46 protein-coding genes (1 of these 46 only partly in view) are annotated in these 57,211 nt (G+C 66.5%); 22 read left to right on the top strand and 24 right to left on the bottom strand.

Translation table 11 applies throughout. The features are described from left to right. Positions 1–407 precede the first annotated feature (407 nt). The 4 genes from ML540_RS02080 (at position 408) to ML540_RS17890 (ending at position 4,887) form a co-directional block, all read left to right on the top strand. Entirely contained in the window at positions 408–1,487 is a 1,080-nt protein-coding gene (locus ML540_RS02080) for a type IV pilus twitching motility protein PilT (RefSeq protein WP_243358205.1), read from the top strand. 10 nt (positions 1,488–1,497) lie between these two features. Further along, positions 1,498–2,676: a type IV pilus twitching motility protein PilT gene (locus tag ML540_RS02075; RefSeq protein ID WP_243358204.1), complete on the top strand. Its 1,179-nt coding sequence runs from the start codon at positions 1,498–1,500 to the stop codon at positions 2,674–2,676. 82 nt (positions 2,677–2,758) lie between these two features. Beyond that, positions 2,759–3,196, top strand: a complete 438-nt coding sequence (locus ML540_RS02070) for a hypothetical protein (protein ID WP_243358202.1) — start codon at positions 2,759–2,761, stop codon at positions 3,194–3,196. Between the two features lie 140 nt (positions 3,197–3,336). Next, positions 3,337–4,887, top strand: a complete 1,551-nt coding sequence (locus tag ML540_RS17890) for an AlbA family DNA-binding domain-containing protein (RefSeq protein ID WP_243358201.1) — start codon at positions 3,337–3,339, stop codon at positions 4,885–4,887. A 16-nt stretch (positions 4,888–4,903) separates the two neighbouring features. Here ML540_RS17890 and ML540_RS02060 read toward each other — a convergent pair whose 3' ends face one another. Together ML540_RS02060 and ML540_RS02055 are read right to left on the bottom strand one after the other, a co-directional pair. Next, on the bottom strand, positions 4,904–6,805 hold the full coding sequence (locus tag ML540_RS02060) for an esterase/lipase family protein (RefSeq protein ID WP_243358200.1): 1,902 nt from the start codon (positions 6,803–6,805) through the stop codon (positions 4,904–4,906). 47 nt (positions 6,806–6,852) lie between these two features. Next, positions 6,853–8,541 (bottom strand): GspE/PulE family protein, encoded by a 1,689-nt coding sequence (locus tag ML540_RS02055; protein WP_243358199.1) that lies wholly within the window; start codon positions 8,539–8,541, stop codon positions 6,853–6,855. 157 nt (positions 8,542–8,698) lie between these two features. Here ML540_RS02055 and ML540_RS02050 point away from each other — a divergent pair, with 157 nt between their 5' ends. The 4 genes from ML540_RS02050 to ML540_RS02035 are packed head-to-tail and all read left to right on the top strand — an operon-like array spanning position 8,699 to position 12,410. Next, a complete protein-coding gene (locus tag ML540_RS02050; RefSeq protein WP_243358198.1) occupies positions 8,699–9,961 on the top strand; it encodes an EAL and HDOD domain-containing protein in 1,263 nt (420 codons plus the stop codon). A gap of 19 nt (positions 9,962–9,980) precedes the next feature. Continuing rightward, complete coding sequence (locus tag ML540_RS02045) at positions 9,981–10,331, top strand: hypothetical protein (protein ID WP_243358197.1); 351 nt, start codon at positions 9,981–9,983, stop codon at positions 10,329–10,331. A gap of 46 nt (positions 10,332–10,377) precedes the next feature. After that, on the top strand, positions 10,378–11,553 hold the full coding sequence (locus tag ML540_RS02040; RefSeq protein WP_243358196.1) for a GNAT family N-acetyltransferase: 1,176 nt from the start codon (positions 10,378–10,380) through the stop codon (positions 11,551–11,553). Continuing rightward, the gene (locus ML540_RS02035) at positions 11,550–12,410 is read left to right on the top strand and encodes a tetratricopeptide repeat protein (protein ID WP_243358195.1); all 861 of its coding nucleotides are present in this window, start codon (positions 11,550–11,552) and stop codon (positions 12,408–12,410) included. Before ML540_RS02040 ends, ML540_RS02035 begins: the two co-directional genes overlap by 4 nt. 291 nt (positions 12,411–12,701) lie before the next feature. On the opposite strand, the gene ML540_RS02030 is transcribed toward ML540_RS02035, so the two are convergent. Genes ML540_RS02030 through ML540_RS02005 form a run of 6 tightly spaced genes read right to left on the bottom strand, consistent with a single transcriptional unit; the run spans position 12,702 to position 17,837 of the window. Next, positions 12,702–13,067, bottom strand: a complete 366-nt coding sequence (locus ML540_RS02030; protein ID WP_243358194.1) for a 4Fe-4S dicluster domain-containing protein — start codon at positions 13,065–13,067, stop codon at positions 12,702–12,704. 13 nt (positions 13,068–13,080) lie between these two features. Beyond that, the gene (locus ML540_RS02025) at positions 13,081–14,154 is read right to left on the bottom strand and encodes a hydrogenase large subunit (RefSeq protein ID WP_243358193.1); all 1,074 of its coding nucleotides are present in this window, start codon (positions 14,152–14,154) and stop codon (positions 13,081–13,083) included. A gap of 4 nt (positions 14,155–14,158) precedes the next feature. Next, positions 14,159–14,545: an NADH-quinone oxidoreductase subunit C gene (locus tag ML540_RS02020; RefSeq protein ID WP_243358192.1), complete on the bottom strand. Its 387-nt coding sequence runs from the start codon at positions 14,543–14,545 to the stop codon at positions 14,159–14,161. A 26-nt stretch (positions 14,546–14,571) separates the two neighbouring features. Further along, positions 14,572–15,015: an NADH-quinone oxidoreductase subunit B family protein gene (locus tag ML540_RS02015; RefSeq protein WP_243359633.1), complete on the bottom strand. Its 444-nt coding sequence runs from the start codon at positions 15,013–15,015 to the stop codon at positions 14,572–14,574. Positions 15,016–15,045: 30 nt separating this feature from the next. Further along, complete coding sequence (locus ML540_RS02010; protein WP_243358191.1) at positions 15,046–15,894, bottom strand: respiratory chain complex I subunit 1 family protein; 849 nt, start codon at positions 15,892–15,894, stop codon at positions 15,046–15,048. Beyond that, positions 15,894–17,837: an NADH-quinone oxidoreductase subunit 5 family protein gene (locus ML540_RS02005; RefSeq protein ID WP_243358190.1), complete on the bottom strand. Its 1,944-nt coding sequence runs from the start codon at positions 17,835–17,837 to the stop codon at positions 15,894–15,896. Before ML540_RS02005 ends, ML540_RS02010 begins: the two co-directional genes overlap by 1 nt. A 442-nt stretch (positions 17,838–18,279) precedes the next feature. Between ML540_RS02005 and ML540_RS02000 the strand changes: the two genes are divergently transcribed. Then, complete coding sequence (locus tag ML540_RS02000) at positions 18,280–19,275, top strand: efflux RND transporter periplasmic adaptor subunit (RefSeq protein ID WP_243358189.1); 996 nt, start codon at positions 18,280–18,282, stop codon at positions 19,273–19,275. An 8-nt stretch (positions 19,276–19,283) separates the two neighbouring features. Continuing rightward, positions 19,284–19,874 (top strand): hypothetical protein, encoded by a 591-nt coding sequence (locus tag ML540_RS01995; RefSeq protein WP_243358188.1) that lies wholly within the window; start codon positions 19,284–19,286, stop codon positions 19,872–19,874. 139 nt (positions 19,875–20,013) lie between these two features. On the opposite strand, the gene motA is transcribed toward ML540_RS01995, so the two are convergent. Further along, on the bottom strand, positions 20,014–20,868 hold the full coding sequence (gene motA, locus ML540_RS01990; protein WP_243358187.1) for a flagellar motor stator protein MotA: 855 nt from the start codon (positions 20,866–20,868) through the stop codon (positions 20,014–20,016). A gap of 427 nt (positions 20,869–21,295) precedes the next feature. On the opposite strand from motA, the gene groES reads away from it, so the two are divergent. Together groES and groL are read left to right on the top strand one after the other, a co-directional pair. Further along, positions 21,296–21,586, top strand: coding sequence for a co-chaperone GroES (groES, locus tag ML540_RS01985; protein WP_243358186.1), 291 nt, complete (start codon positions 21,296–21,298; stop codon positions 21,584–21,586). A gap of 45 nt (positions 21,587–21,631) precedes the next feature. After that, on the top strand, positions 21,632–23,269 hold the full coding sequence (groL, locus tag ML540_RS01980; protein WP_243358184.1) for a chaperonin GroEL: 1,638 nt from the start codon (positions 21,632–21,634) through the stop codon (positions 23,267–23,269). Positions 23,270–23,371: 102 nt separating this feature from the next. Here the strand turns inward: groL and ML540_RS01975 are convergent, their stop codons facing one another. The 4 genes from ML540_RS01975 to ML540_RS01960 form a co-directional block, all read right to left on the bottom strand. Continuing rightward, positions 23,372–27,571, bottom strand: coding sequence for a chemotaxis protein CheB (locus tag ML540_RS01975; protein WP_243358182.1), 4,200 nt, complete (start codon positions 27,569–27,571; stop codon positions 23,372–23,374). A gap of 159 nt (positions 27,572–27,730) precedes the next feature. Next, entirely contained in the window at positions 27,731–28,192 is a 462-nt protein-coding gene (locus ML540_RS01970; RefSeq protein ID WP_243358181.1) for a DUF3795 domain-containing protein, read from the bottom strand. 42 nt (positions 28,193–28,234) lie between these two features. Beyond that, complete coding sequence (locus tag ML540_RS01965) at positions 28,235–29,272, bottom strand: GGDEF domain-containing protein (RefSeq protein WP_243358179.1); 1,038 nt, start codon at positions 29,270–29,272, stop codon at positions 28,235–28,237. A 53-nt stretch (positions 29,273–29,325) separates the two neighbouring features. Further along, the gene (locus ML540_RS01960; RefSeq protein ID WP_243358178.1) at positions 29,326–29,682 is read right to left on the bottom strand and encodes a DUF2917 domain-containing protein; all 357 of its coding nucleotides are present in this window, start codon (positions 29,680–29,682) and stop codon (positions 29,326–29,328) included. 101 nt (positions 29,683–29,783) lie between these two features. Here ML540_RS01960 and ML540_RS01955 point away from each other — a divergent pair, with 101 nt between their 5' ends. The 5 genes from ML540_RS01955 to ML540_RS01935 all read left to right on the top strand — a co-directional run bounded on the left by ML540_RS01955 (position 29,784) and on the right by ML540_RS01935 (position 40,571). After that, positions 29,784–31,289 (top strand): aminotransferase-like domain-containing protein, encoded by a 1,506-nt coding sequence (locus ML540_RS01955; RefSeq protein WP_243358176.1) that lies wholly within the window; start codon positions 29,784–29,786, stop codon positions 31,287–31,289. Positions 31,290–31,294: 5 nt separating this feature from the next. Beyond that, on the top strand, positions 31,295–32,221 hold the full coding sequence (locus ML540_RS01950) for a LysR family transcriptional regulator (RefSeq protein ID WP_243359631.1): 927 nt from the start codon (positions 31,295–31,297) through the stop codon (positions 32,219–32,221). Next, complete coding sequence (locus ML540_RS01945; RefSeq protein ID WP_243358175.1) at positions 32,218–34,806, top strand: cobyric acid synthase; 2,589 nt, start codon at positions 32,218–32,220, stop codon at positions 34,804–34,806. The genes ML540_RS01950 and ML540_RS01945 overlap by 4 nt, the downstream gene beginning before the upstream one ends. Positions 34,807–34,919: 113 nt before the next feature. Next, a complete protein-coding gene (locus ML540_RS01940; RefSeq protein ID WP_243358173.1) occupies positions 34,920–38,705 on the top strand; it encodes an AsmA family protein in 3,786 nt (1,261 codons plus the stop codon). Positions 38,706–38,885: 180 nt separating this feature from the next. Beyond that, positions 38,886–40,571, top strand: coding sequence for a PAS domain-containing sensor histidine kinase (locus ML540_RS01935; RefSeq protein ID WP_243358171.1), 1,686 nt, complete (start codon positions 38,886–38,888; stop codon positions 40,569–40,571). Between the two features lie 57 nt (positions 40,572–40,628). Here the strand turns inward: ML540_RS01935 and ML540_RS01930 are convergent, their stop codons facing one another. From ML540_RS01930 to ML540_RS01910, 5 genes are all read right to left on the bottom strand, one after another. Next, complete coding sequence (locus ML540_RS01930; protein WP_243358169.1) at positions 40,629–41,318, bottom strand: protein phosphatase CheZ; 690 nt, start codon at positions 41,316–41,318, stop codon at positions 40,629–40,631. A gap of 11 nt (positions 41,319–41,329) precedes the next feature. Then, positions 41,330–42,187: a diguanylate cyclase domain-containing protein gene (locus ML540_RS01925; protein WP_243358167.1), complete on the bottom strand. Its 858-nt coding sequence runs from the start codon at positions 42,185–42,187 to the stop codon at positions 41,330–41,332. A 139-nt stretch (positions 42,188–42,326) separates the two neighbouring features. Beyond that, positions 42,327–43,934, bottom strand: a complete 1,608-nt coding sequence (locus ML540_RS01920; protein ID WP_243358165.1) for a glycosyltransferase family 2 protein — start codon at positions 43,932–43,934, stop codon at positions 42,327–42,329. Further along, positions 43,921–44,991 carry a glycosyltransferase family protein gene (locus ML540_RS01915; protein WP_243358163.1) on the bottom strand — a complete coding sequence of 357 codons (1,071 nt, stop codon included), beginning with the start codon at positions 44,989–44,991 and terminating at the stop codon, positions 43,921–43,923. Before ML540_RS01915 ends, ML540_RS01920 begins: the two co-directional genes overlap by 14 nt. Positions 44,992–44,993: 2 nt before the next feature. Beyond that, positions 44,994–46,061, bottom strand: a complete 1,068-nt coding sequence (locus ML540_RS01910) for a glycosyltransferase family protein (protein WP_243358161.1) — start codon at positions 46,059–46,061, stop codon at positions 44,994–44,996. 49 nt (positions 46,062–46,110) lie between these two features. Here ML540_RS01910 and amrA point away from each other — a divergent pair, with 49 nt between their 5' ends. Then, a complete protein-coding gene (gene amrA / locus ML540_RS01905; protein WP_243358159.1) occupies positions 46,111–46,665 on the top strand; it encodes an AmmeMemoRadiSam system protein A in 555 nt (184 codons plus the stop codon). A gap of 86 nt (positions 46,666–46,751) precedes the next feature. Here amrA and ML540_RS01900 read toward each other — a convergent pair whose 3' ends face one another. Next, positions 46,752–47,858, bottom strand: a complete 1,107-nt coding sequence (locus tag ML540_RS01900; protein ID WP_243358157.1) for a J domain-containing protein — start codon at positions 47,856–47,858, stop codon at positions 46,752–46,754. 356 nt (positions 47,859–48,214) lie between these two features. Between ML540_RS01900 and ML540_RS01895 the strand changes: the two genes are divergently transcribed. The 4 genes from ML540_RS01895 (at position 48,215) to ML540_RS01880 (ending at position 52,328) form a co-directional block, all read left to right on the top strand. Continuing rightward, positions 48,215–48,682 (top strand): chemotaxis protein CheX, encoded by a 468-nt coding sequence (locus ML540_RS01895; RefSeq protein ID WP_243358156.1) that lies wholly within the window; start codon positions 48,215–48,217, stop codon positions 48,680–48,682. Positions 48,683–48,707: 25 nt separating this feature from the next. Then, entirely contained in the window at positions 48,708–49,964 is a 1,257-nt protein-coding gene (locus ML540_RS01890; protein ID WP_243358155.1) for a putative Na+/H+ antiporter, read from the top strand. A gap of 61 nt (positions 49,965–50,025) precedes the next feature. After that, complete coding sequence (locus ML540_RS01885) at positions 50,026–51,834, top strand: protein-disulfide reductase DsbD family protein (RefSeq protein WP_243358154.1); 1,809 nt, start codon at positions 50,026–50,028, stop codon at positions 51,832–51,834. A 50-nt stretch (positions 51,835–51,884) separates the two neighbouring features. Then, a complete protein-coding gene (locus ML540_RS01880; protein ID WP_243358153.1) occupies positions 51,885–52,328 on the top strand; it encodes a hypothetical protein in 444 nt (147 codons plus the stop codon). Here the strand turns inward: ML540_RS01880 and aroC are convergent. The 5 genes from aroC to ML540_RS01855 all read right to left on the bottom strand — a co-directional run. After that, complete coding sequence (gene aroC / locus ML540_RS01875; RefSeq protein ID WP_243358152.1) at positions 52,311–53,366, bottom strand: chorismate synthase; 1,056 nt, start codon at positions 53,364–53,366, stop codon at positions 52,311–52,313. The two genes, ML540_RS01880 and aroC, sit on opposite strands and share 18 nt — an antisense overlap. Positions 53,367–53,486: 120 nt before the next feature. After that, positions 53,487–55,997, bottom strand: coding sequence for an endopeptidase La (lon, locus tag ML540_RS01870; protein WP_243358151.1), 2,511 nt, complete (start codon positions 55,995–55,997; stop codon positions 53,487–53,489). A gap of 21 nt (positions 55,998–56,018) precedes the next feature. Next, the gene (locus ML540_RS01865) at positions 56,019–56,294 is read right to left on the bottom strand and encodes an acylphosphatase (RefSeq protein WP_243358149.1); all 276 of its coding nucleotides are present in this window, start codon (positions 56,292–56,294) and stop codon (positions 56,019–56,021) included. A gap of 48 nt (positions 56,295–56,342) precedes the next feature. Next, positions 56,343–57,029, bottom strand: a complete 687-nt coding sequence (gene radC / locus ML540_RS01860; RefSeq protein ID WP_243358148.1) for a RadC family protein — start codon at positions 57,027–57,029, stop codon at positions 56,343–56,345. Between the two features lie 112 nt (positions 57,030–57,141). Further along, a protein-coding gene (locus tag ML540_RS01855; protein WP_243358146.1) for a DNA polymerase III subunit delta crosses the window boundary here: on the bottom strand, positions 57,142–57,211 show its 3' end. It continues 914 nt past the right edge of the window; 70 of the gene's 984 nt are visible here — the last part of the coding sequence; its start codon lies off the right edge, out of view — the gene reads right to left on this strand; the stop codon is at positions 57,142–57,144.

Raw genomic sequence — 57,211 nt, 5'->3', positions numbered from 1 at the left:
CCTGGGCACCGTATTGGAACCCCTTCCGCACGCACCGGACAGGCCTCGGAACCATGTGGCAGCTCGTGTGTCCGTCCCGTTCATGCAAAGCACAAATTCATGCCGTCTGGGGGAAAGTCCATGCTGCTCCATGCGATGATGCTCGATGAAGCGGCCGTTGACGGGCATTTCGCTTCCCGGCCTCCATTTTTTGAAGACATCCCCGCATGGCCATCACCCGCAGCGCCGTATCGTCACTGCAATTGTTCCGGCGCACCTTCGACGCAAGAGACCCCCGGCTTGATTACAGATTGGAAATGAACCGCAGAAAGCGACGATCACGCGCGGCCCGGGCCGCGCGAACTCCCATTGGACTGGCGGCCTCAATGGTGTATAGTCCCGGACAAGAATCACACGGGGGGGAGCCCATGGCCCAGATCGACGCCTTTTTTTCCATGATGAACGAACTGGGTGCCTCGGACCTGCACCTGTCCAGCGGCTCCCAGCCCATCATCAGGCTGCACGGCGTGCTCCAGCGGGTGAAGTTCAAGCTGCTCGACCATGAGGACTTGAAAAAGCTCCTCTACGAGATCACTCCTGAGCCCAAGATCAAGGAATTCGAGGAGACCGGCGACGTGGACTTCGCCTACGCCGTGCCAGGACTCTCGCGCTACCGCGTGAACTTCTTCCTGCAGAGCCGGGGCATCGCGGCGGCCTTCCGCACCATCCCCGAACGGGTGCTCTCCCTGGAGGAGCTGGGCATGCCCCCCATCCTCAAGGAGTTCTGCAAACTGCCCAAGGGCCTGGTTCTGGTCACGGGCCCGACCGGCTCGGGCAAGTCCACCACCCTTGCGGCCATGATCGACTTCATCAACACCCAGCGCCAGGAGCACATCCTCACCATCGAGGACCCCATCGAATTCCTGCATCAGCCCAAGAACTGCCTCATCAACCAGCGCGAGGTGGGGCGCGACACCAAGAGCTTCACGTCCGCCCTGCGCGGGGCCCTGCGCGAGGACCCCGACGTCATCCTGGTGGGCGAAATGCGCGACCTGGAAACCATCCGCCTGGCCCTGGAAGCCGCCGAGACCGGCCACCTGGTGTTCTCCACCCTGCACACCATCAGCGCCTCAAAGACCGTGGACCGCATCATCGAGGTCTTCCCCGGCGACCAGCAGGAGCAGATCCGCTCGGCACTGTCGGAGTCGCTGCGCGGCGTGGTGGCCCAGACGCTCTTCAAGCGCGTGGACAAGCCCGGCCGGGCCGCCGCCCTGGAGATACTGGTAGCCCTGCCCTCAGTGCGCAACCTCATCCGCGAGAAACGCACCTTCCAGATCAACTCCGTCATCGAGACCGGCAAGAACCAGGGCATGCAGACCCTGGACGAAGCCATCATGGAACTCCACACCGCCCGCAAAATCTCCGCCGAGGACGCCTACAACAAGGCCGTCCAGAAGTCGCGCTTCAAGGAACTCCTGCCCCAGCCGCCCAGCGGCCTGGACGAATAGGCCAAAGCCCATGCTCAGATCGCACTTCGACCACCTGATCGGCCTGGCCCTGGCCCAGGCCCCCTCGCTCTCGGACATCCTCTTCACCGTGGGCAAGCGTGTCCAGGCGGAGCAGCACGGTGAACTGAGGGACATGGACCTGCCCATCGGCCCCCTGGTGGCCCGCCAGACCGAAGCCATGGCCCAGGTGCTCATGGGACGCAGCGTCAGGCTCTACCGCGACCTGGTGGTCAAGGGTTCCTGCGACCTCTCCTACGAGCACCCCTCGCGCATCCGCTTCCGCGTGAACATCTTCTGGCAGCGCGGGTCCATCGCCCTGGTGCTCAGGCAGCTCTCCTCCCAGGCCCCCACCATGGCCCAGTTGAACCTCCCGGCCCTGTTCTCGGACATGGCCAAGGAAAAGTTCGGCCTCATTCTCGTCACCGGCGCCACCGGCACGGGCAAGTCCACGTCGCTGGCCGCGCTGATCGACGAGATCAACGAGAAAAAGGCCGTGCACATCGTCACCCTGGAGGACCCCGTCGAGTTCGTGCACCCCCACAAGCGCGGCACCGTGAACCAGCGCGAACTGGGCCAGGACTTCGACAGCTTCGCCTCGGGCCTGCGGGCCGCCTTGCGCCAGGCCCCCAAGGTGATCCTGGTGGGCGAAATGCGCGACCGCGAGACCGTGGAGACCGCCCTCCAGGCCGCCGAGACCGGCCACCTGGTGCTTGGCACCCTGCATACCTCGGACACCGGCCAGACCATCAACCGCATCATCGGCATGTTCGATTCCAGCGAAGAGCAGCTCATCCGCCAGCGCCTGGGTGCCAGCCTCAAGTTCGTGGTGTCCCAGCGGCTCATGCCCAAGGTGGGCGGCGGGCGCGTGGCGGCCTTCGAAATCCTGCGCAACAACCTCCAGGTGCGCGAGCTCATCTTAACCGGCGAATCCGGGGACAAAACATACTACGGCGCGGTGGAGTCCGGCTCCACTTTCGGCATGTTCACCTTCGACCAGTACCTGCTTTCGCTCTACGAGAAGAACCTCATCGACCGGGACACCGCCCTGGCCAACGCCACGGACCGGGCCAAGCTGACCCTGGCCATCGACCAGGTCCGCCTGGCCCGGGGCGAAAAGGTCTCGGACCTGGGCGAACTCAAGCTGGACCTGGACTACAACAGCGGAAACGGCGGGGAGGACGGGCAATGAACGCTCAGCGCCCCGTGCCCGGCGGACATTTCGACCCTGAACTGGGGTCGCGGGGCGGCGCACCCGCCCGGAGGGAAGACGCATGAACGGCCAGCAACCGGCCATCGAGCCTGAACTGATCCCCTACGGCATGAAGGCGGTGCTCCTGTGCCTGGACGACGGTCCCTGGCACGAAGGCGCGAAAGCCTATTTCACGGCCCAGGGATATTACCTGATGGACGAACCCGACCCGGCGCGGGCCGCGGCCAAACTCAGGCTCAACGCCCTGGACGTGGCCGTGGTGGGGGAAGAGAAATCCGAGGCGCTGGAGGAGGTGCACTCGCGCCCGGGGCTCAAACGCCGGGACACGGCGCTCTTCGTGGTGGGCGCCCAGCCCAGCCTGGACTCGTGGGCGGCCTTCGCCAGCGGGGCCGACTGGGTGCTGAACACGGCCGACGCAGCCCGCGCCGCCGAGTTTCTGTCCGAGGCCCTCAAGCGCCAGGAGGCAAGCCGCGAGCCGTGGAGGCTGGCCCAGGAGTAACGAGTCGTCGCCGGGCAGCCCTCGAACGGACGCAGCTCAAGGACCTCACCTAGCGCCCTGGGGAATCCCGCCGGCTTGCGCAGTGCGTCCGTGACGGGTAGAAATTCCACAGCTGTTCCATTCCTCATCCGGAAGGTACCGTGCATCCGCCCCGCACCATCCTCGTTTCGGTCATCGTGTTGGTCGCCCTGGCGGGCGGGCTGGCGGCCCTGGAATACGGCAGGCTCACCACGGGATTCTACTCCCAGGTAGCCCTGTCCGAGGGGCGCGGCGTCCGCGACCGCCTGAGCATCCTCCTGTCCGCCCCGCTTTCCGCCCAGAGCCTCACCGCCAAGCTCCTCTCCCAGGCCGGGCCTGACGGCCCCGCTCCGGACAGCGCCGAAATGCTGCTGCTTTCGGCCCTGGCGGACGAGCAGACCATCAGCTCGGCGGCCATCCTGGACGGCAAGGGGGTCTTCGCCATGGCCTCGCGGACCGGGAACGGGCTCATCCTGTACATCCGCCCCGGCCAGTCCGGGGGAGGCAAGCTCGAATCGCTCGGGCCGGACATGCAACCGGCAGCCTCCCCGGCCATCACCCGGGCCCAAATCGAAGAGCACGGACTCATGCTCGCACAGGTCGTGAAGAACCGCTCCGGAAACTGGCCCGCCTGGACGGAAAGCCACGCCGTCCCGGGCCAGCCGGACCCGTCGCTTTCGGCCGTGGTTCCGGCCGGTCCCGGCGGGGACGATTCCAGGCTGCTGGCCTTCAGCTTCGGCGTGGCCTCTCTCCGGAGCGCCCTGTCCCAGGACGTGCCCGAAGGCGCGCGCGTGCTCGTCTTCACCCACGACGGGCATGTCCTGGATGCCGGCGGCAGAGAGGAGCAGGCCCAGACCGCCGGCCGTTCCGCCCCGCTGTTCCTCCCCTACGCCCAAAGCGGCGACGCGGTGCTCTCCGGGGCCATGGCCGCCTGGCTGCGGGACGGGCGCCCCGCCTCGGAGGCGTTTTCCTTCCAGGCGGACGCCAAGACGTGGTGGGCCTCGCTCACGCCCCTGGCCGAGGGCGAGGACAAGACGTCCGTCGGGCTGGCGCTGTCCCAGGAGTCGCTTCTGGGGCTCATGTTCGAGGGCCGCAGGGCCCCCCTGATCATCGGATCGGGCCTGGCGCTGGCCCTGGCCCTGCTGCTGGTGCTGGCGCTCCAGTCGCGGCGTCGCGCCAAGTCCTCCGGCGCTCCCTTCTTCGAGACCGAGCGCGAGATACGCGAGCTGCTGGACAAGGGGGAGGGCGAGCGCCTGGAATTCAAGTCCACCCTGCGCTTCAACCTGGCCGCGGGCAAGCCCGGCAAGGAGATCGAGCTGGCCTCTCTCAAGACCCTGACCGCGTTCATGAACACGGACGGAGGGGTGCTGGCCGTGGGCGTGGACGACCAGGGCCGGACCGTGGGCCTGGAGGCCGACGGCTTCGAGAACGACGACCACGCCCTGCGCCATTTCAGCTCGCTCTTCGCCCAGCACATCGGGGTGGAATTTTTGCCCTACGCCACCTTCGCCCTGCGCGAGGTGGATGGCCGCAAAATCCTCCTGGTGGAGTGCCGCAAGTCCAAAGAGCCGGTAATCTTGAAGGGCGGCAAGGACGAGGAGTTCTACGTGCGCGCCGGGCCGTCCAGCCGCAGGCTGTCGCTGTCGGAGTTCATGCGCCGGGTGGTCAAGTAACTCCGCCCGGGCCGCTCTAGCCGCCCTGTCGGGACGCAAGTCTAGGCGCTCCCGAAAAAGCCGGGCTCCTGTCCGCGTGCTCCAGCATGATCCGGCGCACTTCCTGTATGACCAGGGGATGCTCGTGCGCCCCGTGCCCGGACTTGACCACCAGCTCTGAAACTGCTCCCGGCATGGAGGAGCTCCAGTAAGGCACCACCCCGTCCGAACCACCCTTCACCCCTGCGGCCTCCTCGTTGCCGATGATGGAGTGGTAGGGCACCGCCACGGGCAGGCCGGCTGAGGTGACCAGCATGGGGTTCTTGGGCGAAAGGGCGTCGATGCCGGTGAGCGCGCTCTCGAGCGGCAGTTTGCCGTGCGCGGCCAAGGCCTTCAACAGGGTGCCGCCCATGGCCGCCAGCTTCACGGGCAGAGTGACCAAAGCCCTGCCGATCTGCCCGATGGTGCCCAGGGCCATTTCCGAGCCGCGGTGGGGCGTGGCGATGAACACGGCCTCGGTCACATAGGGCAGGGGTTTGAAGAAGAAGACTCTGCTCACCAGTTCCCGGGTCTCGGGCGGAACATCCAGCTCACCTGCCGGCACCTTGGACACGCTGTTCCACAGGGCCTCGCCGCTGTCCTGGACCATGGCCTTGGTCAACAGCCCGCCCATGCTGTGGCCCACAATGATCATGTCGTTGAAGAACGGGTTTGTCCCGTCCGGATCAAAGGTCTGGCGCGCCTTTTCCAGGGACTGGCGAAGCGTCAGGGCGGAATAGAACACCGGGTTGCCGGTGGGGTAGGAGAAGTACCAGAACTGGTAGCGTTCCCGGAGCTTGGGGTCGCCCATGAGGCCGTTGATCATGGGCAGCCAGGTCATGGGTGAGCTGATGAGCCCATGGACGAATACCACGGGTATCTTGTCCTTCTGGTAGGGCTGCAGCATATACAGGCCCTGAACGTCCTTGAGGGCGTCCGGGTCCATGAGGCCCTTGATGCCCTGGGGCGAGGGAGCGTGGGCGGCCATCCAGGCCAGGGGCGTGGTGGTGTCCGTCTCCAGCGGCACCACCGCGTCGCCCACCCGCACGGTGCTTTCGCGCATGGGGTCGTACAGCTCAATGCGCGCTCCGTACACCTGCGCGCCGGACTCGCCTGGGGCGGGCTCCGTCTCGATGCGGAGAAAGAACGTGGCGGCCAACACTTGGCGGATACGGCTGAGGAAGCGCTCCTCCGGGCGGATTTCCTCCCCGTCCCGGGCTTCCCGCACAAGGATGAGGGGCGCTCCCAGCCCGGGCGCGGAGTAGCTCACGTCCAGGCCCGAGACCGAATACTCGAAGGCCAGGTGGAAGGAGGAGAAATCCTCGGGGGCGAAGGGCAGCCCGCTTTTCCTTTCCTTGAGTTCCAGGCTCCCTACGGCCAGGGGCAGGCGCCTGCCCTGCACGAAGCGGATGTTCTCGCGCCGGGCGAACAAAAGGTAGCGCGACAGGGACCGGTTGTGGAACTCGCTGGCCAGCCGAGTGTTGGTCGCCAGAAGCCCCTTCTCGGGGGTCGCCTTGGGGTCGAACAAGAACAGGTAGGCGTAGAGGGCGCAGGACAGATCGTAGGCGGCGGCCTTCCCTCGCTGGGAAGCGAGCCTGCGAGCCTGGAGATGGGTCAGTTCCATCAGGGCCAGCAGCGTGCCCGGCCCGGGGTCCTCGCGGTACTTGGCGTCCAGGCGGGCGATCAACCCCTCAGGATTTGCACGCCACTCTTCAAACAGGTCGCGCTGCTTGAGGAAGCCCAGAGTCATCTCGCTTGGGCGGTCCGAGTCCAGGGCGCTACGGTCCAGGGCGGCGTAGCGCTGGGAGATGTCGGTGGGCTTTATGGCCACGCCGGCGCAGCCGGCCAGGCCGACGGCCATCAGCAGAAGAAAGAGTGAAATCCTGAGGGCGGCAGTCATGTGAGGTTCCCTGCCTGTCGTTGAGGTGGGTAAGCCCCCGTGCGCTGCTACATGAAGGCAATTGTCGCCGCTTCCTCGATGGTTGTGAAACCGGCCACCACCTTGGAAAGCGCGTCCATCTTGAGGGTGGAGAAGGCTCCGGCCTCCACCGCGGCCTGCTCGATCTCGCGGGCCGAGGCCTTGCGCAGGATGAGGTCCTGCACCAGGTCGTCCACGTAGAGCACCTCGTACACGCCCACGCGCCCGGCGTAGCCCAGGCCGTTGCAGTCCGGGCAGCCCTTGCCGCGCATGAACACCACATCCTTCAGATGGCGCATCTCGAACACGTCCAGGAGCTCCTTGGGGGGCTGGTAGGGCTCCTTGCACTTGGGGCAGATGCGCCGCACCAGCCGCTGCCCCACCACCACCGCCAGGGTGGACGCGATGAGGAACGGCTCGATGCCCATCTCGGAAAGGCGCGTCAGGGCCTGGCAGGCCGAGTTGGTGTGCACCGTGGAGAGCACCTGGTGGCCGGTCAGGGCCGACTGCACGGCGATCTGCGCCGTTTCTCCGTCCCGGATTTCGCCCACCATGATCACGTCCGGGTCCTGGCGCAGGATGGCCCGCAGGCCCGAGGCGAAGGTCATGCCCGCGCGCACGTTCAGCTGCACCTGCCGGATGGTCTCGATGCGGTATTCCACCGGGTCTTCCAGGGTGATGATGTTCACCCCGGGCTGGTCCATCTGGCGCAATGCCGCATAGAGAAGCGTGGTCTTGCCCGAGCCGGTGGGGCCAGTGGCCAGGATCATTCCGAAGGGGCGGTCCATGCCCTTCTGGAGCTTGCGCCGATCCTCCTCGCTGACCCCGAGCTCGTCCATGGAGCCGCCGCGCGAGGAGCGCGTGAGCAGGCGCAGCACCAGGTTCTCCCCGTGGATGGTGGGCAGCGTGGAGGCGCGCACGTTGACCTCCTTGCCGTCCAGCACGAAGGAGAAGCGCCCGTCCTGAGGGATGCGGGTGATGGTGATGTCCATGTTGGCCAGGAGCTTCAGGCGCGACAGCACCGTCAGGAACACCGACTTTGGGGGCGTTGGAAACTCGCGCAGCTCGCCGTCGATGCGAAAGCGCATCTGGATGGTGGCGGCCATGGGGGAGAGGTGGATATCCGAGGCGCGCTCGCGCACGGCCTGGGCCAGTATCTGGTTCACCAGGCGCACCACCGGGGCTTCCTGCACCGCGGACTGCAGCGCCCCGGCCAGGTCCATCCCCTCGTCGGCCTCGTCGCCGGACTGCACCGTGAGCTCGTCGATGATGCCCAGCATGTCCCCCAGGTGGGACTGCACCCCGTACTGCCCGGCCATGAGCTCTTCCAGCTCGGCCTTGGTGCAGAACACGGGCTCCACCTCCAGCAGGGCCACGCGCTCCACCTGGTCCAGGCGGTTGATGGACTCCGGATCGGCCGTGACCACGTAGAGGACGTTCCGGTCGAGCTTTACCGGCACCAGGTCCAACTTGCGGGCCAGATCCTCGGGCAGGACTTCCTTGAGGGTCTTGTCCAGCGGGTACTTCTCGGCGGTATACTTATCGATCTTGAGTTCCCGGCTGATGAAGTCGATGAGCTCGTTCTCGTTGAGCCGCCCCTGGTGCATGAGGTACTCCACGATCTTCCAGCCCGACTTGCGCTGGATCTGCCGGACCTGATCCACCTCTGATTTGGTGACCAGCCCGGAATCGACAAGTTTTTCGTGGAGTGCCTTCATACCGATAAAAACCCCGAAATATATGGATATGAACGTCTTCTAACCCGCTTGAGCCGTCCTGTCCATGAGTCCTGTAGCCGTGAACCGAAAATGGACACGCGCCCCAAGCTGGGGTAGACAATCAAAAGCCCGGAACGCATCAGAAGGAAAATCGCAGATGTCCACGGACACGGGAACCCAGATTTACGTCGACACGTTCTTCGCCAGGCAGCCGGTTTTCGACGCCGACAAGCACGTCTTCGGCTATGAGCTGCTCTACCGCAAGAGCCCCCTGGAGAAATCCGCCAATTTCTCCGACAAGGACGTGGCCACCCTCTCGGTGATCTCCACCGCCCTGCTCTCCCCGCCGGAGCCCAACCAGGCGGGCAAGAAGATATTCATACACTTTTCGCGCATGTCCATCCTCTCCGACGTGCCCGCGGCCCTGGCGCCCCAGACCACGGTGATCGAGGTGGAGCCCGTGGCGGAACTTCCCGCCGAATACGAAGCGGCCCTGCGCGCGGTGAAGGGCAAAGGCTACAGCCTGGCCCTCAACCACTTCATCCCGGGGGAGTGCACGCCGAAGCTCCTGGAGCTGGCCGACATCGTCTTCATCGACATGCCGGGCAAGGACGAAGCCGGGCTCAAGGCCACCCTGGCGGAGCTTGGGACCTGCCAGTGCCTGCTGGCGGCCAAGCGCGTGGAGGACGACGCCCAGTTCCAGCTGGCGAAACAGCTCGGCTTCAACCTGTTCCAGGGCTTCTTCTTCGAAAAGCCCATCATCGTGCCCGGGCGCAAGCTGCCCTCCAACAAGATCACCCGGCTGAACATCTACCGCACCCTGGAAAAAGACGACATGGACCTGGAGGAACTCACCCGCAACATCGAGTCCGACGTGTCCATAAGCTTCAGGCTGCTCACCTTCATCAATTCCCTGGCTTTCGGGCTGCGCTACAAGGTGGACTCCATCCGCCACGCCATCATGATGCTCGGCTGGCAGCAGATCAAGAGCTGGCTGTGGCTGGTGGTGCTCTCCGACGTCATGCCCGCGGACAAGACCTCGGAGCTGCCCTACCTGTCGTCCATCCGGGCCAAGTTCCTGGAACGCGCCGCGCACAACCACCATGTGCAGAGCGTCTCCCCGGACACCCTTTTCCTCATGGGGCTCTTCTCCCTGCTTGAGCCCATGCTGGACACCCCCATGCGCGAGCTGGTCGGATCGCTGCCCCTGGACGACGAGGTCAAGGCAGCCCTGTGCGGCGAGAAGAACCGCTACGCCGACTGGCTGAGCGTCGCCCGGTGTTTCGAGTCGGGCGACTGGAGCAACCTTGACGAACTGACCCGCACCCTGGGGCTGGACCCCATCACCGTGGCCAGTTCCTATTGCGAGGCGCTTGTTTGGGCCAAATCCTTGTACGAGCAACCTGCTGGCAATGCCTGAACCCACGCGGAGGACAACAATGCCGAGAATTCTCGTCGTACTGGCACTGACCCTGGCCCTGGCCTCACAAGCCCTGGCCGCCGAAAAGCGCATCGTTTTCATCAACTCGGTGGACCAGCAGATCAAGCAGATCCGCCTGGCTCCGGCCGGGAGCGGCAAGTGGGGGCCCAACCTGCTGGACAAGTGGAAGCTCAAGGAGGGCAAGAGGGTGAACATCGCCGTGCCCCACGACGAGGGCGACTGCATGTGGGACCTCAAATACGTTGTCCGCGAGAAGATGGCCTACACCATCAAGGACGTGGACATCTGCAAGGCCGTGGAGATCAACTTGTTCCTCAAGAACGGGGAAGCCTGGGCCAACATCAAGTAATGCCGTACGCACGGCCGGGACGTCCCTCGTTCCGGCCGTTTCCCCCATGACCAGCCCATCTCCATCCCTCGCCATCTTTTTCGCGCCGTCCATGCGTTCCTTCAACCGCGAAGAATGGAACGCCATGACCCGGGACGACACCCCCTTCATGCGCTGGGAATGGCTCGACCTGCTGGAGACCTCCGGCGCGGTGCGCCCCGAAACCGGCTGGCTGCCCGCCCACTGCGGGGTGCGCGCCGGAAACGTGCTGGCCGGGGCCGCCCCCCTCTATCTCAAGGGGCACGGCCAGGCCGAGTTCGTCTACGACCAGATTTGGGCCGACGCGGCTTCCCGCATGGACCTGCCCTACTACCCCAAGCTCGTGGCCGCCACGCCCTTCACCCCCGTGGCCGGATACCGTTTCCTGGCCCTGCCCGGCATCTCGCGCCCGGCGCTGTCCGGGGCCATGCTCGAAGCCATGAGCCGCCTGGCCGAGGCCCATGACCTCTCCGGACTGCACGTGCTCTTCGCCGGGGACGACTTCGCCGACGAGCTGGAAGACTTCGATTTCATAGCCTGGGAGCACCAGGGATTCCTCTGGCAAAACCCGGGTTACCGCGACTTCGACGACTTTCTGGACCGGTTCAGGGCCGGGCAGCGCAAGAACATCCGCCGGGAACGCCAGCGCCTGCGCGACTCCGGCGTGGAGGTGGCCGTGGTGCCCGGCACCGATGCTCCGGATTCGTGGTTTTCCCTCATGTACGACTACTACGAGGACACCAACGACAAGTTCGGGGAATGGGGGTGCAAGTACCTGCCACGCGCCTTTTTCGAGGGCCTGGCTGACTGCTTCCGGGACCGCCTGGCGTTTTCGGCGGCCTTCCTGCGGGGACAGGAGGAACCAGTAGGCCTGGCGCTTCTGGCCCACGGCGGCGGCGCGCTCTTTGGCCGCTACTGGGGCGCGGCCGAGGAAATCGCCTTCCTGCACTTCGAGCTGTGCTATTACGCGCCCATCGAATGGGCCATCGCCCGGGGCCTTACCCGCTTCGACCCCGGCATGGGCGGCGAGCACAAGCCCCGTCGCGGGTTCGCGTCCCGCACCACCCGCAGCCTGCACCGCTTCCGCGATCCCAGGCTCTCCTCGGTCTTCGCCCTCAACATACCCAAGATTAACGCCATGACCCGGGAATACATCGACAGTCTCGAAGCCTTCTCGGCCTTCAAGAGGCCCTCCGGCACATGACCCGCTCCCTGTGCATACTGGCCCTTGCCTGGGCCATCCTGAGGCCCGTGGCCGCGCCGTGCGCCCAGGAGGACGCCCAAATGGTCATGGACCAGCTGTTCCTGTCCCAGGAGTGGCAGGCCAAGAACAACCTGGAGGCCGCCCGCCGCGCCGTGCAGGACGCCCTGAAACTCGACCCCTCGGACGCTTTCGCCCGCATCCGCCTGGCCCAGATCGACGCCGCTTCCGGCAATGTCCGGGCCGCCCTGGACGGACTCTCCCAGGTGCTCGCGTCCGACTCCGGGAACCTGCTGGCCCTCACATGGCGGGGGCACCTGCAGCTTTGGCAAGGCGACCCCGCCGCGGCCCAAGGGGACTACGCCCGCGTGCTTTCGCTCGATCCGGCCAACGGCTGGGCCTGCCTGGGCACCGCCGCCACGTTCCTGGCCCGCGACCGCCGCCGGGAAGCGGCCGCGTACCTGGCTCGCGCCCAGGCATCGGCCGGAGACGACGCCGACCTGCATCTGGCCCTGGGAGACACCTTTTCGCGCCTGGGCCTGACCGCCAACGCCCGCATGGAGCTGGAACGTTCCCTGGAGCTGAACCCCAGGGGCACGCGCGCCCTGGTGGCTGTCGGGGAGGTGTACCGGCGCATCGGGCAGGAGGGTCTGGCCCAGGACGCCTGGAGGCAGGCCCTGGCCCTCGACCCGCTCGACGCCCGGGCGCGCTTCGCCCTGCTGACCACGCTCTCCCGGCAGGCCGAACGGGCCATGTCGCGGGGGAACACGGTGGAGGCCGTGCGGCTGTGGCGCACCATGCTCGGCTACGATCCGCTGAACCAGACCGCCCTCGAGAGGCTGCGGGCGCTGCCGCGCTGAGCAGGCTTTGCAGGGGAAAGACCCCCAAGTGTGATCGTATTCCCTGAACTCCCGGACGATTTCGCGCGAAGAAGCGCTCCCCAGTGCATCGGCGGAGGATGGGGGGGTACAGCCTCCGGCGGCCACAGGAGCGTCGCTCCTTTGGAATCCTGCCTTGCTTCGCGCCGTTCGAAACGGGGCTTCTCCGTGAGCCAAGCCGGAAGCCGCCTTGAAAGCAAAAAAAAACGCCGGCCCGGGTGAACCGGGCCGGCGCGCTTTTAGGGGTGCCGGAAACAGCCGCTAGGAAAAGGGCTATTCCTTGGCCTTGGCCTTCTTGGGCTCCTTGGGCTTGCCCTTGTAGAAGATCACGTCCTTCTCGTATGCGGGCGGCTTGGTGACCGGGTCCATGGTCATGCACTGGGTGGGACAGGCCTCCACGCAGTTGGAGCAGTACACGCAGGCGAAGGAATCGCAGGTCCAGGTGCGGCCCTTGATGTCCACCTCGATGCACTGGCTGGGGCACTTCTTGGCGCAGGTGCCGCAGAAGATGCACTCGTCCACGTTGATATCCAGGGTGCCCCTGAAACGCTCATACGGTTCGCGCTTGGTGAAGGGGTAGAGCCTGGTGGAGGATTTCCCCATCAGGTTCTGCAGGACGTTTTTGGTCATCTCGAACATGAGGCGGCTCCTCTTAACGCTCCGTGCAGGAGATGCACGGGTCGATGGACAGCACGATCACGGGCACGTCCGCCAGCTCGCATCCGGGCAGCACGGCCAGGAGCGGCGGGATGTTGGCGAATGTTGGAGTGCGGATGCGCACGCGCTCCAAGTTTTTCGAACCGTTACCCTTGATGTAGTAGTAGAGCTCGCCCCGGGGCTGCTCCACGCGATGCCAGACTTCTCCCTCGGGCTTGCCCTTCACCTTCACGGCAAGCTCGCCCTCGGGCAGCTTGGCCAGGCACTGGCGGACCAGGTCGGCCGCGGCGTAAACCTCGCGGAAGCGCACCTTGCAGCGGGCGTAGGAGTCGCCGTCGTATTCCACCACCGGCTCGAAATCGAGCTGGCCGTAGGCGGCGTAGCCGGTCTGGCGCACGTCCTGGGCCCAGCCCGAGCCGCGCAGCATGGGGCCGACCGCGCCAAGCTGGTGGGCCTGCTCCTTGGTGAGCACGCCCTTGCCGCAGCAGCGCTTCTTGACGGTGTAGTCGTCCAGGATGGTCTTCTCCAGGGCCCGGACCTCGTTTTCGATCTTGTCGGTCTCGGCCAGGATCCAGGCCTTCTGCTCGGGGGTGATGTCCTTGCGGACGCCGCCCACGATGTTGGTGGAGATGACCACGCGGTTGCCGGCCGTGGCTTCCATGAGGTCCATGGCGCGCTCGCGGATGCGCCAGAACTGCATGAACAGGGACTCGAAGCCGAAGCCGTCGGCGAAGAGGCCAAGCCACAGCAGGTGGGAGTGGATGCGGTGGATCTCGCCCCACATCACGCGCAGGAAGTTGGCCCGCTGGGGCACTTCCAGGCCCATGAGCTTCTCCACGGCCTCGCAGTAGTTCAGGGAGTGGATGCACGAGCAGATGCCGCACACGCGCTCCACGATGTTGACCATCTGGTTGTAGTCGCGGATGTCGGTGAGCTTTTCCAGCCCGCGGTGCACATACCCAAGGTTGGGCAGGGCCTCGACGACCGTTTCGTCCTCGACCACCAGCTTCAGGTGGATGGGCTCGGGCAGCACCGGGTGCTGGGGGCCGAAAGGCAGTATGGTACGCATATGTCTAGGCCTCCTCTTTGCCCTTTTCTTTGCGGGCAAAGGTGAAGGTGCAGAACGGGCTCTTCACCACCTCGGGCTCCAGGTACAGGGTGCAGCCGAAGTCGATGAGGATGTTCTGGAAGTTCACGCCGAACTGGTCCTTGATCTCGTTTTCGTACAGGAGCGCCGGGAAGTACACGCCGGAGATGGACGGCACGGGGGCTTCCTTGGGCACGTTCACGCGCAGGTGGGACACCTGCAGGTCCTGGTCGAAGTGGTAGAGCACATCGAAGGTGCTGTCGGCCTTGATCTCCACGGCGGTGACGCCCACGAGGCGAAGCCCTTCGTCGAAGCGCTTCTGGCACTCGGGGATCAGGGTGTCCACCGTGACGGCCTGTTCATTGGCAAACATGTGGGATACCTCGCTCGCGCTTAACGTTAACCGGCGGCTTCGAGAGCGGCCTTGACCTTGCCGAGGGCATGGACCACGCCGTCGATGATGGCCTCGGGTTTGGGAGGACAGCCCCGGACATACACGTCCACGGGGATGACCTTGTCCACGCCGCCCACCACGTTGTAGGCCTCGCGGAACACGCCGCCGGTCAGGCCGCAGGCGCCCATGGCGATGACGGCCTTGGGCGAGGGCATCTGGTCGTAGATGTTCTTGAGAACGTGCTTGTTGCGGTGGTTCACGGTGCCCGTGACCAGCAGCACGTCCGCGTGCTTGGGGTCGCCGATGTTGATGATGCCGAAGCGTTCAACGTCGTACAGAGGAGTCAGGCAGGCCAGCACTTCGATGTCGCAGCCGTTGCAGGAGCCGCAGTCGAAGTGGACGATCCAGGGGGACTTCAGCCGGCCCTTGTTGATCCAGTCTTTGAGCATGCTCATGGGTTGATCTCCCGATAAGAAGGATTAGCCGGCGTACAGCCAGAGCAGGTTCAGCACCGACAGAGCCAGGCCCCAACCCCAAACGGTCTTGAGCATCCACTTGTAGGTCATGCGGGCGGTGACGTTGTCGATGACCAGCTCCGCGAAGTAGGTCACCGCGAGCAGGACGGCGCAACCCCAGAAGCTGGAGGCCCAGAACAGGCCCACCAGGCCCAGGACGAACACCACGTCGTACCAGTGGGCGATCTCGATCATGGCCAGCTGCGGTCCGGAGTACTCCGTGAGCACGCCGCGCACCACTTCCTGGTGGGCGTGGTGGCAGGCGGAGATGTCGAAGGGCGACTTGCGCAGCTTGATGGTCAGCGCGTAGCCCAGCACCACGAACATCAGCGGCAGCTGGTACAGGAGCGGCTTGCCGTAGGTGAACACCTCCGACACCTTGAAGCTGCCCGTGACCATGGCGATGGACACGAACACCAGGATGATCAGCGGCTCATAGGTGAGCATGGTCACCAGTTCGCGCTGGGCGCCCACCTGGGCGTACGGAGACTGGGTGGACAGCGCGCCCATGACGAAGAACACCGCGCCGATGGTCAGCACGAAGAACATCAGCAGCAGGTCGGAGCCCATGAAGAACAGGAACACCGTCAGCATGGAGCTCACCAGGTAGACCCACACGGTGAGGATCTGCCAGGGGTTGATGAGCATGGGCGATTTGCCCAGCAGCTTGAACACGTCGTAGAAGGGCTGCAAGATCGGAGGGCCGACACGCGACTGGAGCCAGGCGGTGAGCTTGCGGTCGAGTCCGGCGATGAGGCCGCCCACGACCGGGGCCAGGATCACGGCGATGGTGGCGAGCAGGAGCTTACCCATTAGATAACCCCTCCAAGCAACAGTCCGAGCATCACCGCGAGCAACACGCCGGCCACCACGTTGATGGAACCGGTCAGGCGCTCCTCGCCGAAGATCCAGGACAGGTAGAAGTTGCCGGCCTGGTAGCCGACGTTGGCGCGTCCGGTGGACACGAAGGCCTTGTCGTCATCGGCCGCCTGGGCGCCGCAGAGGTAGGGGCCCACGCAGCTGGCGGGGTCAACCTTGCGGGCGGCCTTGAAGGCCAGGTAGAAGCCCACGCCCAGCACCAGGAACAGCGGGTAGATGTAGAACACGCCCTGGGCGCTGACGAAGTTGAAGGCGTCCATGACGTATCCGGCCGCCTTGTGGGAGCTGCGCACCGCGGGCTCGATGAGGCCGCCGTACAGGAAAGGCACGAAGAGCGACAGGATGAGCGCGCCGTAGGCCAGAAGCACCAGCGGGCCGCGCACGGTGGCGGGCTGCACCTCGGGGGTGACGCCCTTGGGGTACGGGGTGGAGAGCAGGATGCCGGCCCATCTGGCCCAGAACATCACGGTGAGGCCGGAGCCCAGGGCCAGCATGATGGTCACGGGCATGTACTTCACGGCCGCGGCGCTCTCGATGGCCATCCACTTGCCCAGCAGCACGCCGAAGGGGGGCAGCAGCATGGTGCACACGCCGATCAGGGCCACGATGGTGGTCTTGGGCATGGTCATGTACAGGCCGCGCATGTCTTCCAGGTCGCGGGAGTGGATCTTCTGCTCGATGGTGCCCACGCACAGGAACATGAGGGCCTTGCTCACGGCGTGGAAGATGATGATGACGATGGCCGCGGTGATGGCGGCCGGGGTGTTGATGCCCGCGCAGGCGATGATCAGGCCCAGGTTGGCGATGGTGGAGTAGGCCAGCACCTTCTTGGCGTTGGACTGTCCCACGGCCAGGGCCGAGGTGGTCAGGAAGGTGAACGCGCCGAACATGGCCAGCATGCCCGAGAGCATGGTGCCCGCGTAGGCGGGAGACAGGCGCAGCACCAGATAGACGCCGGCCTTGACCATGGTGGAGGAGTGCAGCAGCGCGGAGACCGGGGTGGGAGCCACCATGGCGCCGGTCAGCCAGCTCTGGAAGGGCACCTGGGCGCTCTTGGTGATGCCCGCGTAGCACAGCATGAACAGCGGGATCAGGGCCACGGCGCCGGCGGCGGAGAAGCCGGGCTTCAGGAGTTCGGTCACGTACAGGCCCATGCCGGCCTTCTGCATGAAGATGAGGGCGAACACGAAGGCCACGCCGCCGGTCATGTTCATCCACAGGGCGCGGGTGGCGTTCTTCACCGAGGTCTCGTCGCCGTCATGGGCGATGAGCATGAACGAACAGAACGTGGTGATTTCCCAGAAGAAGTACAGCCACAGCAGGCTGTTGGCCATCACCAGGCCGTTCATGGCGCCAAGGAAGGCCACCAGGAAGAAGAAGAACCGGGGCTGCTTGGTCTTGGGAACGTGCACGTGCGCCTCGTGTTCCGGCATGTAGCCCAGGGCGTACACGCAGATGAGCGAGCCCACGATGGAGATCACCAGGACCATGATCAGGGAGAGTTTGTCCGCGAACATGGCCGGGGCTGCCACTTCGGCGCCGTGTCCCATGAAGAATTCGAGGTAGATGAGCCCGACGATCTGGGCGGCCGTCAGGGCGGCGACCAGGGGGCTTTTGAGCTTCGTCAGAGCCATGGCCAGGATGACGAACAGCAGGGCGAAATCGAGCAGCATGACCAGCCCGTCAAGACCGAATCCCAGCAGGCTTTTAGGGGAGTACTCGAAGGAACCTTGCCCGACCAAGGCCAGGGAAGCCGCGGCCAGGACCACCGCGGTTCCGACCACGATCAGGCTTCTGGAGCCCTTGTCCCGAAGCAGCAACAGGGCGATTGCCGCCAGGAACGGGAGCACCACGGTCGCGAAAACCAAGATGTCCATATTCACCTCACGTTAGGTTGTGTCGAGTCAATTGCCTCGCCTCGATGCACTGATATCTGAGACTGGAAGCACCTCCGTTGCGCGTTGAAGATTCTCCGACCCCCCGGCCGGCGGTTGACAGGTAAGGACCTGGACTAAGAGCTTTGAGCGATCTCTTAAGGAATTGAAATTCCTTGGTCAAGCGAACCGGGAAGGGCCGCCGGAACGGGCTTTTTCACGCCTTTGGAGGCTTCCGGCTCCGGTGGCCTCGCATGAGCGGCTTTATTGCCTTGGTGAACGGTCGATATTTTTCGGTGAACGGCGGCTTTTTCCGAGCAGCCGAGGGTCCGCCCCGAAAATCCGCGCTTCCGCACGGGCCCGGGACATCAGCGGCTTTGCCTGCCGGCAAATTTTAGTTTACATCCCGGCCATCGACGCGGGCCCCGGCCCGCCTGGAGGTCGGATGCGACGCACCCTTTGCCTGGCCGCCATGGCCATGGCCCTTTTCATCGGAAAGCCTGCCTTCGCCGAGGTCATCTCCTTCATCGGCAAGACATACAGCCCGGACCACATGGAGGTCATGAGCCCCCACGCTACTCCCGAGGAACTCAAAATCTTCGACGCCATGGCCAAGGAGGTCAAAGACAAGCGCGGCGAGGACGCCGAGCCTCCGGTCAAGCCCTTCACCGGCCGGATGAAGGTCTCCAAGATGCTGGCCGACATCGGCCAGCACGTGGACTCCGACCAGCGCCTGCTCGAATACGCCTTCCCGCCCGAGGACCTGCTCTCCGAGGAGCGCAAGCTCTCCCAGGCCGACCTGCGGGGCATGGAGGCCAACCTCGAGAGCCTGCGCTCGGACATCGCGACCAAGCGCAAAAAGCTCGAGGAGGCGCGCATGCGCTACGCCAAGGGCGCCGCCTCGCAGCAGGAGATGAGCGACATCATCAAGGACATGGAGCTGGCCCGCCTCAAGGAGCGCATCCTGGACGACAACCTGCGCATGGAGCGCGAGATGGCCAAGGGGGAGCTGGAGCTCGCCAAGGCCAAGTTCGGTCCCAAGGCCAGCGCGCACAACCTCCCGGGCCAGTCGTGGATAACTTCCCCGGTGGCGGGCTACGTGCTGTGGGTGAACCCGGAGGTGAAGCCCGGGATGATCCTCACCAAGAAGACCAAGCTCTTCGTGGTGGGCTCCATGGATCCCATCCTGGTGCGCGCCCTGGTGCACGAGATCCAGCTGGCCAAGCTGCGGGTGGGCGACAAGGCCACCATCGCCTTCGACACCATGCCCGGCAAGACATACGAGGCCACCATCATACGCATCCCCATGACCGCCAACCAGACCGACGTCCAGCTCCCCTCGCATTTCGAGGTGGAGCTGTCCCTGCCCAACCCCGGGCTGACCCTGAAGGAAGGGATGCGCGGCCAGGTTTCCGTGCAGGTGCCCGACGGCCCCCGTTAGGAGGCGAGATGGACGACGACTACAGGACGACCTTCCGCATCGAGGTGGACGAGAACACCGTGCTCGAACTCGCCGTGTGGCTCAGGCGCATAAGCGAGCTGGGCCACGTCCACCTCAGGCAGCTGGGAGAGCCCAAGATGATCCAGGGCAAGCCGCCCTACCCCCGCATCGAGGACATCTCCTCCACGGGACTGTGCCTGTCGTTCAAGTCGTCGCAACTGGTGGGGGTGGAGAAATTCACCGGGGTGGCCATGCTTCTCTATTTCAAGCTGGTGGACCCCACCGACACCATGGGCGAGCCCTTGAGCTTCATGGCCGGATTCGAGGTCAAGCACGCCCAGCACCACAACGAGCGCACCTTCCTGGGTCTTAAGCTCAAATGGGACGGCGTGCCCGACCAGAACGACAAGGCCCTCTACTTCGCCGACGCCTCCAAATACGGCATCTCCGACCTGACCAAATGGTGCGATGACATGAACCGCAAGGTCTGCGGCATCGAGAACCTTCCCCCCCAGGGCCTCAGGCTGGAAAGGCTCCTGCGCGAGCTGGACGTGGTCCTGCGCGAACGCGCCCCGGCCAAGGCGGCGGGAGCGCGCTGAACCGGAGGGCATCCCGGCCTCGGCCTTCTTCAGACAAAACAAAACGCCCCGCGAAGCGGGGCGTCGTTTTTTTGGGGACAGGCGATCGGCCGGACGGCCGGCTGACTCATCCGAGCCTCCGGGAGCACCTGGGCCGGAGCTAGCCGCCCTTCTTCATCCCTTCTTCCAGCTCCTCCATGGAGGGCTGCACGTTGGTGGGCACCGCGCGCCGGGCGTATTCCACGGCCAGGATGGGAGCCAGGCCGATGGAGTAGCCCATGAGCGCGCTCTTCACCACCTTGAGCCGGGCCTGCTTGGCCATGCCCATGTGCTCGAGAAGCGACCCCATGGGACCCACGAAGCCGTAGCACAGCAGCACGCCCATGAACGTGCCCAGAAGCGCCGCGCCGATATGGTTGCCCAGTTCCTTCACGTCCTGGTCCAGGTGGCCCATAACCAGCACGATGCCCAGCACCGCGGCCACGATGCCCAGGCCCGGCAGGGAGTCCGCCACCTTGTTCACCGACTGCGACGGGATCAGGTCGTGGTGCTTGCGGGTGGCTATGTCGGTGTCCATGATGGCTTCGTAGTGATGCTGCTCGATGTTGCCCGCGATGACGATTTTCAAGTTGTCGCAGATGAAGTTGAGCACGGTCTTACTCTTGGCCACCGAGGCGTAGCGGCGGAAGATGTCGGAGTCGGCCGGGCGGTTGACGTGGGCGTCCAGGGCCACGGCGCCGGAGCGGCGGGCCAGCTGGAAGAGCTCGTACATGAGCGAGAGAAGCTCCAGGTAGAAGGCCTTGGAGTCCTCCTTGGCGGTGAAGATGGCCGGGATGTGCTTGAAGACGTCCTTGGAAACCGACAGAGGGGCCGATATCAGGAACGCGCCTAGGGCCGCGCCGCAGATGATGAGCACTTCCACGGGCTGGAAGAGCACGCCGAGGATGCCGCCCTCGATGATGTAGCCGCCGATGACGCAGCCCAGGACGATTACGATGCCCAGTATGGCGTTCATAATCCCGCCCCTCCAGGCGAGCCTAAACTCTTGCCGTAAACGTAGACGCTCTATTTTCGATGAATCCGGCGCGCAGACCTGCGGACCGGGCTCTTCGGGCCTGTATCGAAAAAAGCCGCCAGAAACACAGCGGCAGCGGGGAAAATCACCGGAATGGGCCTCGAAGTCAAGTGTGCTCTTGCCCGGCCCGAGACGGCCCTCTTCCATGCCTGGAAGGCGATAAAGCGAGTATTTTGACGAAAATTTAAGATTTTTTTCGAAATAATTAGATTACCTCCTCTAATCAGGCCAGGCCCGGATCATCTTTTCCCTTTCCCTGTTGGAATTTTCGGGTATGTTCCCTAATACGCTGCCTGCCGTTAGCACTCATCGACGACGAGTGCTAACACTCCCAATAAGCAACATTCCATACGGAGGATTATCCGCAATGAAGCTCAAGCCCTTGAACGACCGTGTCCTGGTGAAGCGCCTCGAAGAGGAAACCAAGACCGCCGGCGGCATCATCATCCCCGATTCCGCCAAGGAAAAGCCCATGAAGGGCGAAGTGATCGCCGTCGGCCCCGGCAAGGTGGGCGATGACGGCAAGCGCGCCAAGCTGACCGTGGAGAAGGGCGACACCGTGCTCTTCAACAAGTACGCCGGCACCGAGATCAAGGTCGACGGCGTGGAGCACCTGATGATGCGCGAGGATGACATCCTGGCCGTCATCGAAGGCTAATCCCCTCTCTTACAAATCATCCATCCTCTTTAAGGAGAGCAAGATATGTCCGCCAAAGAGATTCTCTACGATGCCCAGGCTCGTGAAAAGCTGAAGAAGGGCGTCGACAAGCTGGCCAACGCCGTGAAAGTCACCCTGGGACCCAAGGGCCGCAACGTGGTCATCGAGAAGAGCTTCGGCTCCCCCGTCATCACCAAGGACGGCGTGACCGTGGCCAAGGAAATCGAGCTTTCCGACAAGTTCGAGAACATGGGCGCCCAGATGGTCAAGGAAGTCGCCTCCAAGACCTCCGACGTGGCCGGCGACGGCACCACCACCGCCACCATCCTGGCCCAGGCCGTGTTCCAGGAAGGCGTGAAGCTGGTTGCCGCGGGCCGCAATCCCATGGCCATCAAGCGCGGCATCGACAAGGCCGTCGAGGCCATGGTGGAAGAGCTGGCCGTCCTCGCCAAGCCCACCCGCGACCAGAAGGAGATCGCCCAGGTCGGCACCATCTCCGCCAACTCCGACGCCACCATCGGCAACATCATCGCCGAGGCCATGAACAAGGTCGGCAAGGAAGGCGTCATCACCGTCGAGGAAGCCAAGGGCCTGGAAACCACCCTGGACGTGGTCGAGGGCATGCAGTTCGACCGCGGCTACCTCTCCCCCTACTTCGTGACCGATCCCGAGAAGATGATCTGTGAAATGGACGAGCCCTTCATCCTCATCAACGAGAAGAAGGTCTCCTCCATGAAGGACCTCCTGCCCGTGCTCGAGCAGGTCGCCAAGATGGCCAAGCCCCTCTTGATCGTGGCTGAAGACGTCGAGGGCGAAGCCCTGGCCACCCTGGTGGTCAACAAGCTGCGCGGCACCCTGCAGGTCTGCGCCGTGAAGGCCCCCGGCTTCGGCGACCGCCGCAAGGCCATGCTCCAGGATATCGCCATCCTCACCGGCGGCCAGGCCGTCTCCGAAGACCTGGGCATCAAGCTCGAGAACATCGGGCTGCAGGACCTGGGCCGCGCCAAGCGCGTGATCATCGACAAGGAAAACGCCACCATCATCGACGGCGCCGGAAAGGCCGAGGACATCAAGGCCCGCGTGAAGCAGATCCGCGCCCAGATCGACGAGACCACCTCCTCCTATGACCGCGAGAAGCTGCAGGAGCGCCTGGCCAAGATCGTGGGCGGCGTTGCCGTGATCAACGTGGGTGCCGCCACCGAGACCGAGATGAAGGAGAAGAAGGCCCGCGTCGAGGACGCCCTGAACGCCACCCGCGCTGCCGTTGAAGAAGGCATCGTCCCCGGCGGCGGCGTCGCCCTGGTGCGCTGCCTGAAGGCCCTGGACAAGGTCAAGGCCGTTGACGACGACGAGACCGCCGGCATCGAGATCGTGCGCCGCGCCTGCGAAGCCCCCCTGCGCCAGATCTCCGGCAACGCCGGATTCGAGGGCTCCATCGTGGTGGCCAAGGTGGCCGACGGCAAGGAAGGCTTCGGCTTCAACGCCGCCACCGGCGAGTACGAGGACCTGATCAAGGCCGGCGTCATCGACCCCAAGAAGGTCACCCGCATCGCCCTGCAGAACGCCGCTTCCGTCTCCGGCCTGCTGCTCACCACCGAGTGCGCCATCGCCGAGAAGCCCGAAGCCAAGAAGGACATGCCCCCCATGCCCGGCGGCATGGGCGGAATGGGCGGCATGTACTAGGCCCTAAGCCAAGTACGAGCCCGATCGCTTGATATGAAGAGGCCCCGGAGCGCACGCTCCGGGGCCTTTTTGCTTGGAAGCCCGACCGGCAGGGACGTGAGGTCAGCCGTCCGCGCGCGTTATCTCGGGCCGCACTATGGCCAGGACGTTGGCTAGGTCGTCCGAGTTCAGGGGTTTGGCCAGGAAAGCGCTGGCCCCGGCCTTCAGAAGGCTCTTGCGGTCCTCGTCCATGGCGTAGGCGGTGAGGGCCACGATAGGAATAGCGGGATCGATCCCTTCCGTCCCGCCGCGAATTCTGGCGATAACCTCGTACCCGTCCATTCTGGGCATGGAGACGTCCACGATGAGAACGTCGTGGGGATTTTCCTGCAAGGTCTGCAGGGCCTCGACCCCATCTCCCACCACCGTGACCACGTGCCCGAGATGCTTCAGGAACTCCGCGGCCACCAACTGGTTGATGGCGTTGTCTTCGGCGAGCAGAATCTTGAGCGGGGCCATCGGGGCCTGCGGCGCGGGCTTGTCCCGTTCCGTCTCCGGAGCGGCCTCGCCCTTTTCCTGGCGGCGAAGGGGCACGATGAACTGGAAGACGCTGCCGCTGCCGGGTTCGCTTTCCACCCAGATGCTCCCCTGCATCATCTCCACCAGGCTCTTGCATATGGGCAGGCCCAGGCCCGTGCCGCTGAACGCCTTCACCGTGGACACGTCGCCCTGCACGAACTTGTCGAAGATGGCCTCGTGCTTGTCCTCGGAGATTCCGATCCCGGTGTCGCTCACCATGAACCGCAGCAGATCGAAGCCCTCGTCCTCCGGCTCCGGAAATCCGGCCGCCTGCTCGACGCGGACCGACACCCCCCCCTCCTCGGTGAACTTGACCGCGTTGCCCACCAGATTGGAGAGCACCTGCTTCAGGCGGAGGTCGTCGCCCATCAGGGCCAGGGGAACATCCGGGGCGATATCCAGGGAGAGCTCGATCCCCTTGCGCTGGGCCTCCAGTTGGAACGGCTCCAGGGCCGCGAAGAGGATGTGCTTGAGGTCGAAGGGCACTTCATTGAGTTTCAAGCGCCCGGCCTCGATCTTGGAGAAGTCGAGGATATCGTTGATGATGGCCTGGAGCGAACGCAGCGATTCCTTCACCCCCAGCAGGTATGTCCGTTCCTGCTCGCCCGTCACCTTGGCCAGGGCCAACTCGGTCAGGCCCACTATGCCATTGAGCGGCGTCCTGATCTCGTGGCTCATGTTGGCCAGGAATTCTGTCTTGGCCTTGCTGGCCTTCTCGGCGACCAGCTTCGCCTTGAGGGCTCTTTCCTCGGCGCGCTTGAGGTCCGTCATGTCCCGGATGATGATGAGCATTTCCCCTGTGGGGATCGGCAGAAGCCTGGCCTCGAAGTAATATTTCGTGCCCTTGATCCTGAGGCTGAAATCGGTCTGGATCAGCGCACCGCCCTGCCCGAGGCCCTTGGCAGCGGTTTCGATGACGGACACGGCCTGCCGGGGCAGCGCCGCGGCTATCTGCTTCCCGACGGGATTCCCGGCCGCCACCGGGAGCACTCCCCTGCCGGCCTTGAACTCAATGACGTTCAGATCGTGATCCAGCCGGAAATAGGTGTCCGGCACCGTTTGCAACAATGTTTCGAGTTCGATCGTTTTGGAATACAGACTTTGCTGTATTCCCTTAAGCAGGGTCACATCGACGAACGTGATTACCGTGCCGTCGATCATGTTGTTCACTGTTCTGTACGGCGTGATTCGCATGATGTACCAGTTTCCGCTCCTGGACTTCACCTCCCTCTCAAAGGGAATGAGCGTATTGATCACTGTCTGGATATCTGCGATGAGTTCATCGTAATCCATCTTGTGGGCGATGTCGCCGATCGAGCGGCCGATGTCGAAGTCGAACAGATTGAAGAATTCCGTGATGGGAGGGGTGAAGCGCTTGATGGTCAGCCCCTGATCCAGGAACAGGGTGGCGATCTTGGTGGAAGTCAGGAGGTTGTTCAGGTCGCTGTTGACCTTGGTCACCTCGTCGATCTTGTACTGCAGTTCCTGGTTGACCGTGTTCAACTCTTCGTTGAGCGACTGCAGCTCCTCCCTGGACGACTCCAGCTCCTCGTTGGAGGACTGGAGTTCCTCGTTCATGGACATGAGCTCTTCGTTTGTGGACTTGAGCTCCTCGTTGGAGGCTTCCAGCTCCTCGATGGTGGCATGGAGGCGCTCCCTGGTGTTGAGCAGTTCCTCCTCCAGGTTCTTGGCCACGGAAATGTCTTCCCCCACAGGCATGGGGCGCGGCTCCGGGCAGGTTTCATCCGGCCCGGGGACCTCCTGGAAGACCACGATCAGCAGCATTTCATCCTGGCCCGCGCCCGTGACCGGCCTCACGACCAGGGAGTACTTGCAGACGGCTCCGCCAAGCCTGAAGCTCAGGCCAGTCCTCTTGACCAGGCCCCTGTCCTTGATGGCCGCGTGGATGGCGGCCCGCAGGTCGAGGCGGATATCCTCCCTGGCCAGCTTGAGGATGCTCCGGGTGGGCTCGCCCCCGGAGAGCTCCAGGAATTTACCCAGCTTCCCGTAAAAATGAAGCGCCTCGTACTGCGTGTCCACCACCACGGAGGGGGGGGCGTACTCCTCCAGGAGCAGCCGCTCCGTGTGGCTCAGGAGCTTCCCCCGGTCGAGCGCGCCATCCACCGGGCCGGGCGTCCGGGCGAAGGAGGCCCGGTCCAGGGGGAACAGCGAGAACTCCATGGCGCCTTCCGGAATGACGTCGTTGCGCTGGAATATCTTCCATTTGGAATCCACGGAGGTGAAGAACCGGCCGAATTCCCCCAGGGATTCGGAGGGCCCGACGAAGAGAAATCCGCCCGGTTTCAACGAATAGTTGAAGCAGGGGATCAGCAGCTTCTGGACGTCCTGCCCCAGGTAGATGAGCAGGTTGCGGCAGCTGATGAGGTCGAGCTTGGAAAAGGGCGGGTCCTTGATGACGCTGTGCGGCGCGATCACCAGCATGTCCCTGATTTCCTTGGTGACGCGGTAGCTTTTGGTTCCCTCGGGCTCGAAGAACCGTTTCAGGCGTTCCGGTGAGACGCTCTCGGTGATGCTGCCCGGAAAAATGCCCTTCCTGGCCCCCTCCAGGGCCTTGGAGTCTATGTCCGTGCAGAATATCTGGACCCTCACAGGCTTGGCCGCACGCTGCAGTGCCTCGGCCATGATGATGGCCAGGGAATACGCCTCCTCTCCCGTAGAGCATCCCGGCACCCAGATGCGCACCGGGTTCGCCTCCGTCTTGCCCGCGAGTATTCTGGGAACGACCTGCCTGGCCAGGACTTCGAAGGCCTCGGGGTCCCTGAAGAATCCCGTCACTCCGATGAGGAACTCCTCGAACAGGGTCTGGACCTCGCCGGCCTGCTGCACCAGAAAACCGACGTATTCCTCCAGGCTGCCGATGTGGTGGAGCACCATCCGCCTCTCGATGCGCCGCAGGATGGTGCTGAACTTGTACTGGGAGAAATCGTGTCCGGTCTTGAGCCTGACGAGTTGGAAGATCCTGCCCAAAAGAGCCTTCCGCCCGCCCTCGCCGGTATGGTCCCGTGCGCTTCCCGTGCCGGCCTCGCCCTCGGGCGGATGCGCGGGCCGCGCATGGGCCAGCGCCAGCAGCTTGGCGGGCATGTCCCCGGCCAACAGGACGAAATCCACCAGGCCCGACGATATGGCGCTGCGGGGCATGTCCTTGAATTTCGCGCCCGCGTCCTGGGCCAGGGTGATGCCGCCCATGGCCTTGACCGTCTTGAGGCTCAGCGTGCCGTCGGTCCCGGCGCCGGACATCAGGATGCACACGGCGTTCTCTTTCTGGTCCACGGCCAGGGACTCGAAGAAGCGGTCGATGGGCATCCGCGCGCCCGCGGACTTGTCCAGGGATTTAAGCCCGAGCACCCCCTTTTCGATGAACATGCTCGTTCCCGGGGGGATGACGTAGACGTGGTTTTGCTCCACCCGCATGCCGTCCGCGACCTCGTGGACCTCCATGGGGGTGAAGCGCCCGAGTATCTCCGGCATGATGCTTTTGTGGTCCGGAGCGAAATGCTGGATGATGACGAAGGCCATGCCGGTGTCGGCGGGGGTGTTGCGCAAGAAGCTCTCGATGGCCTCCAGCCCTCCGGCCGAGGCTCCTATGGCCACCACGGGGAAACCCAGCGTGGCGGTCTGGGGCTGACTTTCGGCACCCCGGAAAGAGTGCCTGGACCGTCTGCGCTCGCCTTTCACGCCTGGAGTTCGAGATTCCGGCTCGCCTCCGGTATTCTTATCGGACATGCGGACTCTCCTGCGGCTGGATGACACACTTCGGCATGTTGCTCGCTACGTTGTTTCACTGCCGTTGTCACGCGATGCAACAAAAATCCCTGCCGCGGGAATACACCGGGAAGATGGCCTCGCGCAGGGAGAAGCAGGATACGGCCCCGCTCGGGACCGCTACTCGATCTTACCGGGATAGCGGGGCGTGCCCAACTGCTCCTCGTAGAAGGCCTCCACGCCGATATCCTTCATGCGGTCGTTGAGCGCCTGCCAGCGTTTGCGTAGGGGCATTCCGGCGAACTGCTCCTCGCAGGGGTATTTGGAACACTGGAAGCAGAAATGGACCCCATTTTCCTTCGAGCACGTCCGCGCCAGGCAGTTGAGGGGGCAGCTCACATTGTCGCTGCGGCAGCCGCCGCAGGAGGGCCCGGCCAGCACCCCGAGCACGGCCTGGAACTGCTCGTATCCCGCGAACTCAGGCCGGACTCCGGCCCGCATGGCCGCAAGCCGACCGTACTCGCCCAGGTGTTCCGTAAGCCGCGCGCTCAAAACCCCAATTTCACCACCCTTAAGGTCGGCGCAACGGCCGCAGTCCAGGCCGCACGGCGCGAGCCGTTCAAGAATTTCCCGATATTCCATTGTTTGCACTCCTTCGGGGGGGGCGAATGCAGGGCGCCGGGGTCAGCTTTCGTAGACGATCACGCGGTTGCGGCCGGTCTGCTTGGCCGCGTACAGGGCCTCGTCGGCCGCGTTGACCAGACGTTGCTCCAGGGAGTCCTTCCAGGCCGAGTCCAGGCAGGCCACGCCCAGGCTGATGGTCAGCTTGATGCCGGAGTCCAGGATCTCCCCGTCCACGTCGCGGATGATGAAATTGTAGTTCTCGATGCGGGCGCGGATGTGCTCGGCCAGGGCCTGGGCCTGCTTGGAGGTCATGTCCTGGGCGATGAGCGTAAACTCCTCGCCCCCGTAGCGGGCCGAGAAGACATTGTCGCCGCGTTCCTCCACCTGGCGCTGGCATTCCCGGATGACCGAGGCCACGGCGCCGAGCGCCTGGTCGCCCACCAGATGGCCGTGGCGGTCGTTGAAGCCCTTGAAATGGTCCACGTCGGCCATGAGCACGCACAGAGGCCTGTCCTCGGCCTTGGCCCAGTGCACACCCTTGGTCAGGGCGTCCTCGAAGGCGCGCCGGTTGTGCAGGCCCGTGAGAGCGTCCGTGAGGCTTAGCCGCGACAGGTTCTCCACGTCCTCTTCCATGTAGCGCACCACGTCCTGGAATCCCCGGCGGATGTCCTCCAGGACCTGGTCGATGTCCTTGCCGCTCTGGACGGTTTCCATGGTGCTGGTTCCAAGCACCTGGATCTCGCCCTTGCGCTTGAGCATCATGCCGCGCGACTCGCCGATGGCCCGGGACAGGTCGCCCAGAGCCGCCTGGAGCCGCTCCCGCCAAGGGGCGGAGAGGATCTCTTCCGTCTTGCGAGCCATCTCCGAGAAGCGTTCCTCGGTCAGCTCGCCCGCTTTCAGAACGGTCACCACGAGTTCCTGGATCAGGCGCTTCTGCTCCGGGGAATAAATGTCGTAATCGCGGATCGAGCGCATGAACAGAATAAGGGCCCGCCATTTGGAATTGCGCGGGACCCCCAGCCTGTCCATGGTTTCGCAGATTCCATCGAAACAACGGTGCTGGTGGTGGTCGTCGTGTCCGCTCTGATTGCGTATCATTTTACGACCACTACCGAGAACCCGTACGCTTGCCAAGTTTTTTGCGCGAATTCCTAGCGCCAGCGCAGCACCACCCGCGCGGGCCGGTTTGCCGCCGCCAGCACCACCTGTCCCGGCCACGCGAACGAGACCGATTCTCCCGCCCTGATCCGCAGGTCCCGCCCGTCCGTCGGGCAAGTGGCCCACACCGCTCCTTCCAGGCATTCGACCAATGCCCTGTCGGGCCCGTCCAGGGACACGGCCTGCCCCGGGAGCAGGTTCACCCGCACGCGGCCCCTGGGGGCCATCCCGGCCAACAGCCTTCTGATGAAACCCGCCGCGCGCCTGGCCAGGCGCGTCCCCTCCAACATGTCGTCCGCCATGCCCCGGCTCTCGGCGGGCCAGGTTCTGGGCGTCATTTCAGGTGCCATGAGGTCCTCCTGCGCTCTTCGTGCTTTGCTTACGCCACGAAATCTGTTATCGATACAGATACAGCCAAAACAAAATTCGACCGGTACAGAGTGTGAAAACCATGTCCGCAGAGGCCTTCCGTTACGAATCCGTGCGTAAAAACGTGCTCGAGATGATCGAATCCGGGACGCTCAAGCCCGGCGACAAGGCCCCGTCGCTGCGCCGCCTGGCGGCGCGCATGCGGGTGAGCCTGTCCACGGTGGCCCTGGCCTACGGTCAGCTGGAGAGCGAGGGGGTCATGGAGGCCAGGCCCAAGTCGGGCTTTTTCGTGTGCGCCAGACGCAATCCCCTGCCGCCTCCCGGCATCAAGGACTGCCCCGGCGAGATCCCGGAAACGCTCAACCGTTCGGCCATCATCCGCACGGTGCTGGCCAGCATGGCCCGCCGGGACATGCTGCCGCTGGGAGTCGCCCGCACCGACGAGAACCTGCTGCCGCTTGCGCAGCTGTCGCGCATCATGGGCCAGGTGCTGCGCGACGAGGGCGACCGGGTGGGCTTCTACGGGCCGGTGGAGGGCTTCGAGCCCCTGCGCCGGCAGATCGCGCTCAGGGTCATGGAGGCCGGGACCGACTGCACGGCCTCGGACACCCTGGTGACCAGCGGGGCCATGGAGGCCCTGCACATCGCCCTGCGCTGCGTGACCCGCGCTGGAGACACCGTGGTCATCGCCTCGCCCACCTACTATTGCTTCCTGCAGCTGCTCGAGAACCTGGGCCTTCGGGTCATCGAGATCCCCTCGCGCCCGGGCGAGGGCGTGCGCCCCTCGGAACTCGCCCAGGTGGTCGAGCGTTTCCGGGTGGAGGCCTGCGTGCTCACCCCCAATTTCAACAATCCCGACGGCGCGCTCACTCCGGACGAGGCCAAGGCCGAGATCGTTTCCATCCTGGCCCGGCGCGGCATTCCGCTCATCGAGGACGACGTCTACGGCGACATCCACTACGGCCCGGTGCGCCCCCGCTGCTGCAAGGCCTTCGACGAGAACGGGCTGGTGCTGACCTGTTCCTCCTTCTCCAAGACCCTGGCCCCCGGCTACCGGGTGGGCTGGCTGTTGCCGGGGCGTTTCATGAACACCGCCCTGGAGCTCAAGGCCACCATGAGCGTGGCCACGGCAACGCCCACCCAGATGGCCGTGGCCCAGTACCTGGGGTCCGGGGCCTACCACCGCCACCTGAAGCGCCTGCGCCCGGCCGTGAAGTCCTTGATGGAGAACATGCACGCCCTGGTGGGACGCTATTTTCCACCCGGCACCAGGGCCTCGCGCCCGGAAGGCGGCTCCGTGATGTGGGTGCAGCTGCCGGGCGGAGCCGACGGCGCTCAGTTCATGCACCGGGCGCTCGAGCACGGCGTAAGCGTGGCCCCGGGGGCGATCTTCTCCTCCCAGGGGTGTTTCAAAAGCTTCGTGCGCCTGAGTTGCTGCGTCCTCCCGGGGCCGGAGCTGACCGGGGCCGTGAAGACTCTGGGCGCCATCGCCGAGGATTTGCTGGTCAAGGGACATGACGACCGGATACCAGACCCCTGGGCGGGCGATCCAATCGCAATGCCTGAATGCTGCCCCAAGGATTCGTGAAGACCATGGAACTCTACCACCTGCGCACGTTCGTGGCCGTGGCCGAGGAGGGCAACCTCTCGCGCGCGGCCGAGCGCCTGCACCTGTCGCAACCGGCCGTGAGCGCCCACGTGAAGTCCCTCGAAGAGGAGCTTGGCGTGAGCCTCTTCACCCGCACCGCCCGGGGCATGGACCTGACCGACAGCGGCACGCGGCTGACCTGCACCGCGCGCGAGGCGCTCAGCTGCGCCCAAGGGATCATGGAGCAGGCCCGGGCCATGCGCGAAGGCGTTCGGGGAGACATCGTGCTCACCCGCAACACCGACCCGCAGTACCTGCGCCTCCCGCGCATCCTGGCGGCGCTCTCCGACGAACATCCCGAGGCACTGGTGCACGTGGACTGCCGCGACTCCTACGAGGTGGCCCGGGGTCTCAAGGACGGGGCCATGCACGCGGGCTTCGCCTATGGCGACTTCTCCAGCGACCCCCAGCTGACGGCCCTGCCCCTGGGTATGGCCTCGGTTCGGGTGGTGGGCCCGGCCGCATGGCGGGAGAAACTCGAAACGGCCACCGTGCGCGACCTGGCCGCCATGCCCTGGGTTTGGTTCAACGAGAGCTGTCCCTTCGTGGCCCTGGCCGAAAAGCTCCTGGCCGAAGAGGGCGGCAGGCCCAAAACCGCGGCCGTCATCAACGACGAGCACACCATCCGCGCCTTGGTGGCCTCGGGGCGCGGGCTGTCGCTTCTGCGCGAGGATTTCGCCCGCTCGGAGCTGCTGGGCGACGAGCTGGCCGTGTGGCCGGGAGGGGCGCTCGGCATTCCCATCAGCCTGGTGGCCCTGACCCGCCGCCTGGGCGAACCCGAGGTCAAGGCGGCCATGCAGGCCGCGTCCCTGGCCTGGGGACTGGCCGGACCAGAGGCTGTGGGAGCGGTCGAGGGAGCGGCCCGGGCATGAGGTTCTTCCCCCACGGCGGCGACGTGCGCGGCATGGCCGAAACCCTCGGCTGCGACCCGTCCGAGATCCTCGACTTCTCGGCCAACATCAACCCGCTGGGGCCGCCCGAGTGGCTGCGCCCGGTGATCAGCGCGTCGGTGTCCGAGCTGGTGCACTACCCCGACCCTCACTGCCGGGCGCTCATCGACGCGGCGGCCGGGCGCCACGGCGTGGACCCGGCCACGCTGCTGGCGGGCAACGGGACGAGCGAGCTGCTCTTCGCCATGGCCCGCTCCTGCGGCCACGCCAGGGCCGTGGTCCCGGTTCCCTCCTACTATGACTACCAGACCGCCTGCCGCCGGGCGGACATGGACGTGGTGCGCCTGCCCCTGGCCGAATCTGGTGGTTTCGTCCTGGACCCGGAAGCCCTCTCGCGCGCCCTCAAGGCCCTGCCCGGACCGGCCGCCGTGTTCCTGGCCCGGCCCAACAATCCCACGGGCCTGGACGTGGACGCCGCCGTGGTGCGCGAGCTGGCCGCAGCCCATCCTGAGTGCCTTTTCGTGGCGGACGAAGCCTTCGGCTCCTTCGTGGAGGGCTTCGAATCGCTTATGCGGGAGAGGCCGGACAACGTGGCCGTGCTCCTCTCGCTCACCAAGATGTTCGCCATCCCGGGGCTCAGGCTGGGCCTTGCCTGCGCAGGCGAAGCCCTGGCCGAGGCCGTGAAGGAGCGTATCGCGCCCTGGTCCGTGAACACCCTGGCCCAGGCCGTGGGGGTGCGCGCCGTGCAGGACTGCGATTTCGAGGCCCGCTCCCGGGCCGAGGCGGGACGCCTGCGAGAGGCGCTGTCTCGCGCGCTCGAAGCCCTGCCCGGGCTCACGGTCTATCCCGGAGCGGCCAACTACCTGCTCTGCCGCCTGGACGCGCCCGAGGTTCCGGCACTGCGCGCGGCGCTGCTGGAAAAGCGTATCGCCATCCGGGACTGCTCCAACTACGCCGGGCTGGACCAGCGCTTCTTCCGGGTGGCCGTGCGCCGCGAGGACGACAACGAGCGTCTGGTCGACGCCCTGGCCGAATCGCTCGCTCCGCCCGCCAAGGCCAGGCCCGAGCTCCGCTCCCGCCCCACCCCCGCGCTCATGGTTGCCGGCACCACCTCCAACGCAGGCAAGTCGGTGATCGCGGCGGCCCTGTGCCGCATCCTGCGCCAGGACGGGGTGCGCGTTGCCCCGTTCAAGGCCCAGAACATGTCCCTCAACTCCTTCGTCACCGCCCGGGGCGAGGAGATGGGCCGCGCCCAGGTGCTCCAGGCCAAGGCCTGCGGGCTGGCCCCGGAGGCGCGCATGAACCCGGTGCTCCTCAAGCCCTGCTCGGACACGGGCTCCCAGGTGATCGTCATGGGCAGGCCCGTGGGGACCATGCGCGTGCGCGAATACGTGGCCTACAAGCCCACGGCCTTCGAGGCGGCCAAGCGGGCCTACGACAGCCTGGCCTCGGAGTTCGACGCGGTGATCCTGGAGGGCGCGGGCAGCCCGGCCGAGGTGAACCTCAAGTCCCACGACATGGTGAACATGGCCATGGCCGCCTATGCCCGCTCGCGGGTGCTGCTGGTGGGCGACATCGACCGGGGCGGCGTGTTCGCGGCCCTGGCCGGGACCATGGAGCTTCTGAGCGAATCCGAGCGAGCCCTGGTCGGCGGATACGTGCTGAACCGCTTCCGTGGCGACCCCTCCCTTCTGGAACCGGCCCACCGCTTCATGCGCGAACTCACCGGCAAGCCGGTCATCGGCGTGGTGCCCGACATCGCCCCCCTGAATCTTCCCGAGGAGGACTCGGTGAGCTTCAAGGCGGGCGCCTGCTGGAACGCCACCGGACGCGACCTGGACATCGCCGTGCTGGATTTGCCCCACATCTCCAACTTCACCGATTTCGACGCCCTGGCCGGCGAGCCCGACGCGGGGCTGCGGGTGGTGCGCACGGCGGCCGAGCTGGGCCGCCCGGACGCGGTGATCCTGCCGGGCAGCAAGAACACCCTGGCGGACCTGGCCCGACTGCGCGAAACCGGACTGGCGGAGGCCATCGCCGCCCTGGCCCGCGAGGGGTCGAGCGAGATCGCCGGGGTGTGCGCGGGCCTGCAGATGCTCGGGGAGCGCCTCACCGATCCCACGGGCCTGGAGTCCGACCGGGGCGAGGATGCGGGCCTTGGCCTTCTGGACCTGGCCACGGAGCTTCTGCCGGAGAAGACCCTGGCCCAGTCGCGGGCAGTGCATCTTCCGTCCGGGCTCACCCTGGCGGGGTACGAGATCCACCACGGCGTCACCCGGGCGAGCGGTTCGCAAGACCCCGAGGTCCTGGCCCGGAGCGAGGACGGTCGCCCCTTGGCCTGGGGCCGCCACGGCGCGGCCTGGGGCACCTACCTGCACGGGGTGTTCGACCAGCCGGGGTTCAGGCGCTGGTGGCTCGACTCCCTGCGCGCGCGCAAGGGTCTCGCCCCGCTGGCCCCGTCCCCGCAGTCCTCGCAGGACGGCGTGGAGGCGGCCCTTGACCGTCTGGCCGCCACGGTCCGCGCCAGCCTGGACATGGACGCCGTGTACGCCCTGCTCGGGCTCTAAGAGGGCGGGCTTGCACGTGAAATCCTGTCCACGTGGACGTTTCGGCGCTTGAACCCGCCGGAGGATTGGGAGTATAGGACGCACGAGCCGAAACCAGCCGGCCCGGACCGCGCATGAACACATCCACGCCCAGACGTTTCCCCTTCCCGCTGCCCTCCGTCAGGATCATCCTGGGCCTGGCCGCCCTGGCCGCCGTGCTGGCCTATGCCCTGCCCCTGGCGGCCACCAGGTTGATCGGCCAGGAGACCCTGCGCGCCCACGCCCAGGCGGCCCTGTCCGCCGCCCTGGAGCGTCCGGTGGACATCCAGGGGGACGTGCGCCTGACCATGATCCCCTGGTTCGGCCTGCGCACGGGTCCGGTCACGGTTCCCAACGAGCCCGGCTTCGGCCCCGAGCCCCTGCTTTCCGTGGAATCCGCCACCATCGGGCTTCGCCTGACGGCCCTGGCCTCCCACACCGTGGTGGTGGACTCCGTGGCCCTGTCCTCGGCCTCCCTGCGCCTGGAACGCGATGCGGGCGGACGCGAGAACTGGCGAGGACTGTCCGGAGGCGATGCCCTGGCCGGACACGTTCCCGGCGGCTGGAAGGTGGAGAGCCTGCCCTCGGGGCTCAGGCTCTGGAACGCCAGCCTCAGCTTCACCGACGCCGCGAGCGGCACGTCCCTGGACCTGCGCCGCCTGACCCTGAACACCAGCCAGTCCAGGCCCTTCGATTTCTCCCTCTCATGCGAAGTGACGGTGAACCCGTACGGGCTCACCGGCGAACTCAGCGCCAAGGGCGAGGCCAGCTACGGCGAGACCGGCGGGCATGTGCTGGTGCACTCGTCCACGGCGACAGGATGGCTGACCCTTCCCGCCGGAACGGCGGCCCCCGGCGAGCGGGTGGCCTTCACCGGCAAGGTCATGGTCCACGGCCAGCAGGGGGCCTTCGAGGTCTCCAGCATGGTGCTGGAGGGGCTCGGCGCGCGTGTGACCGGCAAAGTCAACGCGGCAGGCCTCTATGACCCCGTGCCTTACGTATACGCCAACCTGGCGGCCAGCGGCGGCAGGCGCGGAGCCTGGACGAAGCTTCTGGGCCTGGACCTGGCCGGGCGCGCCCCGACGGACAGGGCGGGCACGCCGGCCTTGCGCCAGGCCGCCCCGGAAGGGGACATCGAGGCCGAACTGGAGCTGAGCTCCACCCCCAGCGGCTGGCTGGCCAACAAGGCCGTGCTCCGCGACGGTCCGGCCCGTGTCGGCGGCACGGCCAAGAACATCGGCGGAGACGTCTCCTTCGACCTGTCCGCCGACGGCTGGGACCTGGGCTCCTGGCTCACTCCGGCCGCGCTTCCGGGCGGGCGGGCGGGCGGATGGGCGGGCAATGGCGTCAAAAGCCTGAGCGGACGGTTCTCGGGCCGGAACCTGCGCGCAGGGACGCTCGACATCGAGGACCTGGAGTTCGCGGCACGCTCGGGACAGAGCGAATTCAGGATCTATCCCTTCACCGCCAGGGTGGACCAGGGCATGTTCTCGGCCGATATCCGGGTCAAGCCCGACCCCGCCGTCAACGTTTTTTCCGTTTCCGCCGCGCTCACCCCCCTGACGCAAGATGGCCCGGGCGCGGGCCAGCCGCAAGCCCTGGGAGAGGTGAACATGAACGGCGAGGCGGGCCCTTCCGGCGTTACGGGGAAACTGCGCCTCGCGCTGGGAGATTTCGCCAGGAACTGGAAACCCTCCTGGATGCCCCGGGACGCCTCAAAGGCATGGGAGCTGCTCGGTGGCGGAGCGGCCCAGGCGTCCTTCACCCTCCCCCGGTCCGGGGAATGGGGCCTCGACGGCCTGGACGTGCGCACCGGCGGGTCGCGCTTCACGGGCAGGATCGCGGGAGGCCGGGCCGCCACCGTGCTGGACCTCCAGGCCGACCGGCTCGAGCTGGAAAAGCTTCGCCAGCTGGCCGCTCTGTTCGGGGCCGACGGCAGGGGGTTCGCCCCCGTCCCGCTGGAAGGCCGCATCGCGGCCAAGCGCCTGAGCCTGCCCGGCCTGGACGTGGACGACCTGCTCCTGGCCGGACAGGCGGCCCCCGAAGCGCTCAAGCTCTCCACGGTGTCGGGCTCGGCCCTGGGCGGCAAGTTCACCGGCGGGATCGAGATGGAATCCGCGCGCGGTAGCGCCGCCCTATCCATGACCCTGGCGGCCTCGGGCATGCAGGGCGCCGCTTTGTCGGCCCAGGTCCCGCACCTGCCGAAGATCGCCGGGCCCGTGGCCTGCCAGGTGAGCGCCGAATCCCAGTCGGGAACGCTCGCGTCCGTTTGGCAGGGGCTTCACGGCCAGGCCGACCTCCAGATGGGGCAGGGGTCGGTCACGTTCTCTCCCGGCGAGGCGGGCGCGCTGCCCTGGCCGGTGAGCCGGGCCACCGCGTCGCTCAAGTTCTCGGCCAAGCCCGCCCCCCAGGGCGGCGAACGCGTGCGCGAGGCGGCCCTGGCGGACGTTTCGGGCCTGGTGAAGGTGGATTCGCCGGGGGTGGTGCGCTCCTCCCAGGTGGAGGTGAAGGGGCAGGTGGGCCTGGACGCTTCGGGCAGGCCCCTGTGGTTTCGCCAGCCTCGGGCCGAGGGGTCGCACCTTTTGTCCCTGGGCTTCCTGGGGCCGGGCAAGACCGCCCGCGCAACCTGGGCGGGCAGGATCGAGGCGGACTTCGACACAGGCGGCTTCAGCCTCTCGGGCGTGGACCTCAACCTGGCCGGGGTGCCCGGCAAAGTCTCTGTCGCCGGCCAGCCCGGCCCAAGCGGCCAGGGCGGGCCGGTCCTTTCCGGCAGCGTGGACATCCCCGAATTCAACCCCCGCGACGCGGCCCCGCGCCTGGGCCTGTCCCTGCCCGCAGGGGCCGACCCCAACGTCTGGCGGCGGGCCCGGTTCTCCTGCGACATCGGGGGCACGCTCAAGGAGGTGCGCCTGACGCGCATCCAGGCGTCCCTGGACGACGCCATCATTTCCGGGCAGGCCCTGGTCAGCGGCCCGAAGAACCGCCTGGATCTGGCCGTGAGCTCGCTGGATCTGGACAGGCTGGCCCCGGTCCCCCAGGCGGCCGACCAGTCCAAGCGGCCCGAAGAGCCCCTGCCCCTGGCCGAGCTGAGAGAGTTGAACCTGGAAGCCAAGGTACGCTTCGGCTGGCTCATGAAGGACCGGCTGGTGTGGGAGAACGCCCTCACCGAGTTCTCCGCCCAGGGAGGGCGTTTCCAGCTGCGCCAGACCGCTCCCTCGTTCTACGGAGGCCCCTATCTGTTCGACCTGCGCGGCGACGCGCGCGGGGGCGAACTCAAGGCCCAGCTTGAGCTCAAGCTGTCCGGATTCTCCGCCCCTGCCCTGCTCAAGGATCTGGCCGGGGCCGAGACGCTCACCAAGGGCCAGTGCGATTTCTCGGTGAACGTGGAGATGCATGGCGCCACGGACCGGGCGCTCCGCCGCAAGGCCTCCGGATCGGCCGGCTTCGAGGTGCGAAGCGGCGCCCTGGCCATCCGAGGAGCACCGGCCAAGCGGGACTCCACGGCGGCTCCGGTCGTGGGCGACCGGGACGCGCCGCCGCCCCCCCCGCCTCCCTCCGATGGCGTGCCCTTCTCCAAAATGGGTGCGAACTTTTCGGTTCGCGAGGGCCTGGCCGTCACCAGGGACCTGGTGCTGACCGGCCCCACCCTTACGGCCAAGGGCGACGGCTGGGTCAGCCTGGACGACGAGCGCATCGACCTGAACCTGATGGCCTCGGTGCCGGAGGTGGGGGAGGTTCCCGTGCGCATAAGCGGTTCCCTCTACGACCCGAGGCTCGACATCGACAAATCCAAGGTTCTCGGCGACACCCTCATGAACCTGTTCAAGGGCGTCATAGGCATCCCGGGTAATGTGCTCAACCAGCTCAGAAGAGTGTTCTAGAACTGCTTCCTCTTTTGTTCACTCTCCTTCGCCGCCGTTGTCCGACGAATTCAGATTGACTCTCCTGATCACTCATTGCTACTTTTAACATAATTCATCAATACTTAAACTTCTTATGGCGTTACCGGCACCTGAAAACGGGCGCCAAGCAGTTTCAGCGCGCCGCCCTCCGGAGCAGTCATGCAGGATGATGAGAAGCCCAGGGAGCAGATCCTGGCCGAGCTCGAAGCCGCGCGGCTTCGTCTCGCGGAGCTTGAAGCCTGCGTGCAGGGCGAGCCAGGGTTGGCGAACGCCCCGGTGAGCAGCCAGGCCCTGCTCGCCGCCATCCTCAAGGGGACCACCGACGCCGTGTTCGCCAAGGACACCGCCGGACGCTACCTGCTCATCAACGAGGCCGGGGCCGCATTCTGCGGCAAACCCGCAAACGAAATCATCGGCCGCGACGATACGGCGTGCTTCGGTCCCGAGACGGCACGCACGCTCATGGAACGGGACCGCACGGTCATGGAATCCGGCGCGACCGCCACCTTCGAGGAAATCTGCATCTGCAGCACGGACGGCCGCATCCTCACCTTTCATTCCACAAAGGGCCCCCTCAAGGACAGGCGCGGCAACATCATCGGCTTGTTCGGCATCGCCCGGGACATCACCGCCCACAAGGAGGCCGCGGCCAGGCTGCTCCAGGCCAAGGAGCAGGCCGAAGCGGCCACCAGGGCCAAATCCGAGTTCCTGGCCAACATGAGCCACGAGGTCCGGACCCCCCTCAACGGGGTGCTGGGCATGCTCCAGCTGCTGGCCACCACCGAACTCGACCAGGAGCAGGCCGAGTACGTGCGCACGGCCGAGCAGGCGTCGTTGCGACTGGCCCAGCTGCTCTCGGACATCCTGGACCTGTCCAAGGTGGAATCCGGCACGCTCACCCTGCGCGACGTGGAATTCAGCCTGGCCGAGGTGCGCGACAGCGTCCTGGCCCTTTTCGCCCCCGCCGCCCGGGAAAAAGGACTCACCCTCGATTTCCGCGTCGATCCCCGCCTGCCTGACCGGCTTATGGGCGACGAGGTACGACTGAGGCAGATTCTCCTCAACCTGGTGGGCAACGCCATCAAGTTCACGGATGCAGGGGAAGTCACGGTCCAGGCCGAGCTGGCCTCCGAGGAGGCTCCATCACCCGTGCCGGTGCGCATCACCGTTTCCGACACCGGGTGCGGCATCCCCGACTCACAGCTCGGGCGCATCTTCGAGCCCTTCGTCCAGGCGGACGGTTCCTATGTCCGCAGGACGGGCGGGGCCGGGCTTGGCCTGGCCATAGTCAAGCGCCTGACCGCCATGATGGGCGCGGACATCTCCATTACGAGCCACCCCGGAGCCGGGACGCGCATGAGCGCCACCTTCCCCTTCGGGCTGCCCGGCAAGGGCGCGCGGCCCGCTCCTCGGCCCGGACGCGTCTGCGCCGACCGCAAAACCTTGCGGGTGCTCCTGGTGGAGGACGACCGGACCAACCAGCTCACCATCCGGCGTATGCTGGAAAAGGCCGGGCACGGGGTGGACACGGCGGGCGACGGGCGGGAGGCCCTGGCCAAGGTCGCCGGGGGAGGCTTCGACTGCGTGCTGATGGACGTGGAAATGCCCGTGCTCGACGGCGTGGAGGCCACCAGAGTCATCCGGACCTCGCCGGAATACGCGGGGATGTCCCGCATCCCCATCATCGCCCTGACCGCCCACGCCATGGCCGGCGACCGCGAGAAATTCCTGGAGGCCGGCATGGACGACTACCTAGCCAAACCCGTGGCCATGCAGGATCTCAGGCGCATCCTGGACTGGGTATCCTGTGCGGGAAATAACGGAGGGGCTTCCAGCAAGGACTAGCGCTTCGCGCCCCGCCCCCCCGGGGCTCAGGCGAATGCCTGTTTTGAGGACGCCACACTAGAAGTTGAGCTGGGCCAGCAGGTCGTCCACCTCGGACTGGGACACCTTGGCCTTGGCGTCCTTCTTGAGCTCCTCCAGGGGCTGGCCGGGCTCCCGCTCCTGGGCCTTCATCAGGATGCCGGTGGACACGTAGAGTTCGGCCACCATGCCCTGCACCTTGCCCAGCATGTCGATGACCCGCTTGATGCGCTGGCCGGTAAGATCCTGGAAGGAGAGGCAGGTCATGATCTCGATCAGGTCCTCGGAGAGCTTCTGGCACAGCCTGGTGGCGGTCTCCTTGGATTCCTGGTCGCAGACCCCCTTCTGGAACATGGCGATGAGCTCGTCCGGGGAGGACATGTTGCGCTCCACCAGGGCGATGATCTCGAAGGTGGCCTTTTCCGTAGCCTGGATGACCTGGTCCAGGCGCTGGGACGCCTCCACCATGAGCTCCCCGGCTTGGGCCACGTTCTCCGGGTTGGCCTGGGCCGCCCCGGGACCTTGGAAAGAGGATATCTCGCGGTAGATGTCGCCGAGCCTCCCCATGATCTCTTCGTTCAGATGCCTGAAGAAGTCCTCGCCGCCCAGGTGCTTGCCCGCCACCTGGGCCAGCTCCTCGCGCACGGCCTCGCGCACGGCCTCGCGGATGAAGGGCTTGAAACGCTCGGTCAGCTGCGCCGCGAGGGCGTCCAGGTTGGCTGCGTCCATGCTGTCCTCGCCTACTCGAAATAACTAGATTCGTTGAAGAAAGAGTAACCGTTCTTGCCTGACTTCTTGGCCACGTACATGGCCTCGTCGGCCTTCTTGAGAAGGATTTCCGGTTCCATGCCGTCTGTGGGGGCCACGGCGATGCCCAGGCTCGCGCTCACCCTCACGGACACGCCGTTCCAGGCGATGGGCTGGGTGATGGATTTTATCACCCGATTGCCCGTGAGCCCGGCGTGGAGCCCGTTGCGAAGCTCTCCCAGCACCATGACGAATTCGTCCCCGCCGATGCGCGCCGCCGTGTCGTCGCCGCGCAGCGTCTGCGAAAGCCGCATCGCCGTGACCTTGAGCACCTCGTCGCCGCACTCGTGCCCGTAGGTGTCGTTGATGGGCTTGAACCCGTCCAGGTCGATGAACACCACCGCCGCGAAATCACCATGGCGCTTGGTGCGGGCCAGGGTCTGGTGCATGCGGTCCAGCAGAAGCACCCGGTTGGGCAGCCCCGTGAGGGCGTCGTGCAGGGCCATGTGCTCCGCGCCCTCGACAGGCGAGTAGGACGCCGTGGGCCTGAGCACCATGGCCAGCTCGCCCGTTTCCGGCAGCCGCAGGCAGTGGGCCTCCGCGGGCAGGAAGGTTCCGTCCTTGGCCCGGACCTTCAGGCGCCTGAAGAGCGACGTCCCGGCCTCGGCGTTCCTGGAGATGTCCGCAAACCCCGCCTGTCCCACAAGTTCCGGCAGCGAGACGCTGGACAGTTCCTCCTGGCCGATGCCCAGCATGTCCTGGAACGCGCCGTTGACATGGAGCAAGCGGCCGTTGGAATTGGCGAGGCAGGCGGGATCGAAGCTCAGCTCGAGGACGTTCCAGATGGGCATGGGCGTGACTCCAGCCGGTACACCGGCAAGCCGATGATGGCCGATTTTACCCTCTGTCGCAATGGAGGAAAGGTTACAGTTTGCCCACCTCGCGAATACATTCCGTGAAGGGTCCCGGGCCTCGGGACGCCATCGGGCGCTAACCGTCCGCCAGGGCTGCGGTCTTGGCCCGCAGGTCGCCCAGAAGCGCGGTTTGCACGGCCTCGCGCAGGCGCCTGCGCTCCTCGGGGGGATGCTTGGCCGCGAGCTTTTTCAGGTTGGCCTCGCTGTTGGCCGTGGCCTGGGGGTCCTGACGCAGGAGCGACCCGGAGAGCCTGGCGTGACGCACCGCCAGGTGCCCCTGGCAGACCGCCGCGCGGCCCATGCCCCACAGGCGCAGGTCGTGGTCCAGGTCGTCGTACTGGGTGGGGGAGAAACGGATGTCGAAGTCGCCGCACTCCATGAGGACCGGGGTCCTGAACAGGTGGAAGCACCCCGTGACAGACAGGCAGGGGCGCACGGCGTCGAACTGGCCGAAGTCCAGGTCCTGGGAGCACAGCGAGGAGAAGGCCGGGAGCCCGTCCGCGTCCTCCAGCAGGTTGATGTCCGCGCTCTGGATGCGCCCGGTCTGGGCCAGGTCCACCACCTTGCAGCCCCACACCCCGGCGTCAGGATAGCTCGATACGGCGCGCCCCAGGAGGCGCGCCCAGTCCGGCGGCACCAGGGCGTCGTCGTCCAGGTAGGCCGTGAAGTCGCTGCCCGCCACCGCCGGGTGGCGCATGAGCCAGTTGCGCGCGGCGGGCGCGCCCACGTTCACTGGCAGGCAAACCACCTCCAGTCGCTCCCCGGCGCGGTCCTTCCAGGCGGCCAGCGCCTGGGCGGTGCCGTCCGAGCTGCCGTTGTCCAGGACCACGACCCTGGCCCCGCCCAGTTCCGAGGCGAACAGGGCCGCCAGCGTCTCGTCCACCTCCCGGGCCTTGCCGCTGGTGTACAGGCAGACCACCACGCGCCCTGGCAGGGGATCATCCGGCAGGTCGTGCCCGGCCAGCCGGTCGTACAGGCGCAGGATCAGGTTGGCGTTCCAGGGGGCCTGCGAAGCTGCCGCGCGCCACTGCCCGGCCGCCTCGGCGAGCCTGCCCAGCCTGAAAAAGCACTGCCCCAGCCGCGCCCTGGCCGGGCGCAGGAGCCGCGCCGCTCCGTAGGAACGCGCCGCCTGCTCGAAGTCTCCGCCCTGGAAGAGCACGTCCCCCCGGCACTTGTCCCGCACGGCCTTCAGGCCGGACGGCCAGGGGGCGTCCAGGCAGCGGCCGGCCGCCTCCCGGTGGCCCAGCAGGTAGGCCAGGTCCAGCAGGTGCTGCCGCCAGAAGAGATTGCCGGGGTCTTCCCTGAAGCGGTCCATGAGCAGGGCGAGCAGCTCGCCGTGCGCCCGGCGCGCGGCCATCTGGGCCATGGCCGCCACGACGCCGGAGTCTCCAGGCTGATCCGGCGCGCGCCAGTTCCCGGCACAGGCGTCCACCGCCGCGCGCACCCGGGGGTCCAGAAAACGCGCCCTGGCGTCCAGGCCGGCCAGGAGCCCGGCCAGGCCGCCGTCCAGCGGGCCGGCCTCCCAGGCCGCCAGCAGAATATCCAGCCCCAGGCGCGCCGTGGCCGGGGATTCCAGAGCCAGGCGGGCCAGTTCCGCCAGGTGCGGCTTGCCCACCCCGCCCAGCACGAGACCGTGGCGCAGGGCGGCGGGAAGCCCCTCCCAGTCGAAATCAGGAGCGCGCATGGGCCGTCCTCTGCCACACGGCGAAAAATCCCTTGGCACCGGCTTCGAGGCCGCAGCGGCCCAACGCCTCGGCGCGCGCCCTGGCTCCCATGTCCCGGCGCAGGGCAGGGTCCCCGATCAGGGCGGTCAGGGCCTTTTCCCACGCGGCCGGATCGCCTCCGGCCTTGAAGCCCGTCTCCCCGTGGCGCACCCGGGCGTACGGGGGCAGGTCCGCGTAGACCCCGGCCATGCCCAGGGCCGAATACTCCAGCCACTTCACCGCGCTCTTGCAGCGGTTGAAGGCGTTGTCCGCAAGCGGCGCGATGCCGATGTGGGCGTCCAGGGCCGCAAGCGCGGCCGCGTATCCGGCGTAATCCTCGTTGAACGGCAGGCAGAGCGCGGCCAGGCCCTCCGGAGCGCAGCCCATGAACGTGAGCTCCACCCCGGAGCCGTACCGGGCCTTCACCGCGGCCAGGGCCGGGAGGACCGCCGCCAGGTCGCTCAAGTGGGAGGGCGTGCCCGCGAACACGATCCGCACCGGCCCCTCCCCTGGCGCGTCCTCCGGGCAGTCCCGGGCCGGGCCGTCAGCCAGGCCCGCCCGGACGCCGAACCCCGACGCATGCCCCCACAGGCGCTCGTCCAGGAAATTGGGTAGCACCTCCACCTTGGCGGCCAGGCCCGCGAAGGCCCTCTTCAGCTCCGTGGTGCTCACCGTCACCAGGTCGGCCCTTTCGAGCAGCCGCCTGGCGTACGGCTCGACCGCGGCCAGGCGCACGCGCATGGGATGGCCCTCGGGCACGGCCAGGAAGTTGTCGTCCACCTCGTAGACCACGGGCACGCCCGAGGCCAAGGCGCTCTCCACCAGAGGCCAGGTCTCCCGCATGGGGAAGTAGCGCTGGAAGACGACGAGGTCCGCGCCGTCCATGGCCGAGGCGTCGATGGCGTAGTCGCGCCCGTCGCTCACCGCCGCCCAGCGCATTTCCACCCGGCCGCGCAGGGCCGAGGCCGGGCCCAGAAGGCGCAGGCGCGCGCAGGCGTAGGTGGGGAGGTCCAGGGAGTAGGTTGCGATGGTCAGCATTCTCAGTCCGACGCGGGATAGATGGTGAGCCCCTCGTACCCGGGGTCGTTCTTGAAGGCCAGCTCCAGGTAGAAGCGGCGATGGCTCTTGGGCAGGGGCAGCCCCTCGTCCAGGGCCAGTATCCGGTAGGCGTTGCCCATGCGCGCCCGCACGGCATCGCGCTGCGCGAGCCTCTCCCGGTGCGCCCCGGAGGCCGCGAGCTCCCGGAAAATCGCGGCCAGCTCGGCCGAGCGCGCCTGCACCCCGTGCCGGGCCAGCACCTCGTCCCGCCCGGCTCGCGCGATATCGGGCAGGCGCGGATCGGCCAGGGCCGCCAGGGCCGCGCGCGCCGCGCCGCGTGCGTCGCCGCGCTCGTACACCAGCAGGTTCTCGCCCGGCGTGAACAGGTCCCGAAGTCCGTTGCCCGTGTCCTCCGTCAGCACCGCCGCCCCGCAGGCGGCCGCCTGGAACACCCGGAAGTTGACCTCCCCCGCCGCCGACTGGTTGAGCACGATGCGGCTGCGCCCGAACACCGGCCGGTAGTCCCCGCTCACCGCCACCAGGGGAGCCAGGCGCTTGAACGCCTCCAGGAACGGCCTGCGCCCGGGGTTGGCCGGGCTGTCCAGCGTGCCCACGAACCCCACCGGGATGTCCCGCTCGAGCCCCTCGTCGCGGTCGCGCGACGGATCGCAGAACAGCGGCATCCAACGCGCCGGGCGCGGGTGCTCCGCGGCGAAGGCGGGCACGTAGTCCTTCTGGGCCACCAGGGCCACGTCGAACCCGGCGCTGTAGGACTGGTGCCAGGGATTCATGTACTGGTCGATGGAGTAGGCAATGCTGGGCCAGGGCAGAAGCTCGAGCCCGGCCACGGTGGGCGGCTGGCTGGTGTCCGCCCAGAGCAGGGCGTCAGGGGCGAAGCTCCGGGACGAAAGCGTCTCCAGCAGGAGCTTGAGGGTCATGGGCTCCGTCAGGCGCACGTCCACCCCCGGCGACGAGCCGATGGAAAGCGTCTCGTGCCCCAGCGCCGCAAGGGCGCGCAAAAAGTAGGGACCGTCCACACACAGGATGCGCATGGTTTTTCTGTAGGGCATCTGGCAAGGTCCGGGCAAGCATGTTAGTCTGGCCCGAACAGGAGCCTCCATGGACGAATTCAGGTTCGAACTCACCGATACGGAAAAGACCTACTTGAAGGACGTGGCCGCCCGCAGCATCGCTTCGGCCCTGGAGGGCGAGCGTGGCTGGTGCCCCCCGGAACCGCCCACGGACACGTTGCTTGAGCCCCTCGGGGCCTTCGTCACCCTGAACGTGAACAACTGCCTGCGCGGCTGCATCGGCCACATCGTGGGCGACAAGCCCCTGTACCTGACCATCGCGGAAATGGCCCGCGCCGCCGCCTTCGAGGACCCCCGCTTCCCGCCCCTGACCACGCAGGAGTTCCCCCAGGTGTGCATCGGCATCTCCATCCTGGGCCCCATCTCCCGCTGCCCTGACCCGGAACTGGTGGAGGTGGGCCGCCACGGCCTCATCATGCGCCAGGGGCACAGGCAGGGGCTTCTGCTGCCGCAGGTGCCCGTGGAATGGAAATGGGACCGCGAGACCTTCCTCGCCCAGACCTGCTGCAAGGCCGGACTGCCCCAGGGAGCCTGGAAGCTTCCCGCCACGGAGATATACTGGTTCGAGGCGGTGGTGTTTTAAGGCGGGGCTAGGAGAGGGGGAAGCCTCCGGCGGCCAAAGGGCGAAGCCCTTGGATTCCCGTTCAGGGGACTGTGGGCGGTCGGAAGCTAGGCGGCCCAGGTGGCCGTGGTCTTGCCGCGCAGGGGCGAACACCAGGAGAGCGCCAGTTCGTACGCCTGGTTGATGGATTTCATCATCTCTTCATCACCGCCCAGGTCAGGGTGGTGGCGGCGGGCCTGCTTGCGGTAGGCGGCCCTGATGTCGTCGGCGGAGCAGGGATAGGTGATGCTGAGCAGAGCGCATGCCTGGGTCAGGGTCATGCGGCCGTGCCCCAGGGGAGACTTGTGCGAACGCTGCTTGTAGTCCTGATAGCTGGAGCCCCCCCCCGGACCGGTGGTGCGGTGGCGGTGCTCCTGGCGCTCATGCTGGGCGCCGGCCTGCCGCGCGCGCTCCTTCGAGCCCGCGTCGCCCGTCCTTCCCGCCCCTGCGGCCCCTGATGACCCGGCGTTCCAGGCCGATCCGCCGGCGCTGCCCGTGCCGGAGGAACCAGGTTTCGCACTCCGCGCGCCGGACGCGCCCTGCGCGCCCGTCCAGGTCGTGCGCTGCTGCGAGGAGCCGGTTCCGGCGCCCGTTCCAGTGCCCGTCCCGGCGCCAGCCCTGGCGCTCGTTCCGGCCCCGGCGCTCCCGGCGGACGACGCCGACGCCGACGCCGACGCGCCGGTCTTGGGCCGGGAACTCCAGGAGAAGCCCGCCCCTGCCTGCCGGTCGAAGGTGGACTTGTACGCCCCGCCGGTGGCGGATTGTCCGGCGGTTTTGGAGCCGCCCGTGAACGTGGTCTGCCTGGCGGAAGATCCGGCGGAGGAGCCGGCGGCGCTGGCGGAAGTCTTGGACTGGGACGCGGTGGACTGGAAGCGGGAGGAGCCGGTGGTCCCCTGGGCGTTTCGGGCACCGGCGGCAGGACCTTCCTGCCGATGCCCCCACTGGCGGCGGTAGCCGTCAGCGGCGGAGTCGGCTTTGCGCCAGGCTCGCCCGGTGCTCTGGTAGTGGCTGCCGGCGGTCTTGAGGTTGTCCAGGACGCGGCGCAGGTGCGAGAGGATGTCGCGCAGGAGATCGCGGGTGTCGGAGAGCCGTTTTTCCAGGGCTCCCCAGTCGGCGTCGGAGTAGCCGGTGGCCCGGTTTCTGTATTGGGTCGCTGATTCTTGGCGGCTCTGCATTGTGATGTCCGCCGTGAGGCGATCCGGCCGGTCCGGGAGGGAAGCGGCCCGGGCCGCCCGTTGCGGCCCGGGGCTGCGCGGCCCGGGAAAAACCAGGTTCCGGCGCGAGGCCCACGGCGTCTTCGCAATGGCCTACATCACCCACGGGGAAATGGCAAGGAAACCACAAAAAAGAGCTTTCTCTTCAGAATAATACATCATTTTTACTTCCAGCCCGCCCGGAAAAATACCTTGAATTTACCCTCTCCTAAACGCTACTAGTTGTAGCTCAAGGGGAAATTTCCCCGCTTTCGCACACGCAAAACCATCCCGTCATCCCCCCGAATTCGGGATATGATACGATGCAAGGACCGGTCATGAACGCCACCGATGCCGAGATTGCCAAGCCGTTCGTTCAAGCCACCAAACACGTGCTTTCCACCATGGCCATGATCGATCCCACTCCCGGAAAGCCCTACGTGAAGAAAAACGACGCCGCCGCCGGGGACGTGTCCGCCGTGGTGGGCCTCACCGGCGACAAGCGGGGCAGCATCTCCCTCTCATTCTCCAAGAAGTGCGCCGTGGCCATCGTCAAGAACATGCTCGGCGACGACATCCAGGACATCGTGCAGGACGCCAAGGACGCCGTGGGCGAAATCACCAACATGATCTCCGGTCAGGCCCGCGCCGGGCTCGCCCAGATGGGCCTCACCATGCAGGCGTCCACCCCCACGGTGATTTTCGGCGACAACCACACCATCTCCCACGTCTCGTCCGGTCCGGTGGTGGCCATCCCGTTCACCTCCGAGCACGGCGACTTCACCGTGGAATTCTGTTTCCAGTAGCGCTCTGCCGGCCATGCAGCCCGCCTTGCCCGCCACGATCCTGGGCACGGCCGCCTTTGCCGCGGCGGTGGTCCACACCTTCCTGGCCGGACGATTCCTGAAGAGGTCCAGGCTCGAAAGCCCCCACCAGGGGCTGTGGCACCTCCTGGGCGAGGTGGAGGCGGTCTTCGGCTTCTGGGCCGCCGTTTTCCTGGCCCTGCTGGCCCTGGTCACGGGGCCGTCGGCCGCCATCGGCTACATCGAGTCCATCTCCTTCACCGAACCGGCTTTCGTGTTCGCGGTGATGGTCGTGGCCTCCACCAAACCAATCGTCTCGGCGGCCACCAGGGCCATCATGGGCCTGGCCGCCAGGCTCCCGCTGCCCATGGGCGTGGCCGCCTGCTTCACGGCGCTCACGGCCGGGCCGCTTCTGGGGTCGCTCATCACCGAACCGGCGGCCATGACGGTCACGGCGCTCATCCTCTACCTGGTGTTTTTCCACCACCCCCTGCCTGAAATCTTCAAATACGCCCTGGCGGGAACGCTCTTCGTCAATATCTCCATCGGCGGCGTGCTCACCCATTTCGCGGCCCCCCCGGTGATCATGTGCGCGCCCGCCTGGGGTTGGGGCCTCGCCTTCATGTTCGCCACCTTCGGCTGGAAGGCGGCCATCGCCGTGGTGGTGAACGCCGCCCTCTTCACCGCCGCGTTCTCCGGCACGCTGAAGAAAATCGACGCGCACACCCATCAGGCCGCGCGGGAGGACATTCCGGCCTGGATCACCGCCGTGCACCTGTTCGCGCTGGTCCTCCTGGTGATGCTGCTGCACCACCCCGTGGCCTTTCTGGCGGTGTTCGTGGCCTTCCTGGGCTTCGCCGACGCCTACAGGGGGCACCAGTCCGGGCTCATGCTGCGCCAGGGCCTGCTGGTGGGAGTGTTCCTGGCCGGCCTGGTGGTGCTCGGACCGGCCCAGCGCTGGTGGGTGCAGGCGCTGATTGCGCGCATGGATTCCCTGGCCCTGTACTTCGGAGCCGTGAGCCTCACCGCCGTTACGGACAACGCCGCCCTCACCTACCTGGGTACGCTGGTGGAGGGCCTCTCCGACCAGAACAAGTATGCCCTGCTGGCCGGGGCCGTCACCGGCGGCGGACTCACCGTCATCGCCAACGCCCCTAATCCGGCGGGCTACTCCATCCTCAAGCACGGCTTCAAGGACCAGGTCATAAACCCGCTGTGGCTCCTGGCCGCGGCCCTGGTCCCCACCGCCGTGGCCGCCGCGGTCTTCCTCGCCTTCCCGGCATAGTTTCTGCTTTACCTGTCTCGAAGCGCTGGCGTATACCGCAATCGACCTTCCGGAGCCCTGCATGCATGGATTTTTGACGGTTCTGGCCCTTCTGCTGGCCCTGGCTTCCCCCCTGCGGGCGCAGCCCACGCCGGTCTCCACCAGCTGGGAGCTGGCCTCCCTGCCGGGAGGCGGGCTCGTGGCCGTACTCTGGCTCACCCCTGGGCAGGGCTACAAGACCTACGGCAACGAACCCTCCGAGGCGGGCATGCCCACCCGGGTCCAGGCCACGCTCACCCCCAGGGGCACTCCCCTGCCGGTGCTCTACCCGCCCGGCAAGGCCACCCTCGACCTCTTCGAAAAGGACAAGACCGTGGCCGTGTACGACGGCCCCACCCCCATCTTCGTGCCCCTGCCCGCCGACGCCCCGCCGGAGTTCGGCCTGGAGGCCAAGGTGAGCCTGCTGGCCTGTACGGACACCAGCTGCTGGCCCATGTCCATCGAGACCACCTTCTCATCAAAGGAGGCGCCCTCACCCGCTCCCGCGGACAAGCAGCCCTGGTGGGGCCGGTTCGCCGATCTGGCCCGGCAGTCCCCGTCCACGCCGGTGCTGGAGAGTGTGGCCAAGGCCGCCCCGGCGGCGACGGACTGGACCTTCTCGCCCCGCTCCGCCAGCCCCCGGCTGGAGGTGAACGGCCTGCTCAAGGCCCTGCCCCTGGCGTTTCTGGCCGGCTTCATCCTGAACCTCATGCCCTGCGTGCTGCCCGTGGCCTGTCTGAAGCTCTCGAGCCTGCTGGCCGCGTGCTCACTGGACCAGGGATGCGACCGCCACGCCAAGATCCGCAGCCACAACGTCTTCTTCGCCCTGGGCATCCTGGCCTATTTCTGCGTGATGGCCGTGGTTCTGGGCGCGGCGGAGATGGCCTGGGGGCAGCTCTTCCAGCAGCCGGGGCTCATCCTGGGCGCGGCTGCCGTGCTCTTCTCCATGGGGCTTTCGCTCTTCGGGGTGTTCCATCTGCCCGTGGTGGACCTGAAAATCGGCGCGCGCCCCGGCCACAGCCCCAAGACCCAGGCCCTGGCCACGGGTTTTCTGGCCACGCTCCTGGCCACGCCGTGCTCCGGGCCATTTCTGGGCGGCGTGCTGGCCTGGACCCTCCTGCAGCCCGTGGCCGTGGTGATGACCGTGTTCGTGGGCATCGGCGTGGGCATGGCCTCGCCCTACCTGGTGCTGGCCGCGCGGCCCGAGCTGACCCGCTTCGTGCCCCGCCCCGGAGCCTGGATGAACCACCTGGAGAAGCTGGCCGGATTTCTCATCATGGCCACCTGCCTCTACTTCCTGACCATCCTGCCCCAGGCCCTGCTGCTTCCGGCCCTGGCGGCGCTGCTGGCCACCGCATTCGCCTGCCACGCCTGGGGGGCCTGGACCAACCTGTCCCAAGGCCCCTTCACCCGCTGGGCTATCCGGACGGCTGCCATGGCCCTGGCCGTGGGCGCGTGCTTCTGGGCCCTTACGCCCCCGGCGCCCGAAACCGCAGTCTGGCGCCCCTTCGACAAGGCCGCCTTCAACCAGGCCTTGGGCAAGGAGAACCTGCTCCTGGACTTCACAGCGGACTGGTGCCCCACCTGCAAGGCGTTGGAGAAGACGGTGCTCGCTGGCGACGCCGTGGCCAAGCTCCAGAAACGTCACGGCTTCATCGCCATGCGCGTGGACCTCACCCGCGAAGATCCCGAGGCCATGGCGCTCTTGCGCGCCTTGGGTTCGGCCTCCATCCCCGTGGCGGCGGCCTTCCCCAAGGGCGAGGAGGCGAAAAAGCCCGTGGTCCTGCGGGATCTGTTCACGTCGGGCCAGTTGGGCGAGGCCCTCAAGGAAGCTTTCGGCGAGGGGAAATAACCGTCGACACCGGCCCGCCCGGGGGCCGGAATCATTCATGCGGAGGGATCGTGAGCAAGGACAGCAAACCGGAATTCAAACGCCCCATGGCCCCCAAGACCGGGGCGATCGTCCTGTTCGGGGCGCTTGCGGCCACGGCGACCGCCACATGGGTTCTCTCGAGGCTTTTCCCCCTGGACGTAAGCGAGCTGGAAAAGCTGAAGCTGACCATGACCAGCGACGGGGCATGGATGATCCTCGGGGCATGGACGATCTTCCCGGCGGTGTTCGCCGCGGCCTTCACGCTCATGGCCAAGGGGGTGGACCCCATGCGCGTGGCCATCGCCTACGCCGGAGTCACCTACTTCCTGCAGTGCTACGCCGAGCTCACGGCGCGCGACAACGTGGCCATGTGGCCGGAACTCCTGTTCACGGCCGTGCCCACCATCATCCTCTATGGGATCATGTCCAGATACGCGCCCAAGCAGGGCGACGAATCAGATTCCCCGTCCTGAGAGCAGCCAGAAATCGGCCAGGGTCAGGCAGACCATGGCCTCCAGCACCGGGTTTATGCGCGGGATGGCGCTGATGTCGTGGCGGCCGCCCACCGTGATGGTGGTCTCTTCGCCGGTCACGGTGATGGTGCGCTGCTCGATGCCCACCGAGGCGATGGGCTTCACCGCGCACCGCACCACGATGTCCTGGCCCGTGCTGATGCCGCCGAGCGTGCCGCCCGCCCGGTTGGAGGCGAAGCCGTCCTTGGTGAGGGGGTCGTTGTTCTTGGAGCCGTAGTTGCGCGCGGCCTGAAGGCCCTCGCCGATCTCCACTGCCTTCACCGCGCCCACTCCCATGAGAGCGTAGGCCAGGCGCGCGTCGATCTTGTCGAAAACCGGCTCGCCCAGGCCCGCCGGGGCACCCTTGGCCGTCACGCACACCACGCCGCCCAGGGAGTCGCCCTCGGCCTTCACCTGGCGCACCCGGTCCTCCCAGATGTCCACCACGTAGTCGTCCGGAGCGTAGAAGGGACGGTTGCGGGCGTTCACCGGGTCCATGCACTGAGCCGGGATGTCGCCGAGCTCCTTGGTGTAGGAGTACACCGTGACGCCGTGGCGCGCGAGCAGCTGGCGGGCGATCTCGCCCCCGGCCACGCGCGCGGCCGTCTCGCGGCCCGAGGCGCGGCCGCCGCCCCGGTAGTCGCGGATGCCGTACTTGGCCTGGTAGGTGAAGTCGGCGTGGCCGGGCCGGAACACGTCCTTGATGTCGGAATAGTCGTGGGAGCGCTGGTCGGTGTTCTCGATGATGAACCCGATGGGCATGCCGGTGGTGACGCCATCGAACACGCCCGAGAGGATGCGGACCTTGTCGGCCTCCTTGCGGGGCGTGGAGGCTGTGCCCCCTTGGCCGGGGCGGCGCTTGTCCAGGCCCTGCTGGATCATGGCTTCGGTGAGGGGCAGTCCGGCCGGGCAGCCGTCGAGGACGCCGCCGATGGCGGGGCCGTGGGATTCGCCGTAGGTGGTGAGCCTGAAGAGGCTTCCGAAGGTATTTGCGCTCATGGGCGGGCACGCTAGCCCGGATGGGGGGCGCGGGGCAAGAGGGAAGGCTGCATCAATCAAACGAAAACGGCCCGGAGGCTTGCGCCTCCGGGCCGTCGTTTCTTCAATCGCTGATCCGGACTATTTCTTCTTGGCGGCGGCCTTTGCGGGCGCGGCCTTCTTCACTTCAGGCTTCGCCACCGGCTTCTCGGCAGGCTTCTCTTCCGGCTCGATGCCGCAGGCCAGCGGCCACACCTCGTCGATCCGCTCGATGAGCTTCACCTTGATGCGCCCGCGCAGTTCGGCCGGGATGTCCGCCAGATCCTTCTCGTTGCGCGCCGGGATGAGCACGCGCTTCATGCCGGCGGACACCGCCGCCAGGATCTTCTCCTTGATGCCGCCCACCGGCAGCACGCGTCCGCGCAAGGATATCTCGCCGGTCATGGCCACGTCGTTGCAGACGGGCGTGTTGGTGAGCGCGGAAATGAGCGCCGTCACCAGCGTCACGCCCGCCGACGGGCCGTCCTTGGGGGTCGCGCCAGCCGGGATGTGGATATGGATGTCGCGCTTCTCCAAAAACGCCGGGTCGATGCCCAGCTTTTCGGACTTGGCCCTCGCGTAGGAGAGCGCCGCCTGGGCGGATTCCTTCATCACCTCGCCCAGCTTGCCGGTCATGATGAGCGCGCCCTTGCCGGGCATGGTGGTCACCTCGATGTGCAGGATCACGCCGCCCACAGGGGTCCAGGCCAGGCCCACGGCCACGCCGGGGGGCAGTTCGCGCTCCTTCTCTTCCTCCAGGTAGCGCGGAATGCCCAGCAGCTTGGGGAGCAGCTTGCCCGTGACCTTGAACGGACCCGTTTCCCCTTCGGCCTTCCTGCGGGCCAGCTTGCGGCAGATGGTGCCCACCTCGCGCTCCAGGTTCCGAAGCCCGGCCTCGCGCGTGTACTCGCGGATGGTCTTGCCCAGAACCTGATCGCTCATCTCCATGTCGTTCTTCTTGAGCCCGTTTTCCTTCACCTGGCGCGGCAGGAGGTATTTGCGCGCGATCTTGACCTTCTCCTGCTCGGTGTAGCCGGGTATCTGGATCACCTCCATGCGGTCCAGGAGCGGGCCGGGGATGGTGTCGAGCATGTTGGCCGTGCACACGAACATCACCTTGGACAGGTCGAAGGGCACCCCCAGGTAGTGGTCCTGGAAGGAGAAGTTCTGTTCAGGATCCAGCACCTCGAGCAGGGCCGAGGTGGGGTCGCCCCGGTAGTCCGCGCCCACCTTGTCGATCTCGTCCAGCATGATGACCGGATTCTTGGTGCCGGCGGTCTTGATGGACTGGATGATGCGCCCGGGCATGGCGCCGATGTAGGTGCGCCGGTGGCCCCTGATCTCGGCCTCGTCGCGCATGCCGCCAAGGGACATGCGCACGAACTTGCGCCCGAGCGAGCGCGCGATGGAGCGCCCGAGGCTGGTCTTGCCCACGCCCGGAGGCCCCACGAAGCACAAAATGGGGCCCTTCATCTTGGGGTTCAGCTTGCGCACGGAGAGATACTCCACGATGCGCTCCTTGACCTTCTCCAGGCCGTAGTGGTCCTCCTGGAGGATGGCGTTGGCCTGCTTGATGTCCAGGCGGTCCTTGGACATCTTCTTCCAGGGCAGCTCGGTGATCCAGTCGAGGTAGGTGCGGATGACCGACGCCTCGGAGGAATCCGGGTGCATGGAGCTTAACCGTTTGAGCTGCTTGTCGGCCTCGGTCTTGACCTCCTTGGGAAGCCCGGCCTTTTCGATGGCCTTGCGCAGCTCGTCGAGCTCGTCGGTTTCCTCCTGGCCCTCGCCCAGCTCCTTGCGGATGGCCTTCATCTGCTCGCGCAGGAAGAAGTCCTTCTGGGCCTTGTCCATTCCTTCCTTGGCCATGGACTGGATCTTGTGCTGCATGGAGGCCACCTCGACCTCCTTGTTGAGCTGGGAGTTCACCAGCTCCAGCCGTTCCACGGGCTCCAGGGTCTCCAGTATCTTCTGGGCCTCCTCCACCTTCATGCGCAGGTTGGAGGCGATGAGGTCGGCCAGGCGGCCCGGCTCGTTGACGGAGTTGAGCACGCTCATGATGTCCGTGGCGGAGATGCCGCGCAGGGAGAGAATCTTTTCGCTCTGCTCGCGGGCGGCGCGCATCATGGCTTCCTCGCCCACGCCCACGTCCTTGGTCTCGGCCTCCTCCAGCACCTCGGCCAGGGCCTCCAGGTGGGGATCGGTCTTGGTGAAGCGGCGCACGCGAGCGCGGGTCAGGCCCTGCACCAGCACCTTGAGGCGTCCGTCGGGCATCTTGAGCATACGCATGATCATGCCCACGGTGCCGGTGGCGTAGAGGTCGTCGGGACCGGGCTCGTCCACCTTCTCGTCCTTCTGGGTGAGGATGAGGATGTAGCGGTTGGAGTTGAGCGCGGCGTCCACGGCGGCCACGGATTTCTCCCGGCCCACGAACAGGGGCAGGATCATGTAGTTGAAGACCACGATGTCTCGCACCGGCAGCACCGGCAGGATGGCCGGGATGTCCAGCTTGGCCTGGTCCGGGCCGGGAGCGGTGGGGTCCTCGGAAACGGGATGCTCGTGCGGTTCCTCGGGCAGCGGGCTCACGGCGGTGTCGTTGTCGATGTCTATGCTCATGGATCGCTCCTTGATTTCGTGTCAGCGTCTGATCCGGAAGTCCTCGAACCGCGCCTCATGATCGGGATAGGCCACGTCCACGGCGTCCACGCGGGCAAGAAAAGGCCCCTTGCGCAGACGTTTCTCCAACTCGGCCAGGGCCTGGTCCTGCCCCTGGGCCAAAACCTCCACCCGCCCGTCGGGCAGGTTGCGCGCGAAGCCCGTAAGCCCCAGATCGCGCGCCTCGTCCAGGACGAAGGCCCTGTAGGCCACTCCCTGGACGCGCCCTTCGACGAGGCAGTGCATGGTGCGGGGCATTTTCGGCTCCTCCCTGCAATGTTCCGCCATGGGATTATGGCAGCCACTCTACATCAAACGGGCCTTCTTGAAACTGAAATATTGCTTGCCCGCCACAATCACGTGGTCCAGCACCCTCACCCCCAGCCCGTGGGCCGCCAGCGACACCTGCCGGGTGATCTCCCGGTCCTTGTCCGAGGGCTTGGGATCGCCCCCGGGATGGTTGTGCACCATGATCACCCCGGCCGCCTGGCGGGAGAGGGCCAGGGCCAGTATCTCGCGCGGATACACCGGGGTCTGGTCCACCGTCCCCCGGCTGACCCGCTCCCAGCCGAGCACCCGGTTGGCCCCGTCCAGCAGGAGCACCCAGAATTCCTCGGTGGCCAGGTTGCCCAGGCGCTCGCGGGCGAGATCGGCCACCACTCCGGGGTCGTCCACCAGCACGCGCTCGCGCACGTCCTGCTCGCCCAGGCGGGCAAGAAACTCCCGCCACAGGGCCCAAAAGGCCGTCAGCCCCTCGCCCACCCCGTCCACGGCGGCCAATTCGGTCTCGCGGGCCTGGTAAACGCCGCGCAGGCTGCCGAAATGCGCCAAAAGCGCCTTGGCCAGGGGTTTGTTGTCCCGCCTGGGGTTGGCGTAGCCCAGGAGCAGTTCAAGGATCTCGTAGTCCGCCAGGGCCCGGGAATCCTGCCGAAGGCGGTCCTTCAGGCGGCTTCTGTGGCCCAGGTAGTGCGGACGGTCCTTTTTTGTAAGCATGATCCTGCCTTTGCGCAAGTCCCGAGAGCGTTCCGGACGATAAAGTGCGGAAAAAAGCCGCCTACTGGACAGCAGTAGCGGAAACAGGCGGGGGTTTCAAAGCAAAAACGGGTCAAACCCGCGATCGTACCCGGGCGAACAGGGCGTGCAGGTCGGCCACAAGCATCTCCAGGGCCTGGTCC

The sequence above is a fragment of the Fundidesulfovibrio terrae genome, assembly GCF_022808915.1.
Taxonomy (GTDB): Bacteria; Desulfobacterota; Desulfovibrionia; order Desulfovibrionales; family Desulfovibrionaceae; genus Fundidesulfovibrio; species Fundidesulfovibrio terrae.
This window is presented reverse-complemented; position numbering and strand designations above follow the sequence as displayed.

What these genes read in the sequence shown, in the direction of transcription:
- ML540_RS02080 (WP_243358205.1), top strand. Translation starts at nt 408, where the DNA reads ATGGCCCAGATCGACGCCTTTTTTTCCATGATGAACGAACTGGGTGCC.
- ML540_RS02075 (WP_243358204.1), top strand. Translation starts at nt 1,498, where the DNA reads ATGCTCAGATCGCACTTCGACCACCTGATCGGCCTGGCCCTGGCCCAG.
- ML540_RS02070 (WP_243358202.1), top strand. Translation starts at nt 2,759, where the DNA reads ATGAACGGCCAGCAACCGGCCATCGAGCCTGAACTGATCCCCTACGGC.
- ML540_RS02060 (WP_243358200.1), bottom strand. Translation starts at nt 6,805, where the DNA reads ATGACTGCCGCCCTCAGGATTTCACTCTTTCTTCTGCTGATGGCCGTC.
- ML540_RS02055 (WP_243358199.1), bottom strand. Translation starts at nt 8,541, where the DNA reads ATGAAGGCACTCCACGAAAAACTTGTCGATTCCGGGCTGGTCACCAAA.
- ML540_RS02050 (WP_243358198.1), top strand. Translation starts at nt 8,699, where the DNA reads ATGTCCACGGACACGGGAACCCAGATTTACGTCGACACGTTCTTCGCC.
- ML540_RS02045 (WP_243358197.1), top strand. Translation starts at nt 9,981, where the DNA reads ATGCCGAGAATTCTCGTCGTACTGGCACTGACCCTGGCCCTGGCCTCA.
- ML540_RS02040 (WP_243358196.1), top strand. Translation starts at nt 10,378, where the DNA reads ATGACCAGCCCATCTCCATCCCTCGCCATCTTTTTCGCGCCGTCCATG.
- ML540_RS02035 (WP_243358195.1), top strand. Translation starts at nt 11,550, where the DNA reads ATGACCCGCTCCCTGTGCATACTGGCCCTTGCCTGGGCCATCCTGAGG.
- ML540_RS02030 (WP_243358194.1), bottom strand. Translation starts at nt 13,067, where the DNA reads ATGTTCGAGATGACCAAAAACGTCCTGCAGAACCTGATGGGGAAATCC.
- ML540_RS02025 (WP_243358193.1), bottom strand. Translation starts at nt 14,154, where the DNA reads ATGCGTACCATACTGCCTTTCGGCCCCCAGCACCCGGTGCTGCCCGAG.
- ML540_RS02020 (WP_243358192.1), bottom strand. Translation starts at nt 14,545, where the DNA reads ATGTTTGCCAATGAACAGGCCGTCACGGTGGACACCCTGATCCCCGAG.
- ML540_RS02015 (WP_243359633.1), bottom strand. Translation starts at nt 15,015, where the DNA reads ATGCTCAAAGACTGGATCAACAAGGGCCGGCTGAAGTCCCCCTGGATC.
- ML540_RS02010 (WP_243358191.1), bottom strand. Translation starts at nt 15,894, where the DNA reads ATGGGTAAGCTCCTGCTCGCCACCATCGCCGTGATCCTGGCCCCGGTC.
- ML540_RS02005 (WP_243358190.1), bottom strand. Translation starts at nt 17,837, where the DNA reads ATGGACATCTTGGTTTTCGCGACCGTGGTGCTCCCGTTCCTGGCGGCA.
- ML540_RS02000 (WP_243358189.1), top strand. Translation starts at nt 18,280, where the DNA reads ATGCGACGCACCCTTTGCCTGGCCGCCATGGCCATGGCCCTTTTCATC.
- ML540_RS01995 (WP_243358188.1), top strand. Translation starts at nt 19,284, where the DNA reads ATGGACGACGACTACAGGACGACCTTCCGCATCGAGGTGGACGAGAAC.
- motA (WP_243358187.1), bottom strand. Translation starts at nt 20,868, where the DNA reads ATGAACGCCATACTGGGCATCGTAATCGTCCTGGGCTGCGTCATCGGC.
- groES (WP_243358186.1), top strand. Translation starts at nt 21,296, where the DNA reads ATGAAGCTCAAGCCCTTGAACGACCGTGTCCTGGTGAAGCGCCTCGAA.
- groL (WP_243358184.1), top strand. Translation starts at nt 21,632, where the DNA reads ATGTCCGCCAAAGAGATTCTCTACGATGCCCAGGCTCGTGAAAAGCTG.
- ML540_RS01975 (WP_243358182.1), bottom strand. Translation starts at nt 27,571, where the DNA reads ATGTCCGATAAGAATACCGGAGGCGAGCCGGAATCTCGAACTCCAGGC.
- ML540_RS01970 (WP_243358181.1), bottom strand. Translation starts at nt 28,192, where the DNA reads ATGGAATATCGGGAAATTCTTGAACGGCTCGCGCCGTGCGGCCTGGAC.
- ML540_RS01965 (WP_243358179.1), bottom strand. Translation starts at nt 29,272, where the DNA reads ATGATACGCAATCAGAGCGGACACGACGACCACCACCAGCACCGTTGT.
- ML540_RS01960 (WP_243358178.1), bottom strand. Translation starts at nt 29,682, where the DNA reads ATGGCACCTGAAATGACGCCCAGAACCTGGCCCGCCGAGAGCCGGGGC.
- ML540_RS01955 (WP_243358176.1), top strand. Translation starts at nt 29,784, where the DNA reads ATGTCCGCAGAGGCCTTCCGTTACGAATCCGTGCGTAAAAACGTGCTC.
- ML540_RS01950 (WP_243359631.1), top strand. Translation starts at nt 31,295, where the DNA reads ATGGAACTCTACCACCTGCGCACGTTCGTGGCCGTGGCCGAGGAGGGC.
- ML540_RS01945 (WP_243358175.1), top strand. Translation starts at nt 32,218, where the DNA reads ATGAGGTTCTTCCCCCACGGCGGCGACGTGCGCGGCATGGCCGAAACC.
- ML540_RS01940 (WP_243358173.1), top strand. Translation starts at nt 34,920, where the DNA reads ATGAACACATCCACGCCCAGACGTTTCCCCTTCCCGCTGCCCTCCGTC.
- ML540_RS01935 (WP_243358171.1), top strand. Translation starts at nt 38,886, where the DNA reads ATGCAGGATGATGAGAAGCCCAGGGAGCAGATCCTGGCCGAGCTCGAA.
- ML540_RS01930 (WP_243358169.1), bottom strand. Translation starts at nt 41,318, where the DNA reads ATGGACGCAGCCAACCTGGACGCCCTCGCGGCGCAGCTGACCGAGCGT.
- ML540_RS01925 (WP_243358167.1), bottom strand. Translation starts at nt 42,187, where the DNA reads ATGCCCATCTGGAACGTCCTCGAGCTGAGCTTCGATCCCGCCTGCCTC.
- ML540_RS01920 (WP_243358165.1), bottom strand. Translation starts at nt 43,934, where the DNA reads ATGCGCGCTCCTGATTTCGACTGGGAGGGGCTTCCCGCCGCCCTGCGC.
- ML540_RS01915 (WP_243358163.1), bottom strand. Translation starts at nt 44,991, where the DNA reads ATGCTGACCATCGCAACCTACTCCCTGGACCTCCCCACCTACGCCTGC.
- ML540_RS01910 (WP_243358161.1), bottom strand. Translation starts at nt 46,061, where the DNA reads ATGCCCTACAGAAAAACCATGCGCATCCTGTGTGTGGACGGTCCCTAC.
- amrA (WP_243358159.1), top strand. Translation starts at nt 46,111, where the DNA reads ATGGACGAATTCAGGTTCGAACTCACCGATACGGAAAAGACCTACTTG.
- ML540_RS01900 (WP_243358157.1), bottom strand. Translation starts at nt 47,858, where the DNA reads ATGCAGAGCCGCCAAGAATCAGCGACCCAATACAGAAACCGGGCCACC.
- ML540_RS01895 (WP_243358156.1), top strand. Translation starts at nt 48,215, where the DNA reads ATGAACGCCACCGATGCCGAGATTGCCAAGCCGTTCGTTCAAGCCACC.
- ML540_RS01885 (WP_243358154.1), top strand. Translation starts at nt 50,026, where the DNA reads ATGCATGGATTTTTGACGGTTCTGGCCCTTCTGCTGGCCCTGGCTTCC.
- aroC (WP_243358152.1), bottom strand. Translation starts at nt 53,366, where the DNA reads ATGAGCGCAAATACCTTCGGAAGCCTCTTCAGGCTCACCACCTACGGC.
- lon (WP_243358151.1), bottom strand. Translation starts at nt 55,997, where the DNA reads ATGAGCATAGACATCGACAACGACACCGCCGTGAGCCCGCTGCCCGAG.
- ML540_RS01865 (WP_243358149.1), bottom strand. Translation starts at nt 56,294, where the DNA reads ATGCCCCGCACCATGCACTGCCTCGTCGAAGGGCGCGTCCAGGGAGTG.
- radC (WP_243358148.1), bottom strand. Translation starts at nt 57,029, where the DNA reads ATGCTTACAAAAAAGGACCGTCCGCACTACCTGGGCCACAGAAGCCGC.